49 protein-coding genes are annotated in these 49446 nt (G+C 71.4%); 18 read left to right on the top strand and 31 right to left on the bottom strand.

Annotated features, from left to right (window positions below; all coding sequences use genetic code 11):
* Positions 1 to 219 precede the first annotated feature (219 nt).
* Complete coding sequence (locus ACZ4NB_RS36345; protein WP_467667319.1) at positions 220 to 765, top strand: nucleoside deaminase; 546 nt, start codon at positions 220 to 222, stop codon at positions 763 to 765.
* 70 nt (positions 766 to 835) lie between these two features.
* Positions 836 to 1537 (top strand): DUF4291 domain-containing protein, encoded by a 702-nt coding sequence (locus ACZ4NB_RS36340; protein WP_467667318.1) that lies wholly within the window; start codon positions 836 to 838, stop codon positions 1535 to 1537.
* Here the strand turns inward: ACZ4NB_RS36340 and ccsB are convergent.
* From ccsB to hemL, 7 genes are all read right to left on the bottom strand, one after another.
* Positions 1522 to 2610 carry a c-type cytochrome biogenesis protein CcsB gene (gene ccsB, locus ACZ4NB_RS36335; RefSeq protein WP_467667317.1) on the bottom strand — a complete coding sequence of 363 codons (1089 nt, stop codon included), beginning with the start codon at positions 2608 to 2610 and terminating at the stop codon, positions 1522 to 1524. The genes ACZ4NB_RS36340 and ccsB overlap by 16 nt on opposite strands.
* Positions 2607 to 4397, bottom strand: a complete 1791-nt coding sequence (gene resB, locus ACZ4NB_RS36330; protein WP_467667316.1) for a cytochrome c biogenesis protein ResB — start codon at positions 4395 to 4397, stop codon at positions 2607 to 2609. Before resB ends, ccsB begins: the two co-directional genes overlap by 4 nt.
* Before the next feature lie 3 nt (positions 4398 to 4400).
* On the bottom strand, positions 4401 to 5159 hold the full coding sequence (locus tag ACZ4NB_RS36325) for a cytochrome c biogenesis CcdA family protein (protein ID WP_467667315.1): 759 nt from the start codon (positions 5157 to 5159) through the stop codon (positions 4401 to 4403).
* Between the two features lie 4 nt (positions 5160 to 5163).
* A complete protein-coding gene (locus ACZ4NB_RS36320; RefSeq protein ID WP_467667314.1) occupies positions 5164 to 5778 on the bottom strand; it encodes a TlpA family protein disulfide reductase in 615 nt (204 codons plus the stop codon).
* A gap of 78 nt (positions 5779 to 5856) precedes the next feature.
* Positions 5857 to 7077 (bottom strand): polysaccharide deacetylase family protein, encoded by a 1221-nt coding sequence (locus tag ACZ4NB_RS36315; RefSeq protein ID WP_467667313.1) that lies wholly within the window; start codon positions 7075 to 7077, stop codon positions 5857 to 5859.
* Positions 7078 to 7223: 146 nt separating this feature from the next.
* A complete protein-coding gene (locus ACZ4NB_RS36310; RefSeq protein ID WP_467667312.1) occupies positions 7224 to 7904 on the bottom strand; it encodes a histidine phosphatase family protein in 681 nt (226 codons plus the stop codon).
* An 8-nt stretch (positions 7905 to 7912) separates the two neighbouring features.
* Positions 7913 to 9220, bottom strand: coding sequence for a glutamate-1-semialdehyde 2,1-aminomutase (hemL, locus tag ACZ4NB_RS36305; protein WP_384441575.1), 1308 nt, complete (start codon positions 9218 to 9220; stop codon positions 7913 to 7915).
* A 322-nt stretch (positions 9221 to 9542) separates the two neighbouring features.
* Between hemL and ACZ4NB_RS36300 the strand changes: the two genes are divergently transcribed.
* Complete coding sequence (locus ACZ4NB_RS36300; protein WP_467667311.1) at positions 9543 to 10103, top strand: hypothetical protein; 561 nt, start codon at positions 9543 to 9545, stop codon at positions 10101 to 10103.
* 78 nt (positions 10104 to 10181) lie between these two features.
* Here the strand turns inward: ACZ4NB_RS36300 and ACZ4NB_RS36295 are convergent, their stop codons facing one another.
* The 3 genes from ACZ4NB_RS36295 to ACZ4NB_RS36285 form a co-directional block, all read right to left on the bottom strand.
* On the bottom strand, positions 10182 to 11042 hold the full coding sequence (locus tag ACZ4NB_RS36295) for an SDR family NAD(P)-dependent oxidoreductase (protein WP_467667310.1): 861 nt from the start codon (positions 11040 to 11042) through the stop codon (positions 10182 to 10184).
* A complete protein-coding gene (locus tag ACZ4NB_RS36290; protein ID WP_467667309.1) occupies positions 11039 to 11608 on the bottom strand; it encodes a cupin domain-containing protein in 570 nt (189 codons plus the stop codon). Before ACZ4NB_RS36290 ends, ACZ4NB_RS36295 begins: the two co-directional genes overlap by 4 nt.
* Positions 11609 to 11714: 106 nt before the next feature.
* Positions 11715 to 12365 carry a TIGR03086 family metal-binding protein gene (locus ACZ4NB_RS36285; protein ID WP_467667308.1) on the bottom strand — a complete coding sequence of 217 codons (651 nt, stop codon included), beginning with the start codon at positions 12363 to 12365 and terminating at the stop codon, positions 11715 to 11717.
* A gap of 94 nt (positions 12366 to 12459) precedes the next feature.
* Here ACZ4NB_RS36285 and ACZ4NB_RS36280 point away from each other — a divergent pair, with 94 nt between their 5' ends.
* Entirely contained in the window at positions 12460 to 13332 is an 873-nt protein-coding gene (locus ACZ4NB_RS36280) for a DUF6597 domain-containing transcriptional factor (protein ID WP_467667307.1), read from the top strand.
* An 18-nt stretch (positions 13333 to 13350) separates the two neighbouring features.
* Here ACZ4NB_RS36280 and ACZ4NB_RS36275 read toward each other — a convergent pair whose 3' ends face one another.
* Positions 13351 to 13962, bottom strand: coding sequence for a TetR/AcrR family transcriptional regulator (locus ACZ4NB_RS36275; RefSeq protein ID WP_467667306.1), 612 nt, complete (start codon positions 13960 to 13962; stop codon positions 13351 to 13353).
* Between the two features lie 149 nt (positions 13963 to 14111).
* Between ACZ4NB_RS36275 and ACZ4NB_RS36270 the strand changes: the two genes are divergently transcribed.
* Positions 14112 to 15794, top strand: a complete 1683-nt coding sequence (locus ACZ4NB_RS36270) for an FAD-dependent oxidoreductase (protein WP_467667305.1) — start codon at positions 14112 to 14114, stop codon at positions 15792 to 15794.
* On the opposite strand, the gene ACZ4NB_RS36265 is transcribed toward ACZ4NB_RS36270, so the two are convergent.
* Positions 15748 to 16491 carry an AAA family ATPase gene (locus ACZ4NB_RS36265; protein WP_467667304.1) on the bottom strand — a complete coding sequence of 248 codons (744 nt, stop codon included), beginning with the start codon at positions 16489 to 16491 and terminating at the stop codon, positions 15748 to 15750. The genes ACZ4NB_RS36270 and ACZ4NB_RS36265 overlap by 47 nt on opposite strands.
* Positions 16492 to 16638: 147 nt before the next feature.
* Between ACZ4NB_RS36265 and ACZ4NB_RS36260 the strand changes: the two genes are divergently transcribed.
* Together ACZ4NB_RS36260 and ACZ4NB_RS36255 are read left to right on the top strand one after the other, a co-directional pair.
* Complete coding sequence (locus ACZ4NB_RS36260) at positions 16639 to 16974, top strand: YnfA family protein (RefSeq protein ID WP_467667303.1); 336 nt, start codon at positions 16639 to 16641, stop codon at positions 16972 to 16974.
* Between the two features lie 77 nt (positions 16975 to 17051).
* Entirely contained in the window at positions 17052 to 17810 is a 759-nt protein-coding gene (locus ACZ4NB_RS36255) for an SDR family oxidoreductase (protein ID WP_467667302.1), read from the top strand.
* Positions 17811 to 17947: 137 nt separating this feature from the next.
* Here ACZ4NB_RS36255 and ACZ4NB_RS36250 read toward each other — a convergent pair whose 3' ends face one another.
* Together ACZ4NB_RS36250 and ACZ4NB_RS36245 are read right to left on the bottom strand one after the other, a co-directional pair.
* Positions 17948 to 18175 carry a hypothetical protein gene (locus tag ACZ4NB_RS36250; protein WP_467667301.1) on the bottom strand — a complete coding sequence of 76 codons (228 nt, stop codon included), beginning with the start codon at positions 18173 to 18175 and terminating at the stop codon, positions 17948 to 17950.
* A gap of 80 nt (positions 18176 to 18255) precedes the next feature.
* Positions 18256 to 19449 (bottom strand): RtcB family protein, encoded by a 1194-nt coding sequence (locus ACZ4NB_RS36245; protein WP_467667300.1) that lies wholly within the window; start codon positions 19447 to 19449, stop codon positions 18256 to 18258.
* 162 nt (positions 19450 to 19611) lie between these two features.
* Here ACZ4NB_RS36245 and ACZ4NB_RS36240 point away from each other — a divergent pair, with 162 nt between their 5' ends.
* From ACZ4NB_RS36240 to ACZ4NB_RS36230, 3 genes are all read left to right on the top strand, one after another.
* Positions 19612 to 20499 carry a hypothetical protein gene (locus ACZ4NB_RS36240; RefSeq protein WP_467667299.1) on the top strand — a complete coding sequence of 296 codons (888 nt, stop codon included), beginning with the start codon at positions 19612 to 19614 and terminating at the stop codon, positions 20497 to 20499.
* Positions 20500 to 20709: 210 nt separating this feature from the next.
* Positions 20710 to 21423, top strand: a complete 714-nt coding sequence (locus ACZ4NB_RS36235; RefSeq protein ID WP_467667298.1) for a DUF3558 domain-containing protein — start codon at positions 20710 to 20712, stop codon at positions 21421 to 21423.
* 187 nt (positions 21424 to 21610) lie between these two features.
* Positions 21611 to 22852: a DUF2637 domain-containing protein gene (locus tag ACZ4NB_RS36230; RefSeq protein ID WP_467667297.1), complete on the top strand. Its 1242-nt coding sequence runs from the start codon at positions 21611 to 21613 to the stop codon at positions 22850 to 22852.
* Between the two features lie 187 nt (positions 22853 to 23039).
* Here the strand turns inward: ACZ4NB_RS36230 and ACZ4NB_RS36225 are convergent, their stop codons facing one another.
* Together ACZ4NB_RS36225 and lysS are read right to left on the bottom strand one after the other, a co-directional pair.
* Entirely contained in the window at positions 23040 to 23255 is a 216-nt protein-coding gene (locus tag ACZ4NB_RS36225; protein ID WP_467667296.1) for a hypothetical protein, read from the bottom strand.
* A 124-nt stretch (positions 23256 to 23379) separates the two neighbouring features.
* Positions 23380 to 25152, bottom strand: coding sequence for a lysine--tRNA ligase (gene lysS / locus ACZ4NB_RS36220; RefSeq protein WP_467667295.1), 1773 nt, complete (start codon positions 25150 to 25152; stop codon positions 23380 to 23382).
* Between the two features lie 187 nt (positions 25153 to 25339).
* Between lysS and argS the strand changes: the two genes are divergently transcribed.
* Positions 25340 to 27106: an arginine--tRNA ligase gene (argS, locus tag ACZ4NB_RS36215; protein ID WP_467667294.1), complete on the top strand. Its 1767-nt coding sequence runs from the start codon at positions 25340 to 25342 to the stop codon at positions 27104 to 27106.
* A gap of 98 nt (positions 27107 to 27204) precedes the next feature.
* The gene (gene bla / locus ACZ4NB_RS36210) at positions 27205 to 28146 is read left to right on the top strand and encodes a class A beta-lactamase (protein ID WP_467667293.1); all 942 of its coding nucleotides are present in this window, start codon (positions 27205 to 27207) and stop codon (positions 28144 to 28146) included.
* Positions 28147 to 28207: 61 nt separating this feature from the next.
* Here bla and ACZ4NB_RS36205 read toward each other — a convergent pair whose 3' ends face one another.
* The 3 genes from ACZ4NB_RS36205 to ACZ4NB_RS36195 all read right to left on the bottom strand — a co-directional run bounded on the left by ACZ4NB_RS36205 (position 28208) and on the right by ACZ4NB_RS36195 (position 31536).
* Positions 28208 to 29779 carry a CocE/NonD family hydrolase gene (locus ACZ4NB_RS36205; protein WP_467667292.1) on the bottom strand — a complete coding sequence of 524 codons (1572 nt, stop codon included), beginning with the start codon at positions 29777 to 29779 and terminating at the stop codon, positions 28208 to 28210.
* Between the two features lie 209 nt (positions 29780 to 29988).
* Positions 29989 to 30978 (bottom strand): porphobilinogen synthase, encoded by a 990-nt coding sequence (gene hemB / locus ACZ4NB_RS36200; protein WP_467667291.1) that lies wholly within the window; start codon positions 30976 to 30978, stop codon positions 29989 to 29991.
* Between the two features lie 99 nt (positions 30979 to 31077).
* The gene (locus tag ACZ4NB_RS36195; RefSeq protein WP_467667290.1) at positions 31078 to 31536 is read right to left on the bottom strand and encodes an ATP-binding protein; all 459 of its coding nucleotides are present in this window, start codon (positions 31534 to 31536) and stop codon (positions 31078 to 31080) included.
* Positions 31537 to 31716: 180 nt separating this feature from the next.
* Here ACZ4NB_RS36195 and ACZ4NB_RS36190 point away from each other — a divergent pair, with 180 nt between their 5' ends.
* Both ACZ4NB_RS36190 and ACZ4NB_RS36185 read left to right on the top strand, forming a co-directional pair.
* The gene (locus tag ACZ4NB_RS36190; protein WP_467667289.1) at positions 31717 to 32529 is read left to right on the top strand and encodes a helix-turn-helix domain-containing protein; all 813 of its coding nucleotides are present in this window, start codon (positions 31717 to 31719) and stop codon (positions 32527 to 32529) included.
* Positions 32526 to 32786 (top strand): DUF397 domain-containing protein, encoded by a 261-nt coding sequence (locus ACZ4NB_RS36185; protein ID WP_467667288.1) that lies wholly within the window; start codon positions 32526 to 32528, stop codon positions 32784 to 32786. The genes ACZ4NB_RS36190 and ACZ4NB_RS36185 overlap by 4 nt, the downstream gene beginning before the upstream one ends.
* 56 nt (positions 32787 to 32842) lie before the next feature.
* On the opposite strand, the gene ACZ4NB_RS36180 is transcribed toward ACZ4NB_RS36185, so the two are convergent.
* Genes ACZ4NB_RS36180 through ACZ4NB_RS36165 form a run of 4 tightly spaced genes read right to left on the bottom strand, consistent with a single transcriptional unit; the run spans position 32843 to position 37681 of the window.
* A complete protein-coding gene (locus ACZ4NB_RS36180) occupies positions 32843 to 34501 on the bottom strand; it encodes a bifunctional uroporphyrinogen-III C-methyltransferase/uroporphyrinogen-III synthase (RefSeq protein ID WP_467667287.1) in 1659 nt (552 codons plus the stop codon).
* A complete protein-coding gene (hemC, locus tag ACZ4NB_RS36175) occupies positions 34498 to 35526 on the bottom strand; it encodes a hydroxymethylbilane synthase (RefSeq protein ID WP_467667286.1) in 1029 nt (342 codons plus the stop codon). The genes ACZ4NB_RS36180 and hemC overlap by 4 nt, the downstream gene beginning before the upstream one ends.
* A complete protein-coding gene (locus tag ACZ4NB_RS36170) occupies positions 35523 to 36890 on the bottom strand; it encodes a glutamyl-tRNA reductase (protein WP_467667285.1) in 1368 nt (455 codons plus the stop codon). The genes hemC and ACZ4NB_RS36170 overlap by 4 nt, the downstream gene beginning before the upstream one ends.
* A complete protein-coding gene (locus ACZ4NB_RS36165) occupies positions 36887 to 37681 on the bottom strand; it encodes a redox-sensing transcriptional repressor Rex (protein WP_467667284.1) in 795 nt (264 codons plus the stop codon). Before ACZ4NB_RS36165 ends, ACZ4NB_RS36170 begins: the two co-directional genes overlap by 4 nt.
* A gap of 334 nt (positions 37682 to 38015) precedes the next feature.
* Here ACZ4NB_RS36165 and ACZ4NB_RS36160 point away from each other — a divergent pair, with 334 nt between their 5' ends.
* From ACZ4NB_RS36160 to ACZ4NB_RS36145, 4 genes are all read left to right on the top strand, one after another.
* Positions 38016 to 38294 (top strand): glutaredoxin family protein, encoded by a 279-nt coding sequence (locus ACZ4NB_RS36160; protein ID WP_128509773.1) that lies wholly within the window; start codon positions 38016 to 38018, stop codon positions 38292 to 38294.
* A gap of 277 nt (positions 38295 to 38571) precedes the next feature.
* Positions 38572 to 39453 carry an HAD family hydrolase gene (locus ACZ4NB_RS36155; protein ID WP_467667320.1) on the top strand — a complete coding sequence of 294 codons (882 nt, stop codon included), beginning with the start codon at positions 38572 to 38574 and terminating at the stop codon, positions 39451 to 39453.
* Between the two features lie 330 nt (positions 39454 to 39783).
* The gene (locus ACZ4NB_RS36150; protein WP_467667283.1) at positions 39784 to 40572 is read left to right on the top strand and encodes an ECF subfamily RNA polymerase sigma factor, BldN family; all 789 of its coding nucleotides are present in this window, start codon (positions 39784 to 39786) and stop codon (positions 40570 to 40572) included.
* 294 nt (positions 40573 to 40866) lie between these two features.
* The gene (locus ACZ4NB_RS36145) at positions 40867 to 42072 is read left to right on the top strand and encodes a DUF5667 domain-containing protein (protein WP_467667282.1); all 1206 of its coding nucleotides are present in this window, start codon (positions 40867 to 40869) and stop codon (positions 42070 to 42072) included.
* 36 nt (positions 42073 to 42108) lie between these two features.
* On the opposite strand, the gene ACZ4NB_RS36140 is transcribed toward ACZ4NB_RS36145, so the two are convergent.
* The 8 genes from ACZ4NB_RS36140 to ACZ4NB_RS36105 all read right to left on the bottom strand — a co-directional run bounded on the left by ACZ4NB_RS36140 (position 42109) and on the right by ACZ4NB_RS36105 (position 49300).
* Positions 42109 to 43101, bottom strand: coding sequence for a lysophospholipid acyltransferase family protein (locus ACZ4NB_RS36140; RefSeq protein WP_467667281.1), 993 nt, complete (start codon positions 43099 to 43101; stop codon positions 42109 to 42111).
* Between the two features lie 14 nt (positions 43102 to 43115).
* Complete coding sequence (locus tag ACZ4NB_RS36135; protein ID WP_467667280.1) at positions 43116 to 44165, bottom strand: NAD-dependent epimerase/dehydratase family protein; 1050 nt, start codon at positions 44163 to 44165, stop codon at positions 43116 to 43118.
* A 198-nt stretch (positions 44166 to 44363) separates the two neighbouring features.
* Positions 44364 to 44462: a 30S ribosomal protein bS22 gene (locus ACZ4NB_RS36130; protein WP_003948845.1), complete on the bottom strand. Its 99-nt coding sequence runs from the start codon at positions 44460 to 44462 to the stop codon at positions 44364 to 44366.
* A gap of 120 nt (positions 44463 to 44582) precedes the next feature.
* Entirely contained in the window at positions 44583 to 44792 is a 210-nt protein-coding gene (locus tag ACZ4NB_RS36125; protein WP_014144137.1) for a helix-turn-helix domain-containing protein, read from the bottom strand.
* Positions 44793 to 44920: 128 nt separating this feature from the next.
* A complete protein-coding gene (locus ACZ4NB_RS36120) occupies positions 44921 to 45736 on the bottom strand; it encodes a phosphatase (protein ID WP_467667279.1) in 816 nt (271 codons plus the stop codon).
* A gap of 380 nt (positions 45737 to 46116) precedes the next feature.
* A complete protein-coding gene (locus tag ACZ4NB_RS36115) occupies positions 46117 to 47292 on the bottom strand; it encodes an acetoin utilization protein AcuC (protein WP_467667278.1) in 1176 nt (391 codons plus the stop codon).
* Positions 47261 to 48523, bottom strand: a complete 1263-nt coding sequence (locus ACZ4NB_RS36110; protein ID WP_467667277.1) for an MFS transporter — start codon at positions 48521 to 48523, stop codon at positions 47261 to 47263. Before ACZ4NB_RS36110 ends, ACZ4NB_RS36115 begins: the two co-directional genes overlap by 32 nt.
* Before the next feature lie 126 nt (positions 48524 to 48649).
* Positions 48650 to 49300, bottom strand: a complete 651-nt coding sequence (locus ACZ4NB_RS36105; protein ID WP_467667276.1) for an HAD family hydrolase — start codon at positions 49298 to 49300, stop codon at positions 48650 to 48652.
* Positions 49301 to 49446: the final 146 nt, after the last annotated feature.

Genomic DNA, 49446 nt, shown 5'->3' with positions numbered 1-49446 from the left:
CTCCGGTTGTGGTGAAGACAGGCATCTCCACTACGCCCGGAGGTCTCTTCTTGATCAACTACCGACGCGAGTTACCAACCTCATGGCCGAGTACAGCTAGGGCCTGTCCGATGGGTCGGGGTCGGAAAGGCCGCGGCCTGCCGAGGGCGAGCCGGCCGGCCGGTGCCGGCAGGGCGGTCGGCGCCGCCGCGGCGGTCCCGCGCGGCGTACGGTGATCTCATGGACCGTACGCAGGACTGGGGTCAGGACCGCGACGAGTTCCGGCTGCGCGGTGGCGTCGACGGCCACAGCGACCCGTCCGGGCACCCCGACCATCTGCAGGAGCAGGCCCGCGCCATGCTGGCGACGGCGCTGGAGGAGGCGCGCGCCGGGCTGGCCGAGGGGGGTGTCCCGATCGGCGCGGCGCTGTACGGGCCGGACGGCACGTTGCTGGGCCGCGGCCGCAACCGCCGGGTCCAGGACGGTGATCCCTCGCTGCACGCGGAGACGGCGGCCTTCCGCGCCGCCGGCCGGCAGCGCGGCTACCGCGGTACGACGATGGTCACCACCCTCTCCCCCTGCTGGTACTGCAGCGGTCTGGTGCGCCAGTTCGGGATCTCGCGGGTGGTGATCGGCGAGGCCCGGACGTTCCACGGCGGGCATGACTGGCTCGCCCGGCACGGTGTGCGGATCGTGCTGCTGGACGACCCCGAGTGCGCGCGGATGATGCGGGACTTCATCGAGGCGCGGCCGGCGCTGTGGCGTGAGGACATCGGGGGCGGGTGAGCGCCGGGCGGTGTGTCCGGCCCGGTAATCGGGTGGCCGCGGTGCCGGGCGTCCGCCAGGATGGCGCGCCATGAGCAGCACCGGTTCCGATGTCCCCGTACGGGTTCGTCCGCACTCCGCCGCACCGCGCCTCCCGGCCTCGCACCCTCCGGACGCGCCGCACGGCGAGCCCTGCCGCCGTATCCGCGCCCGGTACACCGAACGGACCGTCACCGTCTATCAGGCGTACGCGCCGGCGCTCGGCCTCCCGGCCGCGCGCGACGGCCGGTTTCCCGCGGCGTGGAAGCGGGAGCGGATGACGTGGATCAAGCCGTCGTTCCTGTGGATGATGTACCGCTGCGGATGGGGCGCCAAGGCCGACCAGGAGACCGTGCTGGCCGTCGAGATCGACCGGGCCGGATTCGACTGGGCGCTGCGCAATGCCTGCCTGTCGCACTACGACCCGGGCGAGCACGCCGACCGCGCCGACTTCCGGCGGCGGCTGAAGGGCTCGCCGGCGCGGGTGCAGTGGGACCCGGAGCGTGATCTGCGGCTGCGGCCGCTGCCGTACCGCTCACTGCAGCTGGGGCTGGCGGGTGAGGCGTCGCGGCGGTACGCGGACGAGTGGACGGTGGCGATCACGGATGTCACCGCGCTCGCCCGCGAGGTGCATGCGCGGGTGCGCTCGGGGGACATGGCGGCGGCCGCCGCGCTGCTGCCCCGGGAACGGCCGTACCCGGCGCCCGAGGGGACGCCGGGTACGGGTGCGACCGTGGATCAGACTCCCGCGTAGGAGTGCAGGCCCGTCACGAAGATGTTCACGCCGTAGTAGTTGAACAGGTAGCAGACGAAGGCGATCAGGCCCAGCCAGGCGGCCTTGCGGCCCTTCCAGCCGGCCGTGGCGCGGGCGTGCAGGTAGCAGGCGTAGGCGACCCAGGTGATGAAGGACCAGACCTCCTTGGGGTCCCAGCCCCAGTAGCGGCCCCAGGCGGCCTCGGCCCAGATGGCGCCCGCGATGATCGTGAACGTCCACAGCGGGAAGACGGTGGCGTTGACGCGGTAGGCGAACTTGTCCAGCGAGGCGGCCGCGGGCAGCCGCTCCAGTACGGACGTGGCGAAGGCGCCGGGCTGCTTGCCGGCGGGGTCGGCGAGCTTGGCCTCGTAGCGGTCGCGGAAGAGGAACAGCAGGGTGGCGACGGCACCGAGGTAGAGCGCCGCGCCCGAGAGGATCGCGCAGCTGACGTGGATCCACAGCCAGTAGGAGTGCAGGGCCGGGACGAGCTGGTCGCTGGCGGTGTAGAGGACCGAGACGGCGAGTCCGAGGTCGAGCAGGACGGTGGTGACCAGGGGCAGGCCGATCCAGCGGACGTTCTTCTTGAGCACGAGCAGCAGCAGGTAGAGGCCGACCGCGACCGCGGCGAAGGTCGTGGAGAACTCGTACATGTTGCCCCAGGGGGCGCGCTCCACGGACAGGGCGCGGGTGACGACGCCGCCCACGTGCAGGGCCCAGGCCAGGACGGTCAGCGAGACGGCGATCCGGCCGTAGAGGTCGCCCTTCTCCGTGCCGCCGGCGGCGCCGGGGCCGTCGGGGACGTCGCGGCTGCCGGCGACGGCCTTGGTGATGACCTTGGGGCGCTCCAGTACGGCCGTGCCGCCGCGCTGCTGCGCCGCCTGGGTGGCGGAGGCGGCGGGCGCCGCGGCCGGTGCGGTCAGGGCGGCGGCGGTGCGGCCGACCTTGCTGCGGCTGCCGAACACCCACTCGGCCATGTGCGCGAGGAAGGCGAGCGTGTAGATCGCCATCGCCGAATAGACCAGCAGGTTGCTGTTGTGCGCCATTGTCTCGTTGGCTGCGGCCGCGATGTTCACGCGCGCGCTCCTTCGGAGGGGTCAGCAGGACCGTCAGAGTCAGTGGGCTCCGCGGGGTCTTCGGAGGGGGTGCCGGCCTCGGTCTCGGTGCCGGATTCGGTGCCGGCCCCGGTCTCGGTGCCGGGGGCGGCTTCCGGGGCGAGCGGGGCGTCGGGTTCCAGTGCCGCCGCGAGCTCGGCGAGCTCCTCGGGCAGCCGGGCGGACTCGCTGCGGCCGAGTCCGGCCAGCTCGACGATGGTGGTGCCGTCCGCACCCCGCTCGGCCCGCACCCATACCCGGCGCCGCTGGATGAACAGCGAGCCGGCCAGGCCCAGCAGGGCGGCGACCGCGCCGGTCAGCGCGAGGCCGTTGCCGGGCTGGTGGGAGATCGTGAAGCTGGCCCAGCTCTTGACGCCGGTGAACTGGATGCTGCCGTCGCCGTTGGGCAGCTTCATGGTCTCGCCGGGCAGCATCATCTGGGCGAGCGGGCGGCCCTTGGTCTTGTACTGCTTGAGGTTCTTCTTCTCCAGCTGGTAGACGTTCTGCGGCACTCCGGAGGAGACGCCCAGATCGCCGTGGTAGGCGGTCAGCGTCAGCACCGGGTAGTCCAGCGCGGGGAACTGGGAGAACATCGAGCCGGAGCCCTTGCCGCCGAACGTCGGCACGAAGAAGCCCTGGAAGCCGAGCTGGTTGCGCTTGCCGTCCTTGGTCTGCGCGCCGGGGACCTTGACCACGCCGGTCGAGGTGAAGTTCTTGCTGTCCTGCGGGAGGAAGGGCACTGCGCCCTTGTAGACGACCTTGCCGCGGCCGTCCTTGACGGTGACCTCCGGCGAGTAGCCGTGGGAGAGCAGGTAGACCTTGGAGCCGGCGATGTCGAGGGGGGTGTTCACCTCGATCGCGGTCTTGTGCTCCTTGCCGTCGGCGCCGGAGAAGTACGTGATGTGGGCGCGGAAGACGCGCGGGGTGCCCTTCTGCGGTCCGGTGCGCTCGTAGGTCGCCTCGAACTTGTCGAGGGTGAAGCCGAAGGGCTCCAGGGTGTCGGTGTCGAAGAAGGGGCCCGACTTGAAGTCGTCGTACTGGGTGAGGTTGTTGGCGAAGCCGTCGCCCTCGGTGATCAGCTTGCCGCCCTCGGACTTCCACAGGCTGCCGACGGCGAACGCCACCAGCATCACGATCAGCGCGACGTGGAAGACGAGGTTGCCGACCTCCCGCAGATAGCCCTTCTCGGCGGCGACGGCGCTGCCGGTCCGGTGGGCGCGGAAGCGCCGCTTCTTCAGCATCCGCCGGGCCGCCGCGAGGACCTCGTCGGGGTCCGCTTCGGTGCGCCAGGTGGTGTAGGCGGGCAGCCGGGTCAGTCGGCGCGGGGCGGCCGGCGGGCGGCCGCGGAGCTGTCCGACGAACTGCCAGCTGCGCGGCACGATGCAGCCGATCAGCGAGATGAACAGCAGCAGGTAGATCGCGGAGAACCACACCGAGCTGTAGACGTGGAACATCCCGAGCTTGTCGTAGATGTCGCCGAGGGTGGCGTGGTCGGCCTTGAACTGGTCGACCTTGACGGGGTCGATGCTGATCTGCGGGATCAGCGAGCCGGGGATGGCGCCGATCGACAGCAGGAAGAGCAGCAGCAGCGCCACCCGCATCGAGGTCAGCTGCCGCCAGAACCAGCGCACCCAGCCGATGGGGCCGAGGGAGGGGAGGGTGATGTCCTCCTTGGGCGCGGTGGACAGCTGGGATCCGGCGGCGCCCAGGTCGCCGCCCGGCTCGGGGGTGGAACCGGGCTCGCGGGGGGTGTCGGTCTTGGTGGACATCAGTCAGATCCCAACGGTGGAGCTTTGCGTCCAGCTCTGCAGCTCGGACATCAGACTGTCCCAGAGGCCGGTGACGAGGAGGATGCCGAGCGCGACCATCATGCCGCCGCCGATCCGCATCACCCACTGGTAGTGCCGCTTGACCCAGCCGAACGCGCCGAGCACCCGGCGGAAGGCGACGGCCACGGCCAGGAACGGCAGCCCCAGGCCCAGGCAGTACGCCACGGTGAGCAGGGCGCCGCGGCCGGCGCTGGCGTCGGAGAAGGCGAGCGCGCTGACGGCGGCGAAGGTGGGGCCCAGGCACGGCGTCCAGCCGATGCCGAAGAGCACGCCGAGCACGGGCGCGCCGGCCAGTCCCATGGCGGGCTTCGTGTGGAAGCGCAGCTCGCGCTGGCCGAAGCGCTGCAGCACGCCGGCGAAGGCCAGCCCGAGCAGGATCATCAGCACGCCCAGGATCTTCGACAGGACGCCCTTGTACGTCTGCAGGGTCTGGCCGAAGAACCCGAAGAGCGCGCCGCCGGAGACGAAGACGGCGGTGAAGCCGAGGACGAAGAGGGAGGCACCGGCCAGCATCCGCCCGCGGCGGGCCTCGGCGAGGTCGGTGCCGGTGACGCCGGTGACGTAGGACAGGTAGCCGGGGACCAGCGGCAGGACGCAGGGCGAGAAGAAGGAGACGAGCCCGGCGAGGAGGGCGATGGGGACGGCGGCGAGCAGGGTGCCGGTGAGGACGGTCTGGTTCTCCGCGACGGCGAGCTGGATCACGTGATCACTTCTCGGCGATCAGCGGGGTGACCATCTTGCGCAGCGCGTCCTCGGTGAGCGGGCCGAGCGAGCGCGCGGCGATCTTGCCGTGCCGGTCGATGGCGATGGTGGACGGGATGGCCTGCGGGTTGAGGCTGCCCTTGGGGAAGCGCAGCATCAGCTTGCCGGTCGGGTCGTACAGGCTGGGGTAGGGGACCTTGTGCTCGTCCTCGAAGTTGGTGGCCAGCGACTTGTCGGTGTCGCGGGTGTTGATCCCGACGAACTGCACGCCCTTGCTCTGGGTCTCCTTGAAGACCTTGGCGAAGTTCGGCGCCTCGGCGATGCAGGGGCCGCAGTACGAGCCCCAGACGTTGAGGATGACGACCTTGCCCTTGTAGTCGGCGACGTCGAGGTTCTTGCCGGTGGTGGTCTCGCCGGACAGTGCGGGCGCCGGCTGCCGGTTGCCGCGCTCGACGGTGTCGATGCCGTCCTTGCCCTGGACGAACCGGGTCTGCGCGGAGCCGCCGGAGGCACCGTCGCCGCAGGCGCTCAGTGCCAGTGCGGCGGCCGCGGTGCCCGCGGCGAGCAGGGTGGTACGGCGTCGGCGCGCGAGGCGGCGTGGGGCGCGGCTAGCACTCATGTGAAAAGTTTCGCATGGGCCTTTTCCGGATCTTCCACACCCCCCTCGCCGGGCCCGCCGCCGGATCGAACGGGCATGTCAGGCCGTGGAGAGGTAGGCCCTCCAGCCCTCCTTGGGGCGCTGGCCGACGGGGATCTGCTGCAGCTTGTACAGCACCTCGGGGTCCTGGGCGTCGATCCAGTCGGCGAACTGCCGGAACGATACGAGATGGACATCCCGGTTCTGCTCGTTGGCGATGTGTTTGAGCGCTTCCTCGACGGCGTCCATATAGATGCCGCCGTTCCACTGCTCGAAGTGGTTGCCGATGAAGAACGGCGCCCGATTGGTCTCGTAGGCGCGGCGGAATCCGGAGATATATGCGTCGGTGGCCTGCTGCCGCCATCCGGGGTAGTTGGCGGGCGGCGCCTTGGTGGACCTCCTGGACTGGTTCGCGAGTATGTTGTAGTCCATCGAGAGCACCTCGAAAGAGTGACCCGGGAAGGGAATCTGCTGGAGCGGGAAGTCCCAGATTCCCATCCTTTTCTTCGGCCACATCTGCCGGCCGCCGGGCGAGCTGGCGTCATAGCGCCAGCCGAGTTCCCTGGCGATGGGCAGCAGATTTTCCTGGCCGAGCAGGCACGGGGTGCGGCCGCCGACGAGTTCGCGGCGGTAGTCGAAAGGCAGCGGGTCGAGATCCCGGAAGCCGGTGTTCGTACGCCATTTGGTGACGAAGTCCATCACCTGGTCGATCTCGGACTGCCATTCCTGGGGGCTCCAGTGCCGCACGGCGCCCGCACCGCTGCAGAAGTGGCCGTTGAAGTGGGTGCCGATCTCGTGGCCGTCCAGCCATGCCTGGCGCACGTGCTTCAGCGTCTCCTTGATGTGCTCGTCGCTGAGGTAGCCGATGTCGGAGGCGCCGCGCCGGTTGCCCGGGGGCTCGTAGAGGTGCTTTTGGGATTCGGGCAGGAGATAGAGGCCGGACAGGAAGAAGGTCATGGCCGCGCCGTGGTCCTTGGCGAGCTTGAGAAAGCGGGGAAAGAGGCCGTTGCCGACCTCTCCCGCACCGTCCCAGGAGAAGACCACGAACTGCGGAGGAGTCTGTCCGGGTTCCAGCCGTTCGGGTGCTTTCGGCTGATGCGGCTGTGGGCCATATATCGCTGTCGAGCCGTCACCGATGAGTTGGGGGCGGGCCTGGACGGAGTTCTTCGCCTTCTGTTTGTCCGCCCCCGCGTCCGACGACGAGGTGCAGCCGGCGACGCCCAGCGCCGCGGCCGCACCAACTCCCATACTCAGCAGGTTTCGCCGACTGATCGCGCGCATACCCTCGACCCCATCCGTGCTCGCCGAACTCAATATCCATATAAACGGACAACCGAGTGAAGGGCATGTCGAGCATCGGAGAACCGAGTTAATCGCTCAGGTATTTTATTTTGCGCGCCCTCGGCATTCCGCCGAGTGATGCAGCATCAGGCCCCGAAAGCCTTGGCCTTTCCCTTGACGGGTTTGGCGCCCGCCAGAAGATGGGAGGGAACCAGGTCGCGCGCCGGCTCGCTGTACCCCACCGAAATGATCTTGTCGCCGTGGAACGTGAACGACGTCAGCGAGGCCAGTGTGCACTGCCGCTTCCGCGGGTCGTGCCACAGCCGCCGCCGCTCCGCGAAGCTGCGGACGATCCAGATCGGCAGCTGATGGCTGACCGCCACCGCCTCGTGTCCGCGCGCCGCGTCCCGCGCCGCCCCGAGCGCCGCCATCATCCGTACGACCTGCTCGATGTACGGCTCGCCCCACGAGGGGCGGAACGGGTTGGTCAGGTACTTCCAGTTCCCCGGCTTCTTCAGCGCACCGTCGCCGACGCCGAAGGTCTTGCCCTCGAAGACGTTGCCCGCCTCGATCAGCCGCTCGTCGGTGGACAGGTCCAGACCGTGCGCACCGGCGATCGGCGTCGCGGTCTCCTGCGCACGCTCCAGCGGCGAGGCGACGACATGCGTGATGTCCCGCCCCGCGAGGTGCTCCGCGACCCGGTCGGCCATCTTCCGCCCCAGATCGGACAGGTGGTAGCCGGGCCGGCGCCCGTAGAGCACACCGTCGGGGTTGTGCACCTCGCCGTGCCGCATCAGATGGACAACGGTGATGTCTTCGCTGCTCATGTCACCCCTCATTCGGTCGCTTCGGCGGCGGCCCGGGCGGCGGCCGGCAGCGCCGCCGCGATCCGCTCCACGGCCTGCGTGTCGTGCGCGGTCGAGACGAACCACGACTCGAAGGCGGACGGCGGGAGGTAGACGCCCTGCGCCAGCATCGAGTGGAAGAAGGCGGTGAAGCGGAAGGACTCCTGCGCCTTGGCCTCGTCGTAGTTCGTGACGTCCCGGCCGGTGAAGAAGACCGAGAACATGTTGCCGGCGACCTGGAGGCGGTGCGCGACGCCCTCCTTGGCCAGCGCGCCGGTCACCAGCGAGCGCAGCTCGGCGGAGACCGCGTCGACCTTCTCGTACGCGGCGTCGTCCAGCAGCCGCAGCTGCGCGACGCCGGCGGCGGTGGCGATCGGGTTCCCGGACAGGGTGCCCGCCTGGTAGACCGGGCCGGCCGGGGCGAGGTGCGCCATGACGTCCGCACGGCCGCCGAAGGCCGCGGCCGGGAAGCCGCCGCCCATCACCTTCCCGAAGGTCATCAGATCGGGACGTACACCGTCGATCCCGTACCAACCGGCCTTGCTGACGCGGAAGCCGGTCATCACCTCGTCGGAGATGTACAGCGCGCCGTCGCCGGCGCAGATGTCCTTGAGCCCCTGGTTGAAGCCGGGCAGCGGAGGCACCACGCCCATGTTGCCGGGCGACGCCTCGGTGATCACACAGGCGATCTCGCCCGGGTGCGCGGCGAACGCCGCCCGCACCGCTTCCAGGTCGTTGTACGGCAGCACGATCGTGTCGCCGGCCTGCGCGCCCGTAACACCCGGCGTGTCGGGCAGACCGAAGGTCGCCACACCCGAGCCGGCCGCGGCCAGCAGCGCGTCCACATGCCCGTGGTAGCAGCCGGCGAACTTGATCACCTTGGGGCGGCCGGTGAAGCCGCGCGCCAGACGGATCGCCGACATCGTCGCCTCGGTGCCGCTGGAGACCAGCCGCACCTGCTCGACCGGCTCGATCCGGGCCACGATCTCCTCGGCCAGCTCGACCTCGCCCGCGCCGGGCGTGCCGAAGGACGTACCGCGGGCGACCGCCTCCTGGACCGCGGCGATCACCTCGGGGTGCGAGTGACCGAGGATCATCGGCCCCCAGGAGCACACGAGGTCGACATACTCACGGCCGTCGGCGTCGGTGAGGTACGGACCGGTACCGGACACCATGAACCGGGGCGTACCACCCACGGCTCGGAACGCCCGCACCGGAGAGTTGACGCCGCCCGGCGTCACCGCGGACGCGCGCTCGAACAGCGACTGCGAAACAGGGGCTTCATACGGAAAAGACACTGGGATCCTGACCTGCATAAACGGGGAGGGCGGCGACGCACGGACACGGCCCGGCTGACAAGGGTGCGGGAATCCCCGCTTGGACCACCCAAGGTGCCGCGCGGTTCCCGTTCGATCCTTTTTTGATTCCTCTCGCTTCCGACCGGGCGTCAGCCCCCAGTCGTCTGCGAAACTGGGGCGACGTACGAGTAAGTCACGCAAGCAATGGTCTCAGAGGCGCACGGGGGCGTGCGCGCGGGCGTTTCACGCGCCTGCGACGGGGGAGGTCTCTGAGACGATGATCGGGTTGCGCGGCTAGGGCTGCGAGTGGTCGGGTGGAGATATGCATCGCGGTGGCGAACTGGGCGAGGGAACCGATGACCGGGGTCCCGAGCGCGCCCAGCGCGGCCGTCACCGGCGCGAGGAAACCGACGAGACCAGGGGCGGGGACATCAGAGGCGGCCGCATGGGGGTGACATACAAATACTTCGGCGCGCCCAACGGTGCGACCGCGGCCCGTGTTCCGATCTCCATGCGCCCCGAGGAACTCGGCGGTGACGAGCTCGGTATGGGCGGTATGTTCACCAAGATCAAGCCCGAGACGATGGCCGCCATGGTCCTCACCGGTATAGAGGGCATACCGCTCCATAAGGTTCCGCCGCTCGAACTGGTCGTCCTCCACCCTGACTACGCCGTCGTCAAGCTCCCCATGACCGTGGTCGACCCGCTGCGCGGCGTCGGCGAGGAGTCGGTCGGCGCGGCCGCCTTCATCTGGTCCACCGTCCCCGACCGCGGTGGCCCGCGCGACGCCTTCACCGTCTACCAGCTGCTGCACGAATGGCAGGACTTCAGCCATCGGCTGCACGAGGCGGGGCATCAGGCGTACTGCCTGGTCTGGCCGTAACGGTTCGGCAGGGCGCGGCGGGCCACGGCCCGTCGCGCCACCGGTCACGGAATCGGGCCGGGCCCGGTGTGTCCGCGGTCACCACGTGGGACGGGCCGAGACGCCGCCGTCGACGACGAGCTCGTGTCCGGTGATCCACGACGCCATCGGCGAGGCCAGGAACACACACGCGTCGCCGATGTCCTCCGGCCGCCCCAACCGCCCCGCGGGCGCCGCCGCTTCCCAGCGCCGCACCCCCTCCGGCCAGTCCTCCGCCAGGCCCGGGCGTGCGATCAGCCCCGGCGAGACGCTGTTGACGCGGATCCCGTAGGGCCCGTACTCCAGCGCCGCCGAGCGCGCGTGCATCACCACCGCCGCCTTGGACGCGCAGTAGTGGGCGTGCAGCGGCGCCGGGCGGTCCGCCTCGATCGAGGCGATATGGGTGATCGAACCGGCCCCCTGCGCACGCATCGCGGCCGCCGCGGCCTGGGTGCAGGCGAAGACGCTGTGCACGTTCACCTCCGCCACCGCCCGCCAGTCGGCCAGCGACATCCCCGCCAGCTCCTGGGTCGGCTGCACCGCCGCGTTGTTCACCAGCGCGGTCAGCCGCCCGCGCCACTCGGCCGCCCGCGCCACCAGCCGGTGGCACTCCTCCTCGTCGGCCAGATCGGCGCGCAGCGCCAGCGCGCGCCCGCCGCCGTCCTCGATCCGCGCGACCAGCGCGCGGGCCGCGTCGGCGCCCGTCCGGTAGTGCGCCACGACCGCGGCGCCCGCGGCGGCGAACCGCAGCGCGATACCGCGGCCGACACCGCCCGCGGCGCCGGTGACGAGGGCGACCTGGCCGGTGAGGTCGGGCAGGTCGCGGCGGCCGCCGCCCGGGACGTCGCGGCCGGTGGGCACGTCATGGCCGGTCGGCTCATCCGGGGGCGACGGCTCTGCGGGGGTCGACGGCTCTGTCATGCTCGGCTCAGCGCGGCGATCCGCGCTGCCTCCTGGGGAAAGCGCGCGGCCAGTTCGGCGGCGTCCCCGTGCTCGTAGTCGGCGAAGGTGAATCCGGGCGCCATCGTGCAGCCGAAGAGCGTCCAGGCGCCGCCGTCGGCGACCTCGGCGGCCATCCACGTACCGGCGGGCACGGTGAACTGGACGTGCTGCCCGCCCAGGACGTCCGGCCCGAGGACGACCGTACGGGCCGAGCGCCCCGCGCCGCCGGAGGGGGGATCGCCGCCCTCGGCGCGTCCGGTGCCGCCCGGCTGTCCGCCGGCTTCGGACAGCAGGAGCAGGGTGAGCGGGTCGCCCGAGTAGAAGTGCCAGATCTCGTCGGTCGGCAGCCGGTGCAGGGCGCAGAAGTCGCCCGGCGCGGCGGTGAGCAGCATCACGATCGCCGTTCCCTCGGGCCGTCCGTCGGGGCGCGGCGGGCCCGCCCAGGTCTGCCGGAACCGCCCGCCCTCGCGGGGCAGCGGCGCCAGCCCGTAGAACTCGATCAGTGCCTCGGGGAGCCGGTCGCGGGGCGTTCGGTGCTCGTTCATACGGGCTGGGCCCCTCCCACTCGTCGGAGGTGATCCAGCCTAGGCACGAAGGCGGCGCCGCGGCGGGCGCAATCGGGCCATGTCCGCACGCCCGGTCGACGGCCCGTCAGCCGAGGGGGGCGCGGCCCGTCTCCGCCAGCAGGGCGTCGAGTTCGGTGGCGCCGGGCGGTACGGGGACCGGTTCGGCGAAGACGTTCATCTGCCGGGCCGTCGGGGCCATCCGCGCGACCAGCACCCGCAGCTCGGCCACGCACCCCGGGGGCGCCTCGTACGGGCGGCCGGTCGCCCGCGCCACGTCCCAGGTGTGCACCACCAGATCCAGCAGCACCATCGCACCGACGGTCCGCGCCGGCAGCCCCATCCCACCGGACACTCCGTCCTCCGCGCCCGGTGCCGACCACGCCTCGACCAGCCGCGCCGCCTCCTGGGCGAACCGGTCGGGCCACTGGGCCCCGTACTCGCCGAGCCGGTCGGGGGTCCGGCTGAAGTCCGCCTCCTGCTTGGCGGCCAGCGCCTGGAAGGCGACGACCACATGGAAGAGGTGGTTGAGGAGCGCCCGCAGGTCGTACTCGGCGCAGGGCGTGGGCAGCCCCAGTTGGTCGTCGCGCACTGCGCGCAGCACCGGGAGCGCGGCCCGGGCGGCGGCGTCCAGCAGCTCGCTGATCGGCGGATCCGTCCGGGGCCGGTCCGCACCGCCCGCCTCGCCCGCCTCGACCGAGCCGACCGATTTGTCTTGCATATCCCTGGTGTCCGTCATCTCGATGACGCTACGGGCCGCAGCCTGCCGCGGCTTGAAGAAATGCGACAGGCCGTGCGGTGGCGTTCGTCGCGCACCGCCTTAGGATCCGGGCATGGCCGCTCCACGGCGCGACACCCGGGGCATCGTCGCCGCCCCGGAGCTCCTGGCGCGGGTGCGGTTCCGGCGCCGCTCCCCCGCCGTACCGCTGCGCCCGTATGTCGAGCACTACTGGCTGATCGACTGGGATCTGCCCGAGCCGTACACCAGCCAGGTCGTGCCGCACCCGTGCGTGAACGTGGTCTTCCAGCGGCACGCCGGCCGGCCCGCCTTCGGCGAGGTCGCGGGCGTCGGGCTGGAGCTGTTCTCCCAGACGCTGGTGGGGCGGGGGCGGGTGTGCGGGGTGCAGTTCCGGCCCGGCGGGTTCCGGCCGTTCGCCCCGGAGCGGCCGGTCACCGACTGGACGGGCCGCAGGCTGCCGCCGGCGGCGGTCTTCCCCGGGCCGCCGGGCCCGGACCGGCGCGCGGAGGGGGCGGGCGGGGGCGCCGATGCCGTGGAGCCGGCCGCCGCCGCTGCCGCGCGGGCCATCGTGGAGCCGGCGGACGAGGACGCCCGGGTGGCCGCGCTCGACGCCTTTCTGACGCCTCTGCTGCGGGCCGATCCGCGGGTCCTGGCCCAGGCCGGGCTCGCGATGCGGCTGGCCGACCGGATCCGGACGGACCGCACGATCCGGCGGGTCGCGGACTTCGCGCGGGCCGAGGGGATGTCCGTACGGGCACTGCAGCGGCTGTTCGCCGGATATGTCGGGGTGAGCCCCAAGTGGGTGCTGCTGCGCTACCGCATCCATGAGGCCCTGGAGCGGGCCGCGGCGGACGCGGAGGTCGACTGGGCCGCGCTGGCCGCCGAGTTGGGCTACAGCGATCAGGCGCATCTGGTCCGCGATGTCACGGCGACGGTCGGGGTGCCGCCGACCGCCTACCCGCGCTGAGGCGGCCCCGCGCGGGGCTCAGGGCAGCTCGGCCGTCAGATAGCGCTGGAGGGTGGGCGCCAGCCAGGCGACGATCTCGTCGTGGCCGAGGCCGACGGCCGGCGGGAGGTGCAGGATGTAGCGGCACAGGGCCAGCCCGAGCATCTGCGAGGAGATCAGCGCGGAGCGGATCGCCGCCTCCTCGGGGACCGGGCAGACCGCGCTGACGACCGGGCCGATCTGCTCGGCGAACACGCCCCGCATCCGCTCCGCACCGGCTTCGTTCGTGGCGCCGACGCGCAGCATGGCGGTCAGCACCTCGTCGCTCTCCCAGCGTTCGAGGAAGTGGCGTACGAGGCGGGCACCGAGCTCGTCGTGCGGTACGTGAGTGAGGTCCGGGGCGTGCACCTCGATCTCGGAGGCGGCGGCGAACAGGCCCGCCTTGTTGCCGTAGTAGCGCATCACCATCGACGGGTCGATGCCGGCTTCCCTGGCGATGGAGCGGATCGTGGCGCGCTCGTAGCCCTCGGCGGCGAAGCGGTCGCGGGCGGCGGCCAGGATCGCGGCCCGGGTCCCGGCGGAACGGAGCTGCGGGGCCTGCCCGGCGTCGGACGCGGTGTCGCTGCTGGTGAGAGGCGCATGGTCGACCATGCCCACGACTGTAGGCCAACGCCCGTTGACATGCCAGCGCGAGGAGCCCTACGCTTGCCAACGAGCGTTGACCAACAAGTGTTGGCACACATGCGTTGACCCGCACGACGCATCGACGTGGTCAGGCAGAGGCGTAGGAGGCAACGGCCATGAATGCCATCAACCGCAAGCCCGGCACCACCGAGCGCACCACCGGCGGCAAAAGCGGCACCGACAGCGGAAGCGGCGCGGGCAGCGGCGGCGGCACCGCGGCCCGGAGCGGGCACGCCGCCCGCGACGCGGATGTCCTCGTCGTCGGCGCCGGTCCGACGGGCCTGCTGCTCGCCGGAGACCTCGCCCAGGCCGGCCTCGCCGTCACCCTCGTCGAACGGCGCCCCGAAACGACCAGCAACCTCACCCGCGCCCTGGCCGTGCACGCCCGCACCCTGGAGCAGCTCGACGCCCGCGGCCTCGCCGACGAGCTGGTCGCCGGCGGCCGGCCGATCTCCCGCCTCCGCCTCTTCGGCGCCGCCGTCCTCGACCCGTCCCGGCTCCCCTCCCGCTTCCCGTTCGTGCTGATCACGCCCCAGTTCGAGGTCGAGCGGCTGCTGGAGCGCCGGGCCCGGGAGGCCGGTGTGACGTTCCGGTACGACTCCGAGGTGACCGGCCTCGACCAGGACGCGGACGGGGTGACCGTGCGGCTGCGCGGCGCCGGGGGCGGCGGCAGCGCCCGCGCCGCCTATGTGGTCGGCACGGACGGTGTGCGCAGCACGGTCCGCGAGGCCGTGGGTCTGCCCTTCCCCGGCAAGTCCGTGATCCGCTCGCTGGTCCTGGCCGACGTACGACTGGCCCAGGAGCCCGAGTCCCCCTTCATGTTCAACGCCACCAGGGACGCCTTCGGCCTGGTGGCCTCGTTCGGCGACGGCTGGTACCGCGTCATCGGCTGGCATCGCCACCGCCAGGCCGACGACGACGCCCCCGCCGATCTCGCCGAGGTCCGCGAGATCACCCGGCTCACCCTCGGCACGGACTACGGCATGCACGACGCCCGCTGGATCTCGCGTTTCCACAGCGACGAGCGCCAGGCCCCGCAGTACCGCGTGGGCCGTGTCCTCCTCGCCGGCGACGCCGCCCATGTCCACTCCCCGGCCGGCGGCCAGGGCATGAACACCGGCCTGCAGGACGCCGCCAACCTCGGCTGGAAGCTGGCGGCCGTGCTTCAGGGCCGCGCCCCCGCCGCGCTCCTGGACAGCTATGAGGCCGAGCGCCATCCCGTCGGAAGGACGGTGCTGCGCAGCAGCGGCGCCATCCTCCGGATCGCGCTGCTGCACTCCGCCCCGGGCAGAGCGGCCCGCGCACTGGCCGGCCGGCTCCTCACCCATCTGCGGCCGCTGGCCCGCCGCGCGATCGGCACCGTCTCCGGCATCGACATCGCCTATCCGGCCGGGCCGGGCGCCCATCGGCTCGCCGGGCACCGCGCCCCGGACATCCGCCTGGCCGACGGCGGCCGCCTCTACGCGCTGCTGCGCCAGGGCAGGTTCGTGCTCATCGCCCCCGCCGACGAGCCCGCCGTCCCCCGGCCGACGGGCAACGGGGCCGGCCCGCTCCCCGCCGACGACCGCGTCATCCGCGCCGCCTGGGACAGCGATCGCCGCACCGCTCTCCTCATACGCCCCGACGGCTATATCGCCTGGGCCACCGACGCCACCCACCCCGCCGAGCGCGCCGCGGCCCTGCGCGCCGCCCTGGTGCAGTGGACCGGCGCCGCCCCCGAGGACGGCGGGACGGGCCCGCGCCCCTCAGCGGTCAGCCCGGTGCCAGCACATGCCGCAGATACGCCCGCGGGTCGTTGAGATAGCGCCGCCAGTGGTCGACGAGACCCAGCTCCGCCCACTGCACCGACCGCATGCCGTGCTCGCCGACCTCGACGATCTCCGCGCCGGGCAGCGCGGTCAGCAGCGGGGAGTGCGTGGCGCAGACGATCTGCGCGCCGCCGCCGCCCAACTCACTCATCAGCCCGACCAGTTCCAGGCAGGAGGAGAACGACAGCGCGGCCTCCGGTTCGTCCATCACATACAGCCCCGGCTGTGTGAACCGCTCCCGGAGAGCCAGCAGGAAGCCCTCGCCATGGCTCATCTCGTCCGGGTGCCGGGACAGCCGCAGCGAGCTGTGCTCCCCGCTGAGCGCATCCAGCGCGGTCTCGGCCCGCAGGAAGTAGCCCTTGCGGCGGGTCCGCGGCCCCCGCACCATCCGGCGCCCCTCGCGGGTCGGATCGAACCGCATCAGCCCGCCCAGCAGCGACGCCTCCCGCGAGCTGGCGTACTTGTAGCCCGCCGAGCCGCCGTAGGAATCCAGTCCGAACCCCTCCGCCAGCGCCTCGGCCAGCGTCGACTTCCCCGAGCCGTTCTCGCCCACCAGAAAGGTGACCGGAGCGCGGAAGGCCAGCCCCTCCTCGGCCAGCTGACGCACACACGGCACCGTCCAGGGCCAGCCGTCCTCGGCCGTCCCCTCCCCCTCCGGAACATCCACATAAGCCCGCTCGATCAGCATGACTTCGAAGCTCTCACACCCCGCTGACAACCGCCCCGCGCCTGACGCCCGCCGCTCCTCCTCGGGGGCTGCCCGATGGGCCAGGGCCGGAACGGCCGCGCCGCGGGCCCGGCCGTCGGCCCATCGGGCAGAACCTAGGCTTCCCTCATGCTGATCGCCCGTTCCGCCGCCCTCTTCGCCGTCGCCGCCGTCTTCGAGATCGGCGGCGCCTGGCTGGTGTGGCAAGGCGTCCGTGAGCACCGCGGCTGGGCCTGGATCGGTGCCGGAGTCCTCGCCCTCGGGGTGTACGGCTTCGTCGCCACCCTCCAGCCGGACGCCGAGTTCGGCCGCATCCTCGCCGCGTACGGCGGCGTCTTCGTCGCCGGATCGCTGGCGTGGGGCATGGTCGCCGACGGCTACCGACCCGACCGCTGGGACGTCATCGGCGCACTGATCTGCCTGGCCGGCATGGCAGTGATCATGTACGCCCCCAGGAGCCGCTGAACGCGCCCGCATATCCTGGCCGCGCACGCCCCCGCAGCGGGGAGCGAGCAGCGACCCCACCGCCCAAGGAGAGCGCCATGACCGCCGAGGCCCGAACCGCCGTCGTCACCGGAGCGAGCAGCGGCATCGGCGCCGCGACGGCACGGGCGCTGGCCGCCGCCGGCTACCACGTGGTCCTCACCGCCCGCCGCAAGGACCGCATCGAGGCCCTCGCCGCCGAACTCCCGCACGCCCGGGCCTATGCGCTCGACGTCACCGACCGCGCCGCCGTCGACGCCTTCGCCGCCGAGCTCGGCCGTCTCCCCTCCGTCGACGTCCTGGTCAACAACGCCGGCGGCGCCCTCGGCGCGGAACCGGTCGCCACCGGCGACCCCGCCGACTGGCGTGCCATGTACGAGGTCAATGTGCTCGGCGTGCTCCATATGACCCAGGCGCTGCTGCCCGCGCTCACCGCCTCCGGCGAGGGCACCGTCGTCGTGCTGTCCTCCACCGCGGGCCACGGCACCTACGAGGGCGGCGGTGGATACGTCGCCGCCAAGCACGGCGCGCATGTCATCGCCGAAACGCTCCGCCTGGAGCTGTGCGGCGAGCCCGTACGCGTCATCGAGGTCGCCCCCGGCATGGTCAAGACCGACGAGTTCGCCACCACCCGCTTCCGCGGCGATGCCGACAGGGCCGCCAAGGTCTACGAAGGCGTCGAGCAGCCGCTCAGCGCGGAGGACGTCGCCGACACCATCGCCTGGGCCATCACCCGTCCCGCCCACGTCAACATCGACCTGCTGGTGGTCCGCCCCCGCGCCCAGGCATCCAACACCAAGGTCCACCGCACCTCCTGAGGCACTGAGCACGCGGCGCGGCGCGACGGGCACCGCGCCGCACCGCGCCGCGCCGCGTGCTCAGTGCCGGAAGGCGCTCATCTCCCCGGGCTCGCTCTCCAGCGCCGCCCGGTTGGACTCCTGCACGACCAGGAAGATCAGCCCGCCCCCGAGGTGCGCGAGCGGTTCGACATCGTCAGCCGGGACCCCCGCGGCATCGGCAGCAGCACCGCGGTGAACTGCTTCGGAGGCCGCGAGGAGGCCGACGCGTGGGCGGCGAACGGCCGGCCGGCCTCCCGGTGGGTGAGGCGCAGCGGGCGGCCTGGTTCGCCGCGTACCGGGATCTGGCGGCAGGTTCCGAGCGGCGGCGTGGCGACGGCGGACACCGCCCGCTGAGAGCCGGCGGCCCCGCCGGCCGGCCGAAGTGCGGCAGCTCAGCCGGGCAGGTCAGCCGAAGCGGGGCGGCTCAGCCCTTCACACACACGACCTGCTTGAGGTGGGCGACCACCTCGACCAGATCGCGCTGCTGATCGATGACCTTCTCGATCGGCTTGTAGGCGCCCGGGATCTCGTCGATCACTCCGGAGTCCTTGCGGCACTCCACACCCCGCGTCTGCTCCTCCAGATCCCGCGTGGAGAACCGCTTCTTGGCGGCGTTCCGGCTCATCCTGCGGCCCGCGCCGTGCGAGGCGGAGTTGAACGACGCGGCGTTGCCCAGGCCCCGGACGATGTACGAGCCGGTGCCCATCGAGCCCGGGATGATGCCGTAGTCGCCGCTGCCCGCCCGGATCGCGCCCTTGCGGGTCACCAGCAGGTCCATGCCGTCGTACCGCTCTTCCGCGACATAGTTGTGGTGGCAGGAGATGACCTCGTCGAAGGTCACCTTGGCCTTCTTGAACTCCCGGCGGATCACGTCCTGGGACAGCGCCATCATGATCTCGCGGTTGTGCTTGGCGTACTCCTGCGCCCAGAACAGGTCGTTGCGGTACGCCGCCATCTGCGGGGTGTCCGCGATGAAGACGGCGAGGTCGCGGTCGACCAGCCCCTGGTTCTGCGGCAGCTTCTGGGCCACGCCCATGTGGTACTCGGCCAGCTCCTTGCCGATGTTGCGCGATCCCGAGTGCAGCATGATCCACACCGACTGGTCGTCGTCGATGCAGAACTCCCAGAAGTGGTTGCCGGACCCCAGCGAGCCCATCTGCTTGGTGGCGCGCTCCTGGCGGAACTTGACCGCGTCGGCGACGCCGTCGAAGCGCGCCCAGAAGTCGCCCCAGCCCGCGGTCGGGAAGCCGTGCAGCCGCCCCGGGTCGACCGGATCGGCATGCATGCCGCGGCCGACCGGAATCGCCTGTTCGATCTTCGACCGGAGCCGGGAGAGATCGCCGGGCAGATCGTTGGCCGTGAGCGAGGTCCGCACCGCGCTCATCCCGCAGCCGATGTCGACGCCGACCGCCGCCGGGCAGACCGCGCCGCGCATCGCGATCACCGAGCCGACCGTGGCGCCCTTGCCGAAGTGCACATCGGGCATCACGGCCAGGCCCTTGATCCACGGGAGCGTGGCGACGTTGCGCAGCTGCTGCATCGCGACGTCCTCGACCGTGGCCGGGTCTGTCCACATCCGGATCGGTACCTGTGCGCCTGGCACCTCGACGTACGACATAACTTCCTCATTCCCCCGAAAACCTGAAAAACGCAAAAGCCGGACAAGATATACGATCTTGGACGCCGGACCGGCGTGCGCGGCAAAACGTGCGATAGACATTGTCTCCATCGGCCGCCACCCGGCGGCAACCGCATTTCACAGGGGAAGGAGCCGCGAACGATGCCACGGAAGCCGTTCACACCCGGTGCCGTACTGGTGGCCGCCGCGGCACTGGCCGCCGGCCTCACCGGCTGCACCGGCGGCTCCGGCACCGACGGTGGCGCCGCCGACGCGAAGAGCGGTGACGCCACCACCGCCAGCCAGGCCGCCGAGCCGGGCCGCTACCAGACCCTCCCGGAGGCGTGCGGGCTGCCCGCGCGCAGCACCGTGCGCGGGATGCTGCCCGGCGACGGCCAGCACCTCTCGGGCGCCGAGGCCGACAAGGTCTACGGCGGCCAGGCCGACATCACCTACGACACCGACCGCCGGGTCGGCTGCCGCTGGACCCGCGAGACCACCGCCGGCACCCGCCACCTCGCCGTCGACATCCAGCGCGTGGTCTCCTACGACTCCGCGGTCAGCGACGACGACAAGGCGCAGGAGACCTACGACGCCAAGGAGCTGGCCGCGCAGATCCCGGCCGGCGCCACCGGCTCGGCCTCGCCGGGCACCCCGCCGCCCTCCACCGCGAAGCCGCAGGACGCCGAGGCCGACAAGACCGGCAAGGCCGAGAAGCCGAACAAGGCAGGCAAGGCGGACAAGGCGGATGGAAAGGGGAAGGCGGGCAAGGAGTCCGAGGCAGCCGAGCCGAGCGCGGACCCCAGCGGTTCGACGGCTCCGCGCGTGCTGGACGACCTGGGGGACGCGGCGTTCCTCAATGACAAATTGGTCACCGCCGACTCCGGTGTGCACCGTGATGTCACTGTGGTCTTTCGCACGTCGAACGTCATCGTGACGATCGCGTACGACCAGTGGTCCACGGACAAGACGATGTTGCCGGACAGCCAGGAACTGCAGGACAAGGCCCGTTCACTGGCCGGCGAACTGGTCGAGAGCCTCAGCGAATAGTCCGGTTTGAGCGAATAGCCCGAACCGCCCCACGGCGTCGCCGAATACCCGATTCACCCTTCCTTTTCATCAACACGAAACCGTCACACATCCCCCCGCGCCGCGTACCGTGCCCCCTAGCCCCGCCCCGTTCGCGCGGTGGGGCGGCCCGCACGGCCGACCCCACGGCCGGGCCGGGCCGAACCGACGACGACGAACAGCGAAGGAACCATGCACCGTTCAGCCAAGCGCCTCGCCAGCCTTCTCACCTGCGCAGCAGTACCGGTGCTGCTCGTCGCCGGCTGCTCCGGCTCGGACAGCGACAGCTCCGGTGACGCCTCCTCCTCCGCGTCCGCCCCCGGCAAGGCGGGCAAGCCGTCGCCGACCGTCGCGCCCGCGAAGTACAAGCAGCTGCCGAACCCGTGCGAGGCGTTCGCCAAGGGCTCCATCAAGAAGATGCTGCCCAAGGTGAAGGACGCCTCCGGCGAGCAGGGCAAGTCCTCGGACAACTCCGCGCACGGCACCTGCTCCTGGAACAGCTCCGACGAGCAGGGCGTCGACGGCACCCAGTTCCGCTGGCTGGACATCGGCTACCAGCGCTACGACTCCGAGCCGGGCGTCGGCTCCGCCGAGAAGCGGGCCACGGAGTTCTACACCAAGCAGGTCTCCGCCGGTCAGGCCGTCAAGGGCGCCAAGAAGCTGAAGACCGTCAAGACGACCGGCACCGGCGACGAGTCCACCGCGATCACCTACGACGTGAAGAAGGAGGGCAACGACTTCAAGAACACGACGATCGTCGCCCGCCTGTCCAACATCGTCGTCACCCTCAACTTCAACGGCGCGGGCCTGGCCGGTGCGGACGCCCCCAAGGCCGCCGACCTGCTCAAGCAGGCCCAGGCCGCCGCCAAGGAAGCGGTCACCGCCGCCACCAAGGCGAACGCCTGACGCAGCGCACCGCCCCGGCCGCGCTCCCGCCCGGCCGGGGCTGCGGTGATCGCGGCCAACGACCGCACCGGCCCCTTACGCTGCCCCGTCCGCCCTCCCCACCCGGCTCTGTCCACACCGGCACACACGCGCCCGTACGCATGTGCCAGGCTGTCGCTCGCAACAGACCGACGAGAAGGGGTCCCGGGTGGCCGCGCCACTGAAGCTGACACGCACACACCGGATACTCATCGGAGTGGTCATCACCGGTGCGGTGGTCATCGCCGCCATCGGCTTCGCGGGCTCCTACACGGCCGTCCGCGAACTGGCCGTCAAGAAGGGCTTCGGCGACTTCGCCTACTTCTTCCCCATCGGCATCGACGCGGGCATCTGCGTCCTGCTCGCTCTGGATCTGCTGCTGACCTGGATCCGGATGCCCTTCCCGCTGTTGCGGCAGACGGCGTGGGTGCTGACCGTCGCGACGGTCGCGTTCAACGCCGCGGCGGCGTCCGATCCCCTGGGCATGGGCATGCACGCCGTCATCCCGGTGCTGTTCGTCGTCACCGTCGAGGCCGCCCGGCACGCCGTCGGGCGGATCGCCGACATCACGGCGGACAAGCACATGGAGGGTGTGCGCATCACCCGCTGGCTGCTGTCGCCGGTCCCGACGTTCCTGTTGTGGCGGCGGATGAAGCTGTGGGAACTGCGGTCGTACGACGCGGTGATCAAGCTGGAGCAGGAACGGCTGGTGTACCAGGCACGCCTGCGTTCGCGGTTCGGGCGGGGCTGGCGCCGTAAGGCTCCCGTGGAGTCCCTGATGCCGCTGCGGCTCGCCCGGTACGGGGTGCCGCTGGCGGAGACCGCGCCCGCGGGGCTCGCCGCGGCGGGCATCGAACCACAGCTGCTGCCGGCGCCGGAGCGGTCCGCGACGGCTGCTCTGGAGCCGCAGGCCCAGGAGCCGGCCCAGGAGTTGCCGAGCCAGTGGTTCGCGGCGTCGCAGCAGGTGGCGTACCAGGGTGACTACGACCCGACGTACGTCCCGGAGCAGGAGCATCAGCCCGCGTACGACGAGCACGAGCCGGTGCCGGCGCACGGCCAGGTCCCGCTGCCTGCGCCACGTGAGCCGCAGCCCGCTCCGCAGACCGTTCCGGAGCCCGAGCCGCAGATCCCGGTGCCGACCGGCGCCGGTGGAACGCGCCCGCTCGGCAAGGGCATCCCGCAGGCGGACCCGCAGCCTTCCCGGGAGCCGGCCGCGGCCCCCACGGACGAGGACCTCTACCAGGTGTTCCGGCGCTCGATAGAAGGCGAGGGCATGCCGACACCGGGCGCGTTCGCGGCGAACCTGGAGGCGCAGTACGCGATCCGGCTGCCGGCGCGGGACCTGAACCGCTATATGGACCAGTTCAGCGACCGCCTCAACGCGGAGCTGATGGAGGACCACATCGCGTAACGCGCCGCCACATCAGGCTGGTCGGAAGCCGCCCGGTGGCCGCCGCCCGTCCCCGCCCGAACAGCGCCACCACGCCCCGGAGCCCCCCGGGCCCGAACTCCCGCCGGATCCCGGGCAGTTGCCCGCGCCCCCCTCGCAGGCCGCAACGAGGCGCAGGCGCCGGAGAATTCCCGCCTGACCGCACCCCTCAAGCCGACCCCGGCTCGCCCCGCTTCTGCCTGCGCTTCTTGTCCATGTCGCCCCATACGGCCAGCGCGGCGCCGGCCGCGAAGAGGCCGACGTAGGCGATCGACGGCAGTGCGAACCAGTGGGACAGCAGGCCCCAGGCATGGTCGAAGAACGTCTGCCCGATGAATCCCGCCGCGCCCTGGATCATGACGATGAAACCGATGAATCCCCTCATGGCTCCAGCGTGAAGGGTTCGGCCCCGGGGATCCTCCTCCCCGGGGCCGAACCCCTTCTCACCCCTGGGTCGCACGCCCGAGACGGCGTCTACGACTCAGCGGCAGCGGCTCATCGCCGCCACGTCATCCGCCGAGCAGCTTGCGCACCCGGTCGGCGCCGACGGCCAGCAGCAGGGTGGGCAGCCGCGGCCCGGTGTCCCGGCCGACCAGCAGGTGGTAGAGCAGCGCGAAGAACGCACGCTGGGCGGCCTTGAGCTCCGGCGTCGGCTTGGCGTCCGGCTCCAGACCCGCCTGGACCTTCGGCACGCCGTAGACCAGGGTCGTCAGACCGTCCAGCGACCAGTGCTCGTCGAGGCCGTCGAGCAGCAGCCGCAGCGAGCCGCGGGCCTGCTCGTCGAGGGTGGCCAGCAGGTCCTTGTCGGGCTCGTCGCGGACGATGGTGCGCTGGTCGGCCGGCACCTGGGTGGTGATCCAGTACTCGGCCCGGTCGAGCCGGGGCCGGGTCTCGTCCAGGGAGGTGACCGGGTTGGCGGGGTCGAGGTCGCTGAGGATGCGCAGCGTCTGCTCGTCGTGCCCGGCGGTGATGTCCATGACCGAGGCCAGGGTGCGGTACGGCAGCGGGCGCGGGGTGGTCGGCAGCGGGCCGGCCGCGGTGCCGACGGCCCGGACGTAGGCGGCCTCGTCCGCGGGCTGGGCGGCGCCGTCGGCGACCTTGCCCGCCAGCTTGTCCCACTCGTCGTAGAGCCGCTGGATCTCCTGGTCGAAGGCGATCTTGAAGGACTGGTTGGGCTTGCGGCGGGCGTAGAGCCAGCGCAGCAGCGGCGCCTCCATGATCTTCAGCGCGTCGCCCGGGGTGGGCACCCCGCCCTTGGAGGAGGACATCTTGGCCATGCCGCTGATGCCGACGAAGGCGTACATGGGGCCGATGGGCTGGGCGCCGTCGAAGACCTCGCGGACGATCTGGCCGCCGACGACGAAGGAGGAGCCGGGCGAGGAGTGGTCGACACCGGACGGCTCGAAGACCACGCCCTCGTACGCCCAGCGCATCGGCCAGTCGACCTTCCACACCAGCTTGCCGCGGTCGAACTCGCTGAGCCGGACCGTCTCGCCGAAGCCGCACGCCGTGCAGGTGTAGGACAGCTCGGTGGTCTCGTCGTCGTAGGCGGTGACGGTGGTGAGGTCCTTCTCGCACTGCCCGCAGTAGGGCTTGTACGGGAAGTAGCCGGACGAGCCGCCGCTGCCGTCGTCCTCGCTCGCCGCGCCGGAGCCCTCGGCGGCCTCCAGCTCGGCCTCGTCGACGGGCTTCTGGGACTTCCTCGCGGGGCCCTTCTTCGTGCGGTACTGGCCGAGGATCCCGTCGATCTTCGCCCGGTGCTTCATCGCGTGCAGGATCTGCTCGCGGTAGGCGCCGGAGGTGTACTGCTCGGTCTGGCTGATGCCGTCGTACTCCACGCCCAGCTCGGCCAGCGCCTCGATCATCGCGGCCTTGAAGTGCTCGGCCCAGTTCGGGTACGCGGAGCCGGCCGGGGCCGGGACCGAGGTCAGCGGCTTGCCGATGTGCTCGGCCCAGGACTCGTCGACGCCCGCGACGCCCGCCGGGACCTTGCGGTAGCGGTCGTAGTCGTCCCAGGAGATGAGGTGGCGCACCGTGTACCCGCGGCGGCGGATCTCGTCGGCGACCAGGTGCGGGGTCATGACCTCGCGGAGGTTGCCCAGGTGGATCGGGCCGGAGGGGCTCAGGCCCGAGGCGCAGACGATCACCGGGGCGGAGGCGTCCGCCGCGCCCGGTGCGGAAGCACCCGATGTCACGTTGCCCGGGGCGCGGCGCTCCGCCTCGGCAATGACCTCGTCCGCGAACCTGGAGACCCAGTCGGTCTCGGTGCTCTGCTGAGCCACGATCGGCCCTTCCTCTTCCTGGTGGTTTCCGGCTGCGCCCTCTTGCGCCGGATGACGCGCAAAAGCCTGACGGTGCCATTCTCCCAGACACCCGCCGTACGAAAATTCAGTGGTAGTGGCGTGGGATACTCCTTGGCAAACCCATTCCACTCCGACGACACCTCCTCGTAGAAGAGAGTGCAGCTTCATGGCCTCGGTCACTTCCCTCGCAGCCTCCGTCAACCAGCGTGTCGCGGACGCCCTCTCGGCAGCCCTGCCGGAGGCCGGTGCCGCCGACCCGCTGCTGCGACGAAGCGACCGGGCCGACTTCCAGGCCAACGGCATGCTGGCGCTGGCCAAGAAGCTCAAGGGCAACCCCCGGGAGCTGGCGGGCAAGGTCGTGGACGGCATCGACACCGCCGACCTGATCAAGGAGATCGAGGTCTCCGGCCCCGGCTTCCTCAACATCACCGTCGCGGACGAGGCGATCGTCAGGACGCTGGCCGCCCGCGCCGCCGACGGCGACCGGCTCGGCGTGCCGCTGAAGGAGAACCCGGGCGTCACGGTCATCGACTACGCCCAGCCGAACGTGGCGAAGGAGATGCACGTCGGCCACCTGCGCTCGGCGGTCATCGGCGACGCGCTGCGCGGCATGCTCGACTTCACCGGCGAGAAGACGATCGGCCGGCACCACATCGGCGACTGGGGCACCCAGTTCGGCATGCTCATCCAGTACCTGATCGAGAACCCCGGCGAGCTGGCCCCCGCGGCCGACGTCGACGGCGAGCAGGCGATGAGCAACCTCAACCGGGTGTACAAGTCCTCGCGCGCGGTCTTCGACTCCGACGAGGGGTTCAAGGAGCGGGCGCGCAAGCGGGTCGTCGCCCTGCAGTCCGGCGACAAGGAGACCCTCGACCTGTGGCAGCGGTTCGTGGACGAGTCGAAGGTCTACTTCTACTCGGTCTTCGAGAAGCTGGACATGGAGATCCGCGACGAGGAGATCGTCGGCGAGTCGGCGTACAACGACATGATGGCGCAGACCGCGCGGCTGCTGGAGGAGTCCGGTGTCGCGGTGCGCTCCGAGGGCGCGCTCGTCGTCTTCTTCGACGAGATCCGCGGCAAGGACGACCAGCCGGTGCCGCTGATCGTGCAGAAGGCGGACGGCGGCTTCGGCTACGCCGCCTCGGACCTCTCCGCGATCCGCAACCGGGTCTTCGACCTGGCCGCGACGACGCTGCTGTACGTCGTGGACGTCCGCCAGTCCCTGCACTTCCGGATGGTCTTCGAGACGGCCCGCCGGGCGGGCTGGCTCGGCGACGACGTCAAGGCGCACAACATGGGCTACGGCACCGTGCTCGGTGCGGACGGCAAGCCGTTCAAGACCCGTGCGGGCGAGACGGTCCGGCTGGAGGACCTGCTCGACGAGGCCGCCGAGCGGGCGACCGCGGTCGTGCGGGAGAAGGCCGAGAAGGTGGGCCTGAGCGAGGCGGAGATCGTCGAGAACGGGCGGTACGTCGGCATCGGCGCGGTGAAGTACGCCGACCTGTCGACCTCCCCGGCCCGGGACTACAAGTTCGACCTGGACCAGATGGTGTCGCTCAACGGCGACACGTCGGTGTACCTCCAGTACGCCTACGCCCGGATCCAGTCGATCAAGCGCAAGGCCGGCGACACCCGCCCGGCCGCCCACCCCGAGCTGCCGCTGCACCCGGCGGAGCGGGCCCTGGGCCTCCACCTCGACCAGTTCGGCGAGGTGCTCGCCGAGGCCGCGGCGTCCTACGAGCCGCACCGGCTCGCCGCGTACCTGTACCAGCTCGCCTCGCACCTGACCGCGTTCTACGAGAAGTGCCAGGTCGTCAGCGCCGACAACCCCGTCGAGGTGGTCGAGAACCGCCTCTTCCTCGTCGACCTGACCGGCCGCACCCTCCACAAGGGCATGGCCCTGCTCGGAATCCGTACTCCCGAGCGCCTCTGAGGCAGATCTCGCCTAGGCTCCGAAGGCGAACGGCCCCGTACAACCGCGGTGTTGTACGGGGCCGCGCCGTTTTTTCTCCCGGGGAGGGGCATCCAGCGATGTACGAGCACAGCAGGCCCACGACGCACACCGCACCGAGTCGGCGCGCCGCGCTGGGCGCGGGAGCCGGCCTCCTGGCGGCCGGTTTCCTGGCCGCCACCGCCGCACCCGCCGGCGCCGCACCCGCCACCGCGGCCACCCCCGCCGCCGGCCCGCACGCGGCGCTGCGCCGCCTGGAACGCGCGCACCGGGCACGCGTCGGCGCCTTCGCCCACAACACCGCCACCGGCGCGACCGTCGCCTACCGGGCGCACACCCGCTTCGCGATGTGCTCGGCCTTCAAGGCCCTCGCCGTCTCCGCCGTACTGCGCGATCTCGACCAGGACGGCGAGACGCTGGCGCGCCGCATCCACTACACCGCCGACGACCTGGTCAAGGACGGCTCGCCGGTGACGGAGAAGCACGTCGCGACGGGGATGACCGTCGCCGAGCTGTGCGACGCCACGCTGCGCGTGAGCGACAACACGGCCGGCAATCTGCTGCTGCGCGAGCTCGGCGGGCCGACCGCGGTCACCGCCTTCGCCCGTTCCCTCGGCGACCCGGTCACCCGGCTGGACCGCTGGGAGCCGGAGCTGAACACCGCCGAGCCCGGGCGCCGGACGGACACCACCACCCCGTACGCCATCGCCCGCACCTTCGCCCGCCTCCTGGTCGGCGACGCCCTGCCCGCCGCCGACCGCGCCCGGCTGACGGCCTGGATGAAGGCCAACGAGACCAACACCGAGCGCTTCCGCGCCGGTCTGCCCGCGGACTGGGCGGTCGCCGACAAGACGGGCTCCGGCGCGTACGGCACCGGCAACGACGTGGGCGTCGCCTGGACCGCGGACGGCACCCCGATCGTGCTGGCGGTGCTGACCCGCAAGGCGGATCAGGCCGCGACCTACGACAACCCGCTGATCGCGGACGTGACCAGGGTGCTGGCCGGGGCCGTGGCGGGCTGAGGGCGCCGCGCCGACCGGTCGGCACCGTCGACCGGTCGCCACCGTCAGCCGGTCGGCACCGTCAGCCGGTCGGCACGTCCAGATAGGACGGCGCGGCCTTGGACGAGGAGAAGGTGAGCCTGCCGCCCGCGCCGTTCGCATCGCCGTAGAGCGGGTCCTTGGTGTCGACGACCAGCATCAGCCGGTGGCCCTGCGGAACGTCGTACGCGGCGGCCTGCAGGGCGATGTCGGCGGTGACGGGCCGGCCCGCCCGGCCCTCCGGCGCGGTGAACGGCGCATGGGTGATGATGTGCGCCTTGCCGTCGGCGTCGACGTCGAAGAGGTGGGCGATGATCGTCGACCGGGCCGTGGTGGGCGTGTAGGTCAGCCGCAGCTTGGGGGCGCCGCGCAGCCGGGTGGTGGCCTCCACGGGCGCGCCGGTCCACACGGCCGCGTTCTCACGGGAGATGGAGTCGGTCCGGTAGGTCTTGGGCAGGCCCGCCATCTCCGCGTAGCCGGCCGCGAAGACGATCTTGCCCGCGACGCTCGCGGTGGTGTCCTTGCCGGAGGTGATGGGCATCTGCCAGCCGGTGGACGGCGCGGCGCGCAGCACGCCGTCGGTGCGTTCGCGCCCGGGTGCGGCCAGGTTGAGGCGCTGGGTGCCCTCGGTGAACGCGCCCCAGGTGGGCCGGGTTTCGCGCAGCCACGGCCAGTACTTCCACATCACCTGGCTGTTGACCTGGCCCTCGGTGTCGATGCCGTTGCGCTCGCCCTTGAGGAAGCGGTCGAACCAGCGCTTGGCGTCGTTGGTGACGTGGTTGGGCAGGCCGCCCAGCCCGGTCATCTCCGGACCGGCGTGGTCCCCGACGGACAGATCGATCCGCTTGGGCCCGGTCAGGGCGTTGAACGTCTTCAGCGACTGGTTGGAGGGGAACAGCGTCTCGTGCCACGCCTGGGCGTAAAGGACCGGCACTTTGCGCTTGTTGAGCTGCTTGAGGTACGTCTGCGGGGAGCGCTGCTTCGCCCAGGCCAGCGCCTGCGGGATGTTGCGGTTGGCGAGGAGGTCCGCGAATTCCTGGCGGGTGCTCGCGCTGAGCCGCGCGTTGCCCGCGACGAGCCGCAGGGCCCGTACGGAGCCCAGATGCCGGGTGCGGTTCTCGTAGAACGACTCGCCCAGGTCGCCCCAGGTGCTCAGCGCGGCGACCGCGTCCACCCGGGAGTCGTGGGCGGCGATCAGCTGGCTCAGGCCGGAGCCGTACGACAGCCCGGCGAAGCCGACCTTGGTGGTCCGGCCCGGGGCGTGCGCGATGAGGTAGTCCAGCGCCTTGGAGCCGTCCTGGACGTCCAGCGGGCCGCCCGCGTCGACCTCGCCCTCGGAGGAGCCGAAGCCGCGCGCGGAGTAGGCCAGGACGTTGTAGCCGGACAGCGCGTACTTCGTCGCCATGACCGCGTAGGTGTGCCAGCCGAACTGCGTCCAGGGGGACGGCAGGACGATGGCGGGGCGGGGCGCGCCGTCCGGGTGGATCCAGGCGGCGCCGTCCAGCTTGTCGCCGTTGACGCCGGGGATCTTCACCAGCTGGAAGGGCGCCGCGGCCGAGGCCGGGGCGGCCGGAGCCGACGGCCGGGCCTCGGCGGCGACGGCGGGAGTGGCCATGGAAAGGGCAAGCGCGGTGGCCGGGACCACCGCGCATCTGACCAAGCGGGAACGTAACACGTCCGAAGTGCTCTTCTCTTCAGGGGAATTGAGGCGCAGAACCGCTGCGCATGATCATGAATGCGCGCGCCTCGACTCCCCCAAACGGCACCGCCGGGCGAGATGGATCACAGCCGGTGGATCCCGGCCGGTGGATCCCGGCCGGTGGCTCACAGCCCCCGCGCGACCTCCGTCGCCCAGTAGGTCAGGATCATGTTCGCCCCGGCCCGCTTGATGCCGGTCAGCGTCTCCAGGATGGCCTTGTCCCGGTCGATCCAGCCCTTCTCGGCGGCCGCCTCGACCATCGCGTACTCACCCGAGATCTGATACGCCGCCACCGGCACGTCCACCGCTTCCGCGATCTTCGCCAGCACGTCCAGGTACGGCAGCGCCGGCTTGACCATGACCATGTCGGCGCCCTCGTCGAGGTCGAGCGCCAGCTCGCGCAGCGACTCGCGGAGGTTGGCCGGGTCCTGCTGGTAGGTCTTGCGGTCGCCCTTCAGCGACGAGCCCACGGCCTCGCGGAAGGGGCCGTAGAACGCCGACGAGTACTTCGCGGTGTAGGCGAGGATCGAGACGTCCTCGTGGCCGGTCTGGTCCAGCGCGTCGCGGATGACGCCGACCTGGCCGTCCATCATGCCGCTGGGCCCGACGGTGTGCACCCCGGCGTCGGCCTGGACCTGCGCCATCTCGGCGTACCGCTCCAGCGTCGCGTCGTTGTCGACCCGGCCCTGGTCGTCCAGCACACCGCAGTGGCCGTGGTCGGTGTACTCGTCCAGGCACAGGTCCGACATGATCACGAGGTCGTCGCCCACCTCGGCCCGCACGTCCTGGATGGCCAGCTGCAGGATGCCGTCGGGGTCCGTACCGGCCGTCCCCGCGGCGTCCTTCTTCTCGTCGAGCGGCACGCCGAAGAGCATGATCCCCGAGACACCGGCCGCGGCCGCCTCGACCGCGGCCTTGCGCAGCGTGTCGCGGGTGTGCTGGACGACGCCCGGCATGGCACTGATCGGCACCGGTTCGCTGACGCCCTCCCGCACGAACGCCGGGAGGATCAGATCGGAGGGGTGCAGGCGGTACTCCGCGACCATCCGTCGCATGGCCGGGGTGGTACGCAGCCGCCGCGGCCGCGCCCCCGGAAAGCTTCCGTACTTCGTCATACCGCCCACGCTACGCCCGCCCCGCACCCATCCATGCCGACGCCGCGTCGGCCGTACGGGCCGCGGAAACGGCGCCCGTGGTGCGGCAACGCCCCGCACTCAGCGGCCGGGCCCGAGATCGAGTTCGGCCCACACCGTCTTCGACGGCACCGGCCCCTCCACCACACCCCAGCGGTCCGCCAACCCCTCGACGAGCAGCAGCCCGTAACCGGACTCGGCCAGCACGCCACGGACGACGGGCCTGCGGATCGGGAGCCGCTCCCTGCGGGTGTCGGTCACCTCGATACGCAGCGTGCCGGGCGGGGTGAGGACGAGCGCGAGGCGGAAGCTCCGCCCCGGGACGCGCCCGTGCCGCACGGCGTTCGCGGCCAGCTCGGCGACGACGAGCCGGGCCGGGTCGTACGGCATCCCCCACGAGCGCAGCTGCTCGGTGGCCAGAAGCCGGGCCAGCCGGGCACCACGGCGGGTGGCGGACAGCGGTACGCAGAACCGCAGCGGCGGACCGCAGGGCGCGGGGAGGCAAACGGAACTGCTGGTTCGGGTGATGTGTCGGTTCACGTCACACAGCGTGGTCGCGCGTATCTAGCCTGAGAAGGGTCGGCGCCCGTGCCGACGGTGACCGTCCGCCTGCGCTCCGGCCCTGTCCGGGACGTACGGGGTGACGGCGTACGGGCGCCCGGAGTTGGACACGGACGGCTCGGCGGAGGGGCGGCAGACGTGGGTGACTGGGACACCGGGATGGACGACGACGAGGCCGGCGCGGTGATGCGGGCCGTGGCTCGGCAGGTGAAGCTGTGGCGGGAGGCGGCCGGCCTGACCCAGACGGAGTTCGGCGCGGCCATCGGCTACGGCGAGGAGCTGGTCTCCTCCGTGGAACGGGGCCGCCGCATCCCCCGCCCGGAGTTCCTGGACCGGGCGGACGAGGTCCTGGGCGCGGGCGGCAAGATCGCGGCGCTGAAGGCGGATGTGGCGGAGATCCGGTACCCGAAGAAGGTACGCAACGTAAAGAAGCTGGAAGCCGAGGCGGTGGAGATCTGCTCCTACAACAACTCGGTCATCGACGGCCTGTTGCAGACAGAGGAGTACGCGCGTGCGGTGTTCGGCGCCCGACGGCCGCCGTTCACCGAGGAAGAGCTGGAACAACGTGTCGCCGCACGCCTGGCTCGGCAAAGGGTCATCGACCCCGCAACAGCACGGCCGGTTTTCAGCTTTGTTCAGTGCGAGGCGACGCTACGCCGCCTCATCGGGGGCAAGATGACGATGCGGCGACAACTCGAACGTCTGTTGGAGGTGGGCCGGTTGAGGAACATCGACCTTCAAGTCCTGCCTCTCGCCCGGGAGGAGAACTCGGGCCTCGGAGGGCCGTTCCGGTTGCTCAACCTCAGGGACGGAAAGACGGTCGGGCTGAACGAAGTGCAGCTCACCAACCGCGTGATCACGGACCCAAGAGAGACCACCGTCCTCGACATGCGCTATGGGATCATCCGGGCGCAGGCTCTCACCCCCCGGGAGTCGCTGGCCTTCATCGACAAAGTGCTGGGAGAGACATGACCCTCAAGCCCTCTGGCGGAGCCGGTTCCGGTCTGGAGTGGATAAAGAGCAGCTACAGCACGGACGACGGCCCTTCCTGCGTCGAAGTCGCGTGGACCAAGAGCAGCTACAGCACAGACGAAGGCCCCGACTGCGTCGAAGTCGCCACCTGCCCGGACACCATCCACATCCGCGACTCCAAGAACCCCGACGGCCCCCGGCTCACCTTCGCCCCGGCTGCCTGGGCCGACTTCCTGCCGTACGCCGCCAGGAAGTAACGCAGAAGGGCGCCCCCAAGACGAGGGCGCCCTTCCTGCTTCGTTCCCGCTACCGCTCAGCTACGGGCCCGCCGGCGCGAGCCCGGTCGCCGCTCGCTGGGGCGGGTGACCGGGTCACCGGCGTCGATCGCTGCGTCGCGCCGTGCCGCGCCGAAGTCCGCGAGGGCCTCGGCCAGCTTGTGCACCGACGGCTCCGGCGACATGACGTCCACCCGCAGCCCGTGCTCCTCGGCGGTCTTGGCGGTGGCCGGGCCGATGCAGGCGATCACCGTCACGTTGTGCGGCTTGCCGGCGATGCCGACGAGGTTCCGCACCGTCGACGAGGACGTGAACAGCACCGCGTCGAAGCCACCGCCCTTGATCGCCTCCCGGGTCTCGGCCGGCGGCGGCGAGGCGCGCACGGTCCGGTAGGCGGTGACGTCGTCGACCTCCCAGCCCAGCTCGATCAGGCCCGCCACCAGCGTCTCGGTGGCGATGTCGGCGCGCGGCAGGAAGACCCGGTCGATCGGGTCGAAGACCGGGTCGTAGGGCGGCCAGTCCTCCAGCAGCCCGGCGGCGGACTGCTCGCCGCTCGGCACCAGGTCGGGCTTCACACCGAAGGCGACCAGGGCCTTGGCGGTCTGCTCGCCGACCGCGGCGACCTTGATCCCGGCGAAGGCGCGGGCGTCGAGCCCGTACTCCTCGAACTTCTCCCGCACCGCCTTGACGGCGTTGACCGAGGTGAAGGCGATCCACTCGTAGCGGCCGGTGACCAGGCCCTTGACCGCGCGCTCCATCTGCTGCGGGGTGCGCGGCGGTTCGACGGCGATCGTCGGGACCTCATGCGGCACCGCGCCGTACGAGACGAGCTGGTCGGAGAGCGACGCGGCCTGCTCCTTCGTACGCGGCACGAGCACCCGCCAGCCGAAGAGCGGCTTGGACTCGAACCACGAAAGGCGGTCGCGCTGCGCGGCGGCACTGCGCTCACCGACCACGGCTATGACCGGCTGGCCGCCGTCGGCCGAGGGCAGCACCTTGGCGGCCTTGAGCACCTGGGCGATGGACCCGAGGGTGGCGGTCCAGGTGCGTTGGCGGGTGGTGGTGCCGGCGACGGTGACGGTCATCGGGGTGTCCGGCTTGCGGCCCGCGGAGACCAGTTCGCCGGCGGCCGCGGCAACCGTGTCGAGGGAGGTGGAGACCACGGCGGTGGCGTCGCTGGTGCCCAGCTCGGCCCAGCAGCGGTCGTCCGCGCAGCGGGCGTCGACGAAGCGCACGTCGGTGCCCTGCGCGTCGCGCAGCGGCACACCGGCGTACGCGGGCACGCCGACGGCCGCGGCGATGCCGGGCACCACCTCGAAGACGATGCCCTCGGCGGCGCAGGCCAGCATCTCCTCGGCGACGTTGCCGTCCAGGCCGGGGTCACCGGTGACCGCACGCACGACCCGCTTGCCCGCGCGGGCGGCCGTCATGACAAGATTGGCGGTGTCCCGAAGGGCGGAAACGCCGTTCGGGGAGACGGGGCTTGACGCCTCGTCAGCTGCCGCCTGCAGTGGTGTGTCCACGTGTGCACGCGCATGCGCACGCACGACGTCCAGCACCTGCGGGTCGGCGATCAGTACGTCCGCGGAGGCCAGCGCCTCCACGGCACGCAGCGTCAGCAGACCCGGGTCTCCCGGCCCGGCACCCAGGAAGGTGACCTGACCGGAGGCGGAGTGGTTTGGGGCGGTGGGGTTCAAAGTGCTCGCTCCCCCATAAGACCGGCCGCACCCTTCGCGAGCATCTCGGCGGCGAGTTCCCGACCCATGTTCTGCGGGGTCGAGACATCATCGGGAGAGGCGGGTACGTGCCCGGTGGTGGACATCTGCACCAGCGTGCTGCCGTCGGTCGAGCCGACGACACCGCGCAGGTGCAATTCGGTGACAGCCTGCTCGTCGGCCTTGGGGCCTCCCCTGCTCGAACGAAGTCGAGCGCTCGGGGAGAGTTCGGCCAGCGCTCCGACGGGTGCGGAACAGCCGGCCTCCAGGGCGGCGAGCAGGGAACGCTCGGCGGTCACGGCGGCCCGGGTGTCCGGGTCGTCGAGATCGGCGAGCGCGGCGACGAGGTCTGCGTTGGCCGCAGCACACTCGATCGCCAGTGCCCCCTGGCCGGGGGCGGGCAGAACCACGTCGGGCGACAGCAGCTGCGTCGCCTCGTCGATGCGGCCGATCCGGGTGAGTCCGGCGGCGGCCAGTACGACCGCGTCCAGTTCGCCCTTCTCGACGAAACCGATGCGGGTGTCGATGTTCCCGCGTATCGGCACGGTCGTAACGCGCCGGCCCAGCGACCTGGCCCAGGCGTTGAGCTGCGCCATCCGCCGGGGGGAGCCGGTGCCTATGCGGGCGATCCGGTCCGGGTCGGCGGTCAGCTCCTCGAAGGTGAGGCCGTCCCTGGCGATCAGCGCGTCACGGGGGTCCTCCCGTACGGGGATCGCGGCCAGGGCGAGGGTCTCGGGCTGCGTGGTGGGCAGGTCCTTGAGCGAGTGGACGGCGAAGTCGATGTCCCCGGCGAGCAGCGCGTCGCGCAGCGCGGAGACGAAGACGCCGGTGCCGCCGATCTGCGCGAGGTGCTCGCGGGAGGTGTCGCCGTAGGTGGTGATCTCCACCAGCTCGACGGGGCGGCCGGTCAGCTCGCGCACCGCCTCGGCGATCTGTCCGGACTGGGCCAGGGCGAGCTTGCTGCGCCGTGTGCCCAGCCTGAGGGCTCTGTCAGTGCTGTCGTTCATGACCGCTCCCGTGCATCGTGGCTGCCGCCGCGCGTGTCGGCCCGGCTGACGGCGGCAACCGTCTGGGGGTCGAGGTCGAAGAGTTCGCGCAGCGCGTCGGCGTACCCGGCGCCGCCGGGCTCGCTGGCGAGCTGCTTGACCCGCACGGTGGGCGCGTGCAGGAGTTTGTCGACGACCCGGCGCACGGTCTGGGTGATCTCGGCGCGCTGCTTGTCGTCCAGGTCGGGAAGGCGGCCGTCGAGCCGGGCGATCTCACCGGCGACGACGTCCGCGGCCATGGTGCGCAGGGCGACCACGGTCGGGGTGATGTGGGCGGCGCGCTGGGCGGCGCCGAAGGCCGCGACCTCGTCGGAGACGATGCCGCGCACCTTGTCCACGTCGGCCGCCATCGGAGCGTCGGCGGAGGCGTCGGCCAGCGACTCGATGTCGACGAGGTGCGCGCGCTCGATGCGGTGCACCGCGGCGTCTATGTCGCGCGGCATGGCCAGGTCGAGCAGCGCCAGCGGCGCCTCGCGGCCCTCCAGCGCGGCCGCGACCAGTTCGCCGCCGAGGACCAGGCCGGTCGCGCCGGTGCAGGAGACCACGATGTCGGCGACCGCCAGCTCGTGCTCGACACAGCTCATCGCCGCGGCCCGGGCGCGCAGCCCGCTCGCGGCGCCGGGCCCGCCCGGCTCGGTGAGGATCGTCACGAGCCGCTCGGCGCGCGCCACCGTACGGTTGGCGACCGCCAGCTCGCCGATGCCGGCCCGCACCAGGGTGGTGGCGGCCAGCGACGACATCGAACCGGCGCCGATGACCAGCGCCCGCTTGCCGCGCGCCCAGTCCTCGACGTCCTGTCCGGCGGCCAGCTGCTCCAGGCCGAAGGTGACCAGCGACTGGCCGGCCTTGTCGATGCCGGTCTCGCTGTGGGCGCGCTTGCCTACCCGCAGGGCCTGCTGGAACAGGTCGTTCAGCAGCCGCCCGGCGGTGTGCTGCTCCTGGGCGACGGCCAGCGCGTCCTTGATCTGGCCGAGGATCTGGCCCTCGCCGATGACCATCGAGTCCAGGCCGCAGGCCACCGAGAACAGGTGGTGGACGGCGCGGTCCTCGTAGTGGACGTAGAGGTAGGGGGTGAGCTCCTCCAGGGCGGCACCGCCGTGGCGCGCCAGGAGGGTGGACAGCTCGGCGACACCGGCGTGGAACTTGTCCACGTCGGCGTAGACCTCGATGCGGTTGCAGGTGGAGAGCACCGCGGACTCGGTGACCGGCTCGGCCGACACCGCGTCCTGCAGCAGCTTGCCGCGCGCCTCCGGGGCGAGCGCGGCCCGCTCCAGCACGCTCACCGGCGCGCTGCGGTGGCTCAGTCCGACAACGAGGAGGCTCATGCCGGCATCACGGCGGGGACGTCCCCGTCCGGTCCCTTGCGGTCGCCGCTGACGGCAGCGGCGGCGGCGTCGCCGACGGCGGCCACACGGTCGGCCGGGGCCGCGGCGCCGCTCTCGGGGCCGCCCTCCTCGCCCGCCTTGCGCTGCTCGTGGAAGGCGAGGATCTGCAGCTCTATCGACAGGTCGACCTTGCGCACGTCGACCCCGTCGGGGACGGTCAGCACGGTCGGCGCGAAGTTGAGGATCGAGGTGACGCCGGCGGCGACCAGGCGGTCGCAGACCTGCTGGGCGGCCCCGGCCGGCGTGGCGATCACGCCGATCGAGACGCCGTTGCTCTCGATGATGTGCTCCAGCTCGTCGGTGTGCTGGACCGCGATACCGGCGACGGGCTTGCCGGCCATGGCCGGGTCGGCGTCGATCAGCGCGGCGACGCGGAAGCCCCTGGAGGCGAAGCCGCCGTAGTTGGCGAGGGCGGCGCCGAGGTTACCGATACCGACGATCACAACCGGCCAGTCCTGGGTCAGGCCCAGTTCCCGCGAGATCTGGTAGACGAGGTACTCCACGTCGTAGCCGACGCCCCGGGTCCCGTAGGAGCCCAGGTAGGAGAAGTCCTTCCGCAGCTTGGCGGAGTTGACCCCCGCCGCCGCCGCGAGCTCCTCGGAGGAGACCGTGGGCACCGAGCGCTCGGAGAGCGCGGTCAGTGCGCGCAGATACAGCGGAAGCCTGGCGACGGTGGCCTCGGGAATCCCTCGGCTTCGGGTCGCCGGTCGGTGAGTTCGGCCAGTTGCCACGGTGCTCCTGCGGGTAGAGCGGGGCTGCGGGCGCCCGTACGGAACCCGACCGCCCTGTCCACTGCAGGCTATGTCTTTGTGAACGCGTGCACAAAGATGGTGTCCGTTTTGCCCGGCCAAAGTGATGGGGGTCACGCGGCTTTTACGGGCCTTCGCGGAACCAACTCCCACGTCACACCGTTCACTCGCGCCGCTCGTGAAACACGGCAGCACCGACGGGAGCACGGGCCCTCACTCCTCACCGCTATACCCCCACACACCGACAAATCGCCCACCGATGGTAGTCGACCCGCGCCCCCGGGAGCACCGCCCGCGACCCGGCACAATGGGCTCCATGGCCCCTCTGTTCAGCCGCAGCCCCCGCAAGAGCCCCGCCGACCGGATGGTCACCCTCGTCGGCAAGCCGGGCTGCCACCTGTGCGACGACGCGCAGGCGGTGATCGAGCAGGTGTGCGCCGAGACGGGCGCGTCCTGGGAGAAGAAGGACATCACCGAGGACGCCGAGCTGCACCGCAAGTACTGGGAGCAGATTCCGGTCGTCCTGATCGACGGCGCCCAGCACGACTTCTGGCGCGTCGACCCCAAGCGGCTGCGTACGGCCCTGGGCGCCTGAGCCCCCCGGACACCGGCAGGAACGCCCCGCGGATGGCCGTAACGCAACCGTCCGCCGCGCAAGGTCTCGCGGACACGCGCCCGTAACCGGAACCCCCGAACAAACTGGCTACGCTAGCGCCATGTCCCTCCCGTCTCCCGACCAGCACCCCGGCAGGAGTCCCCACGGGACGCCCTCCGGCGCCTCCAGCGCCCGCCGGTCCGGCTGGAGGCCCTCCGGGGCGCTCTTCCCGCTGGGCTGGTTCCCGCGCCGCCGACAGCCCACCACGGCCCGCAGCGTGCTCGCCGGCGAGGCCGCCGCCGAGGCCGCCCGCAAGACCTCACAGGAGGCCGAGGAGGCCCAGGCCGCCGAGGCGACCCCCGCCGAGCCGGAGTTCCCGGTCGTCGGGGACACCGCGGCCGCCGCCTTCTTCGACCTCGACAACACGGTCATGCAGGGCGCCGCGCTCTTCCACTTCGGCCGCGGCCTGTACAAGCGGCACTTCTTCCACAAGCGCGATCTGGCCCGCTTCGCCTGGCAGCAGATCTACTTCCGGCTGGCCGGCTCGGAGAACCCCGAGCACATGGCGGACGTCCGCAACAGCGCGCTGTCCATCGTCCAGGGCCATCGCGTCGCCGAGTTGATGTCCATCGGCGAGGAGATCTACGACGAGTACATGGCCGAGCGCGTCTGGCCCGGCACCCGCGCGCTCGCCCAGGCGCACCTCGACGCCGGCCAGAAGGTCTGGCTGGTGACCGCGGCCCCGGTCGAGACCGCGACGATCATCGCCCGCCGGCTCGGCCTGACCGGCGCGCTGGGCACCGTCGCCGAGTCCGTCGGCGGCGTCTACACGGGCAAGTTGGTCGGCGAGCCGCTGCACGGCCCGGCCAAGGCCGAGGCGGTGCGCGCACTGGCCGCGGCCGAGGGCCTGGACCTGTCGCACTGCGCCGCCTACAGCGACTCCGCCAACGACATCCCGATGCTCTCGCTCGTCGGGCACCCCTACGCCATCAACCCCGACAGCCGGCTGCGCAAGCACGCCCGGGCGCACGGCTGGCGGCTGCGCGACTACCGCACCGGCCGCAAGGCGGCCAGGATCGGCATTCCGGCGGCGGCCGGAGTGGGCGCCCTGGCGGGCGGTGCCGCCGCCGCGGTCGCCCTGCAGCGCCGCCGCCGCTGACCAGGCGTGATCGCCGGGCGGCGGCGGGGACCATCCACCCTCCCTACCCCCTCCGCCGCCCCGTCAGTCCCGTTGCTTGCAGTCAGCCACAACACGCCCTCCAACCAGGCAGATTGCACACCCTTCCGATCAAAAGTTGCTCAGTATTCGATACTTGATCTGCCACCAACCCGGCACGGACCGTAAGTAATCGATGATTTGAGCAACTGGGTGTAGCGCTGCCTGTACGAAGCGTTATTCTCCTCAGACGCAATCCGGAACCCACACGTCCCTACGACGAGTGAACGGTCCCGCACTGCACGTGATGGAAGCTCTGCCTCTGGGAGTCCCGTGTACCCACACGTCGGGGTTGACGCCTCGGGCCTGGCTACGCTGCGTACGACACTCGTCGACCACCTGCGCAGTTTCGTCCCCACCGCGTACGCCGTCCCCGCATTCGCCTCAACCGTCCCCGCCTCCGGACACTGCTACGCCCTGGCCGACGGGAGTGCCGCGGTCAGCAAGCCCACCGCCGGCCGGACCCGCCGCTCGGGCGCCGGCACGACCACCGCCCGACGCCCCGCCGACAGCGACAGCCGTCGCATGATGGACCTCGTCGAACGAGCCCAGGCCGGCGAGGCCGAGGCTTTCGGCCGCCTCTACGACCAGTACGCCGACACGGTCTACCGCTACATCTACTACCGCGTGGGCGGCCGCGCCACGGCCGAGGATCTCACCAGCGAGACCTTCCTGCGCGCCCTGCGCCGCATCGGCACCTTCACCTGGCAGGGCCGCGACTTCGGCGCCTGGCTGGTGACCATCGCCCGCAACCTCGTCGCCGACCACTTCAAGTCCTCGCGCTTCCGCCTGGAAGTGACCACCGGAGAGATGCTCGACGCCAACGAGGTCGAGCGCAGCCCCGAGGACTCGGTCCTCGAATCCCTCTCCAACGCCGCCCTGTTGGAGGCGGTACGCAAGCTCAACCCCCAACAGCAGGAATGCGTCACGCTGCGCTTTCTGCAGGGCCTCTCGGTCGCCGAGACCGCCCGCGTCATGGGCAAGAACGAGGGCGCGATCAAGACCCTCCAGTACCGCGCCGTACGCACCCTGGCGCGCCTCCTGCCCGAAGACGCCCGCTGACCCGACCCACCCCCGCCCCACCCCCCCGTACGCCCCTCTTCCGACCGCCCGCACGCCGCTCTTCGCTCACGTTTGGTGACCGGCCATGACCGGTCGGTCAGATCATCGTGAGTGCGTAACCCGAGTGCCGAGCCGCTCGTTGTGCGGGATGCAGGCTCCATGCGGTCACGCCATGCCCGCTGCCTCTCACTCGATCGAGTGGCCGTGGACAATCGGCGTGCAACCGTCCGGTCCGTCTGGATAGTCAAAGCCAGTCCGGGGAGTCGAGCGGGATGACGAGAGGAGGTGCCGCCCGTGATCGCGAATGTCTCGGTGCACCGGCGGGCCAACGCCTTCGCCCAGGCCCTGGAGGACCAGGTCCTCAAGGGTGCGGCGGCCGAGGACCAGGTCGATAATCCGGCGCAGGCGCCGGGCGAAGCACGGCTGTTGGCGGTCGCCGACGGCCTCGGGAAGCTCCCGAGGCCGGAGATGGCCACCGAGGTCAAGACTGTCCAGCGCGCACAGCTCCTGGCCGCGATGGAGGCCGCCTTCGCCGAAGGCGCTCCGTCCGACGGGGTCGGGGCACCCGAGCAGCGTGAACACAGGGGCGCGCACCGCGCCAAGAAATCGATCGGCCGGCTACGGCCGCGCTCCCGCCTCTCCAAGGGGCTGGCCGCGGGCGGTCTGACGGTCGGCGTCGCGGCCGGAGCCTTCAGCGGCGTCGCCGCCGCCAGCTCCGACGCCCTCCCGGGCGACTCCCTGTACGGCCTCAAGCGCGGCATGGAGGACCTCAAGCTCGGCATGGCCGACGACGACTCCGACCGCGGTCGGCTCTATCTGGACCAGGCATCCACCCGCATGATGGAGGCCCGCCGACTGATGGAGCGGGGCCGGGTCGCCCATCTCGACCACGAGTCGCTCGGCGAGGTCCGCAAGGCGCTCTCCGGCGTCAAGCACGATGCCGGCGAGGGGCACCGCCTGCTGCACCAGGCGTATGAGCGCGATGGCTCGCTCGGCCCCATCCAGGCGCTGAACTCCTTCACCAAGTCCCATCGCGGCACGTGGTCGCAGCTGCGCGACCGGCTCCCGCTGCAGCTCATGGACGTCCGCGACGAGGTCAGTTCGGTCTTCGACGCCATAGACCAAGAGGTCGGTCCGCTGCGTTCGCTGCTGCCCCCCGCCCCGGACGGCAAGAACCACCCGCACGACCCGCCGGCCTCCGCGGGCGCCGACTCCGGCCACGACGGCCGCCCGGCACCGTCCGGCAGCCGGGCCCGCTCCGGCGAGCACGCGGGAGGCTCGCACGCCCCGCGCCCGTCGTCCTCACCGTCCCAGGAAAGCGGTCTGCTCGGCGGCGGTACGGGCGGACTGCTCGACCCGCCGGCCAAGGGCAGCAGCCCGTCGCCGCACGACGGCGGCAAGGGCCACGTCGCCGACAGCCGGCCCGACGTCACCCTTCCGCCGCTGCTCCCGGGGCTGCTCCCCCGTCTGGGCATCGACGGCGAGGACCTCTCGAAGTAGCTCGGGCGGCCCGGCGCGGCGGCGCTCGGTGTTCTCTCAGAAGAACACCGAGCGCCGCTGCACGAGCAGCTTGTACAGGGTGTGCTGAATCGTTTCCCGCACCTGGTCGGTCAGGTTGAACATCAGCATCGGATCGTCCGCCGCCTCCGGCGGATAGCCGTCCGTCGAGATCGGCTCGCCGAACTGGATCGTCCACTTCGTCGGGAGCGGCACCGCGCCCAGCGGCCCCAGCCAGGGGAACGTCGGCGTGATCGGGAAGTACGGCAGCCCCAGCACCCGCGCCAGCGTCCTGGCGTTCCCGATCATCGGGTAGATCTCCTCCGCGCCCACGATCGAGCACGGCACGATCGGCACCCCGGCTTTCAGCGCCGTCGACACGAAGCCGCCCCGCCCGAAGCGCTGCAGCTTGTAGCGGTCCGCGAAGGGCTTGCCGATGCCCTTGAAGCCCTCCGGCATCACCCCCACGATCTCGCCGCGCTCCAGCAGCCGCTCTGCGTCCTCGGCGCAGGCCAAGGTGTGCCCCGCCTTGCGCGCCAGCTCGTTTATCACCGGCAGGACGAACACCAAGTCGGCCGCCAGCAGCCGCAGATGGCGCTGCGCGGGGTGGTTGTCGTGCACCGCGACCTGGAGCATCAGCCCGTCCAGCGGCAGCGTCCCGGAGTGGTTGGCGACGATCAGCGCCCCGCCGTCGGAGGGGATGTTCTCGACGCCCTTGACCTCGACCCGGAAGTACTTCTCGTAGAACGGCCGCAGCAGCGACATCAGGACCTGGTCGGTCAGCTCTTCGTCGTAGCCGAAGTCGTCGACCTCGTAGTCGCCGGTGATCCGGCGGCGCAGGAAGGCCAGCCCGCCCGCGATCCGCTCCTCCAGGGTCCGCGGGCTCGGCGGCGGGGGCGCCGCCGGCGGGTGCTCGGTCCGCGCTTCCGGGACGGGCGCCAGCGCCGATCCGCGCCCCGCGCGACCGGCCCGCCGGGCCTTTCTGCGCGCCCGAGGCTCCTCGCCGAAGGGAATGACCTTGGCGTCCGCCATCGTGGGTGAACTCCTCACTGGGTCGGGCCGCTGGGTGCGGGCAGCAGGCCGGCGAGCCGGTCGACGGTACGGGCGAGGGACTCGGGCGGCAGCAGCCCGGGTCCGCGGCTGCGGGCGAATTCCGCGAAGGCCCCCGCCGTCGTGTACTTCGGGTGGAAGCCCAGTGTCTCGCGCATCTGCGTCGTCTCGACGACCCTGCCGTGCGTGAGCAGCCGGATCTGTTCCGGCGAGAAGTCCGTGATGCCGATGGACCGCAGCGCCGTACCGGCCCAGGTCACGGTCGGCAGGAACAGCGGCAGAGTGGGCCGCCCCAGCCGCCGGGAGGTCTGCGACAGCAGCAGGACGCCGTCGCCGGCGATGTTGAAGGTGCCGCTGTTGAGGGTGCCGCGGCGGGGCGCGGCGGCGGCGTTCCGCAGCACCTCGATGGCGTCGTCCTCGTGGACGAACTGCAGCCGCGGGTCGTAGCCGAGGACGGTGGGCAGCACGGGCAGCGAGAAGTACTCGGCGAGCGGGGAGTCCGCGCACGGCCCGAGGATGTTGGCGAAGCGCAGTACGCACACCGCCACATCGGGCCGGCGCCGCGCGAAGCCGCGTACGTACCCCTCGACCTCGACGACGTCCTTGGCGAAGCCACCGCTCGGCAGCGACTTCGGCGTGGTGGTCTCGGTGAAGACGGCGGGGTCGCGGGACGCGGAGCCGTAGACGCTGGTGCTGGACTTGATGACCAGCCGCTGCACGTTCGGGGCCTTCTGGCAGGCGCCGAGCAGCTGCATCGTCCCGATGACGTTGGTCTCCTTCACCGAGGAGCGGCCGCCGCGCTTGCCCAACGGCGTGCCGTTGATGTCCATGTGGACGACGGTGTCGACACCCGTCTCGGCCAGGACCCTGGCGATCGCCGGATGCCGGATGTCGGCCTTGAGGAATTCCGCGCCCCCCAGATGGTGCTCCGGTGGCACGGCGTCGACCCCGATCACCCGGTCGACGTCGGGATCTCGCTGGATCCGGCGGACGAACCGGCCGCCCAGCTGCCGTGCGACTCCCGTGACGAGCACGACCTTGCCCAAGATCAGCCCTTCCTTCCCGCCGCGACTTCCCCTGGCCCAGCTGTGCCGACCACGCTAGCCGGTCGGTGTTGCGCTGTGATGACCGCGGGATGCCCGCGGCGACATTTCCGTCCGACCACCGTCCATACGGCCCACAAACACCGCAGCCCCCCGTCGCACACAGGCGATGGGGGGCTGCGAAATCGCGATCAGCGCCGCTTACTTCTTGTTACGACGCTGAACACGGGTGCGCTTGAGCAGCTTGCGGTGCTTCTTCTTGGCCATCCGCTTGCGCCGCTTCTTGATAACAGAGCCCACGACTACCCTCGCTCACTTCGAATCACTCGGTGCGGGGCGTCCGAGCCCACACTACCTACATCGGGCCAGCCTACCCGGCGCCGGGCGAACGGCGTAATCCGAGGGTCGGCGAGGGACCCGTCAGGCTGATTCCACCCCCACATAGGACTCACGGAGATAGTCGTGAACGGCCTGCTCCGGAACCCGGAAAGACCTCCCCACGCGGATAGCGGGCAGATGACCGCTGTGCACCAGGCGGTACACGGTCATCTTGGACACTCGCATCACCGTGGCGACTTCCGCCACTGTCAGGAACACGACCTCGTTCAGAGGCCTCTGGTCTGCAGCCATGCCACACCTGCACCTTCCGCATAAGACGGTCACCGGCTTCCCCTCCGGTGACTCTTCGTCGCTATGCGCTCACTCCCCAGATTAGGGGCGGGTGATGCGAGTGGGGAAGAGGAGCAGCGAACTGCCGCCTAACGTGACAGATACGCCCGATTGAGTACATAACGGATCAGCGGTCGGTAGGACGCCGTCCGGGCGGCGTCGTCGACAGGCACCACCTCGGCCACCCGTCCCTCCGCCTGCCCGACGAACAGCGCCGGGTCGTCCGTATCGGCCAGCCCGATCGCCTCGATGCCCAGTTGACCTGCCCCGCAGACCCAGCCGTGGTCCCCGATCACCAGCCCCGGCAGCGGCCCTCCGGCGGCCGCCGCGGCCCCCAATGCGGTCCGTACGGGGAGCGGCGAATGGGTGTGTACGCCCCCCACCCCGGGCGCGCCCCGCACGCCGGTTTCTCGCATCAGCGCGACTCCCCGTACGTAGTCCAGGACGCGGGTGCGTACGCCGAACCGGGTCGCTATGTCGACACGGGAGCCATACGCCGGGGTGAGTACGGGGCAGCCCGCCGCCGAGAGGGCGTCTGCCAGGGCGGCGTAGAACTCCAGCAGCCGGTGCGGATGGCCGGTGCCGAGCAGCACCGGTGCCCGACGGCCGGCAGCCGCGCCAATGCGGTCGGCGAAGCGGTCGAGAGCCGCGATCGTACGGTCCGGGTCGATCACATCCGGTCCGGACGTGTGCGCGGGGTCGACCTCAACCCCGCACTTCTGCCCCATCAGTCGCAGTACTTCACCAAGCGGCCAGTCCCGTTCGGGATCCAGCCCCAGCAGCACCCGCGGATCCCGCGCCGCGAAGAGCCGGTATCGCCCAAGGCTCTTCTCCCGCATGGTCGCGATCGTCCCCGCGAGCCGCGCCTCGACCAGATGCGCCCGCAGTTCCCCGGTGCCCAACACGGGCCCCATGCTGTCCCGTTGGCCGCCCTACGGTTGCCCCAACCGACGGGTAATCACACCTCCGAGGCAACGGATGCGCCGGCACGGCTGATGGACCGGCCAACCGGACGGCTTGAACCAGCCACCTCCTCGGGCACACGCGTTGCCACAAACCCGGGCCTTGACCGGCCATCTTCCCGGGCGCACGCGCTGCCGCAAACCTCGGCCCTGGCCAGCCGTCTCCTCAGGCACCCGCTCTGACGAGCCGTCTGCTCAAGCGCGCACCTTGCCCGGCCCCCTGCCCCGACCGCGGACCGAACCCGGGAATACCCCCCGAACCCCCCACGTTGTGGCCCCGCAGGGGGCGCTCGCATCCCCTACGGGATCTGTTCGCCCCACCCCTAAGGCAGCAACCCGTGCGCCGGAAACACCGCCCGGCGTGTCGCCAGCACCGCCTGGTCCAGCCGGTCGGCCGGGTCGTAGCCGTCGTCGACGAAGTTCCGCCAGCTCGGCGTACGCCCGTCCGTCATCCGCTGCGGCGCCAACTGCCGTGTCCGGCGGAACACTTCGTGCCGCCATGCTTCCGGCACCATCGAGCCCGGGTCGATCGGCCGGCCCGCCGCGATCGCCGTCAGATGCGTCCAGCTGCGCGGCACCACGTCCACCACCGCATAGCCCCCGCCACCGAGCGCGACCCACCGCCCGTCCGCGAGCTCATGCGCCAGCTCATGGCACGCCTCGGCCACCATCCGCTGCGCGTCCAGGCTCACCGCGAGATGCGCCAGCGGATCCTCGAAGTGGGTGTCCGCACCGTGCTGCGTCACGATCACCTGCGGCCGGAAGGCCCGCAGCAGCTCCGGCACCACCGCGTGAAAGGCCCGCAGCCAGCCCGCGTCCCCGGTCCCGGCCGGCAGCGCCACATTGGCCGCGCTGCCCTCCGCGCCCTCCCCGCCGGTCTCCTCCGCCCAGCCGGTCTGCGGGAAGAGCGTCCGCGGATGCTCGTGCAGCGAGATCGTCAGTACCCGCGGGTCCTCCCAGAACGCCGCCTGCACCCCGTCGCCGTGGTGCACATCCACATCCACGTACGCGACCCGCTCGGCGCCCAGCTCCAGCAACCGGGCGATCGCCAGCGACGCGTCGTTGTAGATGCAGAAGCCGGACGCGCCGCCCGGCATGGCGTGGTGCAGCCCGCCGGCGAAGTTCACCGCATGCGCCGCGCCACCGCGCCAGACGGCCTCCGCCGCGCCGACCGACTGCCCGGCGATCAGCGCCGACGCCTCGTGCATCCCCGCGAACGCCGGATCATCGGCCGTGCCCAGCCCGTACGACGGGTCCGCGGCCGCAGGGTCGGCCGAGGCCCGGCGGACGGCCGCGATGTAGTCCTCACGATGCACCAGTCGCAGGGTGGAGTCCCCGGCCGGCTTGGCCGCGACCACCTCCAGCGGCCCCCGGTCGAGCTCGTACGCCTCCACCAAACGCATGGTCAGCGCGAGCCGGACCGGGTCCATCGGATGCCCGGACCCGAAGTCGTAGCCCGTTACTGCCTCATCCCACATCAGCTGTGCGCGGCCGCTCATGGCCGTCACCGTATCGGGCCTCCGGCCCCCCGAACGAGCGGGCATACACGAGCGTCACCAGCACCAGTGCCATCGGAACGAGCATCGCCCCCCGATAGCTCCAGGCATCGCCGAGCGCACCCACCAGCGGAGAACCGATCAAGAACCCGACATAGTTGAAAATGTTCAGCCGCGCGACGGCCCTATCCGAAGCTCCGGCGCCCTGCTTCTCAAAGGCGTACCGCCCCGCCGCCGCAAAGGTCTGCGGCACGATCACACACAGCCCGAGCCCCAGCAGCGTGAACCCCGCCATCCCGGCCCAGGCCCCCGGCGCGGCCGCGACCACCACGAAGCCACCCGCCGCGAGCACCGTCCCGCACCGCACCACCGCGACCGCCCCGAAGCGCCGCACTCCCAGGTCGCCCACCGCCCTCCCGAGCAGCGTGGTGACCATATAGACGTTGTACGGAACGGTGGCGAGCTGCTCCGAGCTCCCCAGGACGTCCTGCAGATACTTCGCGCTCCAGTTGGAGACGGTCGAGTCCCCGATGTATGCGAACGCCATCACCAGACACAGCGGCAGCAGCAGCCTCATGGCGACAGGAGCACCGGCCTCCTCCGTCGCCCTGGGGTCCTGCCCCTGCGCCTGGTGACCCCGTGGCCGGTCAACGAACCACCGGCCCGCGACGAGCGCGATCGGCACCAGGACGGCCACCACCGGCCCGTACAGCAGCGCCAGGGAGAGCTTCCAGTGCGCTCCGGCCCAGGCCAGCGACGCACCCACGATGCCGCCCAGGCTGTACGCGGCGTGGAAGCCGAGCATGATGCTGCGCCCGTAGGCCCGCTGCAGACTCACCCCGAGCATGTTCATCGAGGCGTCCAACGCCCCCACCGCCAGCCCGAAGACCGCCAGCGCCACCGCCGCCTGCGCCATCGAGTGGACCGCCCCGGCGGCCAGCAGCGCCAGGCACACCACCGGCTGCACCAGCCGCAACACCCGGCTCGGCCGTACCCGCTTCACCAGCTGTTCGGTGACGACGCTGCCCACTCCCGCGAGGACCGGCACGGCGGCCAGGAAGGCGGGCAGCAGACCGTCCGAGATCCCGTAGCGGTCCTGGATCGCGGGTATTCGGGTCACGAGGAGGGCGAAGACCGCGCCCTGGACGAGGAAGCTGACGGCGAGCGAGGCCCGGCCGCGCCGGAGCTGCACTCCTGGTGCCAGAAGGTCCGTTGGTGCCGGAGGGGCCGTCATGGCCGCTCAGCCTAGAACTCGCCCCTACCGCTGGGTAGATGCCGCACACCGTCAATTCCGACGTATGCCCGACAGGTGATCCCGAGTCACTGACGCCACCCATGCCCCCACTGCCACGCAGCCCCGCTACTGCAGCAGCTCCGGCACCTCCGCCATATGGCCGAACAGCCCGGTCGCCCCGGCCGCCGTCAGCTTCTCCACCGGCGTCATCCCGGTGAACCCATAGACGTCCATTCCCGCCGCGACCGCCGCCTGTACCCCCAGCGGACTGTCCTCGATCACGACACACCGCTCCGGGGCCACTCCCATCTCCCGTGCCGCGTGCAGAAAGAGGTCCGGAGCCGGCTTCCCCCGCCCCACATCCTGTGAGGAGAAGACACGCCCGGGCTCGAACCACCGGTCCAGGCCGGTCTTCCGGTGCCCCCTCCGGATCCGCTCATGGCTTCCCGAAGAACCGACGCAGTACGGCACACCGTCCGCGGTCAGCTTCTCCAACGTCTCCATCGCACCGGGCACCGGCTGCAACTCACGCTCGAACGCCGCGAAAACCCGGCTGTGGAAGACCTCGTCGAAATCCTCCGGCAGACGCCGCCCGGTGCGTTCCCTGATGAGCTCGTGGATCCGGTGCATCGCCGAACCCATGTAGTCGCGTATCGACTCCTCGTACGACGTGGGGTGGCCGAGTTCGGTGAGATAGCCGGCCAGGATGGTGTTGGAGATGGGCTCGCTGTCGACGAGCACACCATCGTTGTCAAAGATGACCAGGTCATAGCGCATGCCCCGAACTCTATGTGTGGCTCGCCGGCCCGGAACGCAAAATAGCCTCGCTCCCCGAGTCGAAACTCGGGGAACGAGGCTATTCATCAAAATTAGTTCGGCGGCGTCCTACTCTCCCACAGGGTCCCCCCTGCAGTACCATCGGC

It is taken from the genome of Streptomyces sp. NPDC026575 (assembly GCF_055567415.1).
Note: the sequence above shows the minus strand (reverse complement) of the source record. Positions and strands in the feature narration are given on the sequence as shown.

Coding starts and splice junctions, on each gene's coding strand:
- ACZ4NB_RS36345 (WP_467667319.1), top strand. CDS start 220: ATGGACCGTACGCAGGACTGGGGTCAGGACCGCGACGAGTTCCGGCTG.
- ACZ4NB_RS36340 (WP_467667318.1), top strand. CDS start 836: ATGAGCAGCACCGGTTCCGATGTCCCCGTACGGGTTCGTCCGCACTCC.
- resB (WP_467667316.1), bottom strand. CDS start 4,397: ATGTCCACCAAGACCGACACCCCCCGCGAGCCCGGTTCCACCCCCGAG.
- ACZ4NB_RS36320 (WP_467667314.1), bottom strand. CDS start 5,778: ATGAGTGCTAGCCGCGCCCCACGCCGCCTCGCGCGCCGACGCCGTACC.
- ACZ4NB_RS36315 (WP_467667313.1), bottom strand. CDS start 7,077: ATGCGCGCGATCAGTCGGCGAAACCTGCTGAGTATGGGAGTTGGTGCG.
- ACZ4NB_RS36310 (WP_467667312.1), bottom strand. CDS start 7,904: ATGAGCAGCGAAGACATCACCGTTGTCCATCTGATGCGGCACGGCGAG.
- ACZ4NB_RS36300 (WP_467667311.1), top strand. CDS start 9,543: ATGCATCGCGGTGGCGAACTGGGCGAGGGAACCGATGACCGGGGTCCC.
- ACZ4NB_RS36295 (WP_467667310.1), bottom strand. CDS start 11,042: ATGACAGAGCCGTCGACCCCCGCAGAGCCGTCGCCCCCGGATGAGCCG.
- ACZ4NB_RS36290 (WP_467667309.1), bottom strand. CDS start 11,608: ATGAACGAGCACCGAACGCCCCGCGACCGGCTCCCCGAGGCACTGATC.
- ACZ4NB_RS36285 (WP_467667308.1), bottom strand. CDS start 12,365: ATGACGGACACCAGGGATATGCAAGACAAATCGGTCGGCTCGGTCGAG.
- ACZ4NB_RS36280 (WP_467667307.1), top strand. CDS start 12,460: ATGGCCGCTCCACGGCGCGACACCCGGGGCATCGTCGCCGCCCCGGAG.
- ACZ4NB_RS36275 (WP_467667306.1), bottom strand. CDS start 13,962: ATGGTCGACCATGCGCCTCTCACCAGCAGCGACACCGCGTCCGACGCC.
- ACZ4NB_RS36270 (WP_467667305.1), top strand. CDS start 14,112: ATGAATGCCATCAACCGCAAGCCCGGCACCACCGAGCGCACCACCGGC.
- ACZ4NB_RS36265 (WP_467667304.1), bottom strand. CDS start 16,491: ATGCTGATCGAGCGGGCTTATGTGGATGTTCCGGAGGGGGAGGGGACG.
- ACZ4NB_RS36260 (WP_467667303.1), top strand. CDS start 16,639: ATGCTGATCGCCCGTTCCGCCGCCCTCTTCGCCGTCGCCGCCGTCTTC.
- ACZ4NB_RS36255 (WP_467667302.1), top strand. CDS start 17,052: ATGACCGCCGAGGCCCGAACCGCCGTCGTCACCGGAGCGAGCAGCGGC.
- ACZ4NB_RS36245 (WP_467667300.1), bottom strand. CDS start 19,449: ATGTCGTACGTCGAGGTGCCAGGCGCACAGGTACCGATCCGGATGTGG.
- ACZ4NB_RS36240 (WP_467667299.1), top strand. CDS start 19,612: ATGCCACGGAAGCCGTTCACACCCGGTGCCGTACTGGTGGCCGCCGCG.
- ACZ4NB_RS36235 (WP_467667298.1), top strand. CDS start 20,710: ATGCACCGTTCAGCCAAGCGCCTCGCCAGCCTTCTCACCTGCGCAGCA.
- ACZ4NB_RS36225 (WP_467667296.1), bottom strand. CDS start 23,255: ATGAGGGGATTCATCGGTTTCATCGTCATGATCCAGGGCGCGGCGGGA.
- argS (WP_467667294.1), top strand. CDS start 25,340: ATGGCCTCGGTCACTTCCCTCGCAGCCTCCGTCAACCAGCGTGTCGCG.
- bla (WP_467667293.1), top strand. CDS start 27,205: ATGTACGAGCACAGCAGGCCCACGACGCACACCGCACCGAGTCGGCGC.
- ACZ4NB_RS36205 (WP_467667292.1), bottom strand. CDS start 29,779: ATGGCCACTCCCGCCGTCGCCGCCGAGGCCCGGCCGTCGGCTCCGGCC.
- hemB (WP_467667291.1), bottom strand. CDS start 30,978: ATGACGAAGTACGGAAGCTTTCCGGGGGCGCGGCCGCGGCGGCTGCGT.
- ACZ4NB_RS36190 (WP_467667289.1), top strand. CDS start 31,717: ATGGACGACGACGAGGCCGGCGCGGTGATGCGGGCCGTGGCTCGGCAG.
- ACZ4NB_RS36185 (WP_467667288.1), top strand. CDS start 32,526: ATGACCCTCAAGCCCTCTGGCGGAGCCGGTTCCGGTCTGGAGTGGATA.
- hemC (WP_467667286.1), bottom strand. CDS start 35,526: ATGAACGACAGCACTGACAGAGCCCTCAGGCTGGGCACACGGCGCAGC.
- ACZ4NB_RS36170 (WP_467667285.1), bottom strand. CDS start 36,890: ATGAGCCTCCTCGTTGTCGGACTGAGCCACCGCAGCGCGCCGGTGAGC.
- ACZ4NB_RS36160 (WP_128509773.1), top strand. CDS start 38,016: ATGGCCCCTCTGTTCAGCCGCAGCCCCCGCAAGAGCCCCGCCGACCGG.
- ACZ4NB_RS36140 (WP_467667281.1), bottom strand. CDS start 43,101: ATGGCGGACGCCAAGGTCATTCCCTTCGGCGAGGAGCCTCGGGCGCGC.
- ACZ4NB_RS36125 (WP_014144137.1), bottom strand. CDS start 44,792: ATGGCTGCAGACCAGAGGCCTCTGAACGAGGTCGTGTTCCTGACAGTG.
- ACZ4NB_RS36115 (WP_467667278.1), bottom strand. CDS start 47,292: ATGAGCGGCCGCGCACAGCTGATGTGGGATGAGGCAGTAACGGGCTAC.
- ACZ4NB_RS36110 (WP_467667277.1), bottom strand. CDS start 48,523: ATGACGGCCCCTCCGGCACCAACGGACCTTCTGGCACCAGGAGTGCAG.
- ACZ4NB_RS36105 (WP_467667276.1), bottom strand. CDS start 49,300: ATGCGCTATGACCTGGTCATCTTTGACAACGATGGTGTGCTCGTCGAC.